Below are 57,149 nucleotides of genomic sequence, written 5' to 3'. Positions count from 1 at the left end.
TATTTGTATGACGTCGGCCTTCTCATTAAAGACCCTGTGGACCCTTCCCACAAGTCCCAGAGGAGTGATTGCGACCATGTCCTTTGCAATGCCGCTGCTCAGTCCTTTGTTTATCCATAAAATATGAAACCAGTTGGTCGGATCTCTTGCAAAAACCTCGGCGGCGGCAACATAATCAGGCCTTTCGGATTTCAATTGCAGGATGCCCCTGAGCCTCTCATTTTCAGATTCCGCCTCTTTGGATTTCATCCTTTCCTGTTCACACTTGCCTAACCTTGAGATAAGTCTTTTCTCATCGTCATCCCCTAAGAAGGGAATATATCTCACTGCTTTTTTCAGGAATGTGCCTGACTGTTCAAGGACTTTCAGAGGATAAAGGGTGAAATCCGTGATGCGTCTTTCACCCTGGATGCCCTGGTAAGTGAGCAGGGCAAATATGAGGAGAATAAAGAGGGCGAAGAGAATAAATTTTTTCTTATGCATCTTAAATAATACAACAAACCACAGAGTAAACGGAGCGGACCAGAAGAAGATATGAAGTTGAGAGGTTGAGAAGATAAGCAAAAACTCCCGTCATTTCCCATCTTCAAAACTTCTTATCTTCTTAACTTCTTTGCTTTCTTTTTTAGAACGTGACCCTTCTTAAGATATCCAGTTCATCAAGCACCTTGCCGACGCCTCTGGCTACAGCAGTGAGAGGGTCTTCGGCAACGGTCACGGGAAGTCCTGTCTCGTGCTTCAACAACATGTCAAGGCCTCTCAACAGCGCCCCGCCGCCGGCAAGTATAATGCCCCTGTCGACGATATCCGATGCAAGTTCAGGCGGCGTATTTTCAAGGGCCACCTTTATCGCATTTATTATAACGGTAACATTTTCACTCAAGGCTTCCCTGATTTCATCTTCATAGATCGTGACAGTCTTTGGAATACCAGAAACAAGGTCCCTCCCCTTTACGTCCATTGACCTGTTTTCTTCATCAACCTTGAATGCGGAACCGATCTGTTTTTTGATAAGCTCCGCTGTCCTTTCGCCGATGAGGATCCTTCCCTTGTTTTTAATATGGTTTACTATGGCCTCATCCATCTTGTCGCCGCCCATTCTCACGGCCTTGCTGTATACAACGCCGTGCAAAGAGATGACGGCAACGTCGGTGGTCCCGCCGCCGAGGTCGACGATCATGTTGCCTACCGGCTCTCCGATCGGCAGACCCACGCCTATTGCAGCAGCCATCGGCTCTTCTATGAGATAGATCTCGCGCGCGCCGGAGGCCTGTGCCGCGTCTTTAACAGCGCGCTGTTCAACCTGAGTAATGCCTGAGGGCACTCCGATGGCGATCCTCGGAGATACGAAACTCTTTCTGTTATGGACCTTCCTGATGAAATATTTAAGCATCTCGCCTGTCTTGTCAAAATCAGCGATAACGCCGTCCTTCAGGGGCCTCATTGCTATTATATTGGCAGGCGTTTTGCCCAACATCTTCTGCGCCTCAAGACCTACTGCAATCACCCGGTCCTTCTGTATGGCAACCACAGAGGGTTCATTGCAGACAATTCCTTTGCCTTTCACAAACACCAGGGTATTGGCCGTGCCGAGGTCTATTGCAAGGTCATTTGAAAACCATCCAAGAATTTTATGGAACATTTAATCCTCCCGTTTCTCTTCTACAACATGTGTCTTTGCAAGTTCGTCGCCGAGCCTCATGCCCTTTTCACTCCCGATGAGGACCAGGCTTTCAAAAAGCACGACGACCGCAATAACTATGAAAGAAAATATCCAGCCTATCAAAGGGATCACGTTTAAAATCCCGACCAGCATAAATCCGGCCCCGAAAGGAAAATTCCTGATGATCGATTCCTTAAAATTACAGGCCCTGACCTTATCGGTATTATGATAAATGATCACCCTGAGTCCTATTAACTTCTTGCCTGCGCTCCTGCCGTCAAAAAGTCCGTCGGCTATCAGGAGATATGTCAGCCCGGCAAAAAAACCAACCTTCGGTATCGCCTCATACAGCGCTGCAACAATGATAAAGTCAATGGTCCTGGCTATTATCCTGTTCAGCAGTCCCGCTTTGCCTGACTCTTTTGGCTCGCTGACTGGTTGATCAAAAAGGGACTCGGAGACGTTCATTTTTAAATTCCATAAATAGTAGCAGATAGACTGTTTTATTTCAAGAAACAGTATAATTTGAAAGCCCTGAAATTAGCAATGAATGAAAAGTTTGATACAAAATCTTGACAATGTATTTGGATATGATATTATTCCATTATGAATCCTTATCAGGAAGGAGGTGAAGACGGGATGAAGAAACCTTTGAGCAAAAAAGCGCTTTTAAAAGAGGCTGACTTCTGGGACAACCTTAAGAAAGTAGCAAAAGAAAATCCTGGCAGGTTATGCCACAAGTGAAAGGGCTGAAAGAGCTGATAGTTGCTGGTCCAGCAACTGAAAAAGCAGATATGGCAGGTACGCTCAGAGGATTTCGAAAGAGACGTCTGCCATATTTGCCCAAAAATCTCTTCCCGAACAAAGTTTATGTCAATTAACCACGCCTTTGATTTTTTCATACAATGGCATCTTACCGAAAAATGCAATCTCCGCTGCAAGCACTGCTACCAGACGGACAGGAAAATGGACGAGATGTCCTTCTCCGAGATATGCGACACGATCGATGAGGTGTCTGATACCTTAAGTGAATGGAAAAAAAACTATGGGGTAGATTTCTCTCCGAGCTTCAACATAACCGGCGGAGAGCCTTTTCTGCGCAAGGATTTATTTGAAATCCTCTCAAGACTCAGCTCTCAGGGTTTTAGTTTATACCTGCTTACAAACGGGATTCTTATTGATGACAAAAAGGCAAAAAAATTATTTGACCTCGGCGTAAAGGGAGTGCAGGTCAGCGTCGAAGGAACTGAAGAGATACATGAATCGATAAGGGGCAAGGGCAGTTATTCCGCTTCCATGGAAGGCGTCAGGCATCTGCTTGACGCGGGGTTGAAAGTGACACTGAATGCCACACTGTCTTCTTATAATGCCGGCAGTTTTATGGACATGATCGAGCTGTCGTCAAATCTCGGCGTGCACAGGCTCGGTTTCTCAAGGCTCGTTCCCTCAGGCAGGGGAGAATTAATGTTAATAGAAATGCTGGCAACAGACACAGTGAAGGCGCTTTATGAAAAAATATTTTCTACTGACACGGGCCAGCTTGAAATAGTTACAGGCGACCCGGTTGCCTCACAATTAAGAGACAAATCTGATAACGGCGACCTCGGAGACGTCCCCACTGGAGGCTGCGCCGCCGGCATATCGGGACTGACCATTCTCCCTGACGGCACACTTGTCCCGTGCAGGAGACTGCATGTCCCCATAGGCAATATAAGAAAAGATTCATTGCGGGAGGTATGGGCAACCTCGGATGTCTTAAACGCCCTGCGAGACAGAAAAAGTTATAAAGGAAAATGCGGCACATGCAAGAGATGGGCTGAGTGCAGGGGATGCAGAGCCATCGCGTATGCCTATCCAACGGCAAATGGAGAACATGATGTCCTCGCGGATGACCCGCAGTGTTTTATAGAGCAGTTTTAAGCTGACAGCTATAAGCTGATAGCTATCAGACAAAAAACACAGAGCATAATAATAGAGAACTTGATTATCTCTTATGCAGTAACCATGAAGGAGGAACACAATTATGTCTAAATGGAAGATCGATCCGGATCATTCGGTGGCCGCATTTAAGGTGCGTCATATGATGGGCGCTTATGTCCACGGCCAGTGTAATAAACTTTCGGGCGAGGTCAATTTCGACCCTGCTGATATAAGTAAAACATCTGTTGCACTGGAAATTGACGTTGACAGCATTTACACAGGAATTCAGAAACGCGACGACCATCTCAGGAGTGTGGAATTCTTTGAAGTTAAAAAATATCCCAAGATGACCTTCAAAAGCTCCATGGCCGAAAGGACAGGTTTTAACGCCTGCAAGATAACAGGAGATTTGACCATTCACGGAATTACACGTCCCGTAATAATAGAGGTTGATTTTTTCGGCCCCGTGAAAAGCCCGTTCGGAGACACAACCCTGGGCTTTTCCGGTAATGTCACAATCAACCGGGAAGACTACGGCATGATGTGGAATGTGCCGCTGGACAACGGCGGCCTGATGGCGAGCAAAGAAGTTAAGATCTCTATGAATATAGAAACCGATCTGGTTTCGTAGGGGCATTCACATGTAATGCGAAATTCAGGATCGTCTCCTGTTATACTTCACAGCATTGTTTCTGGAAAGGTCTACGGGGTATTTCTTTTCATTGAGTACAATTTTGGCGAGGGCTTCTTTTTCGATATCGATGTTCAATTTATCGGCAAGGCGGACAAGGTAAATGAATACGTCCGCGATCTCTTCTTTCACCTGAGCAAATTCTTTTTCAGAATTGACAATGTCCTTTGACTGCTCTTCCGTAAGCCACTGAAAGATCTCAAGCAGTTCAGCAGTCTCGGCGGCAAGAGCCATCGAGAGGTTCTTCGGGCTGTGGAACTGGTCCCAGTTTCTGTCTTCGGCGAACTTGCGGAGTTTTTGCCGGATGTCGGGGAGGTTCATTTTTTCTCATTTGATTTTATTTTTTATTGGTAAATAGCTCTGTTTGCTTACAATACTTCTGCCCAACTCCTTTTCAGTTTCTTTCCGTGCTATGCCTGCCACACGCCCTCCACGCCGGGCCACTTTTTTACTTTTGTTAAAGGTTTCAGGTTTTTCCTTTTGTAACTTTTTCGCCAAGCATAGTAAAAATCAATTCCAAATCGGTCATGTGATCGCGAAGGTTATCATTTTTCCTGGTCAAATCTTTTAATTCTTTGTATTCAGAAGGCGTTATTCCGAAAGTCGCTTTAGATATTTCAGCGGTAAGAATGGCATAATCCGATTCAGTTTCGATCCCTCTCTCTTTCCATTCATCAGTCAGATTTTGGCGGATAGCTATGCCCCGCAATCGTTTATCAATCCAATCCTTTGGATATCCTTTTTGTCCATACAATTGCTTCATACGCTCTTGGGCCAGCTCGGGATTTTCAATTTCCTAGACTCTCTCGTAGCCCACTTGCGCCAGCCATTGCTTAAACGGCTCGGCTTTTGACGACGGAATAGACTGAATGATACGGAACATACCTTTAGTATTTGCGCAGTCGGTAGTGTATTTCTTGCCGTCGGATGCCTCTAATTTCAGTTGTACCCAAATTGGGGACAACTGAAGGTCTATAAACTCTCTTTGCTTCACTTTTCCCCAATATTGACTAGGGATGGGGGAATCTGTCAATGCTTCTACAACATCAACAACAGAAAAATACCATTCGTCATTGTGCCAGATCCGTCTGATTTTTTTACTCCCGAAAACGACGATATTATTTTGTTCCATTATTGATTCCCCTATTCATTTATTTCTTCCCCTCCACAATCGCAATCTCCTCCGGCGTGAGGGCGTAGAGGGCATAGACCATTTCGTCGATCTGTTTTTCGAGGGCGGAAGTATCGGCGTTTACTTCCCCTCTATCAAGAGGGGATTGAGGGGTGGGATTTTCGATCTCCTGCACTCGTTCATAGCCAACTTTAGCCAGCCAACGCTTGAAAGGTTCAGCCTTGGGAGAAGGGATAGACTGGATGATACGGAAAATGCCTTCGGTGTTAGCGCAATCAGTCTCTCTCGACTTTCCGTCTGGAGCAGTCAATTTCAACCCGTGACAAAATGTCACAACTTCACTTCCATCCCTTTTCAAGTAAGGTATCAGTATTCGAGTATTTTTTCAAGAATAAACCAAGATATCACGGAGACCTTACGGCAAATTCAACGGGAAGCCCCTGCCCTGCTTCAACGCCTTGAGCAGTCTTTCGGCATATTTTCTTTCAACTGCGAAGCCGTATTTTTTCGCGGAGGTAAAGGCCCCGGAGAACGCCTTACCGGCTTTCTCTTTTCTGCCTTTTAAATATTCAAGCTCGCCAACTCCGAGGATGCAGTAGATCTGTCCCCTCGGGTCTTTTGTCTGTTTGAAAAAGCCCATCGACTCTTTATAACTCTTCAGCGCCTTTTCATGATCTCCAAGCATCTTATAAGAAGTGCCGACGCTCCAGAGTGTGTAGGCGTAACTGACCCTGTCGCCGATCTGTTTATACAGGACTTCCGCTTTTTTAAAATATCTGAGGGCGTTTTTATAATCTCCATTCATGCGGCAGACATTGCCCAGGCCGCAGAATGAATACGCAAGCCCGAAGCGGTCTTTCAGTTTGTTGAAACTCTGATTGGCCAGAGTATAATATTTTCCTGAATCCTCAAACCTCTCAGCAATCCTCGAACTGCCGCCAAGCCCGCAGTATGTATAAGCAACGCCGGATTTATCTTTCAACGCCCTGAACTTTTTCAGAGCGGAATGGAAATCTTCCAGCGCCTTTTTAATGTCTCCCTTTATCCTGTACGTCCCTGCTTTCGCCCATGTGGAAAAGGCTTCGCCTTTTTTGTCGTGGAGGGTTTTGTATATTCCGTTGGCTCTGCGGATTAAATTCATGGCTGTACTCCAGTCGCCTAACGCCCGCAAACTTAGGCCCAGCCCGGCAAGCGCGTCAGCCTCCGCGGTCCTGTCATCAATGGCTCCCGCTATCACAAGCCCGTCTTCGTAATATTTTTTCGCCTCAGTGAAATCGCCTTTCGCCCTGAATGTGTCGGCCAGGGAGATTGTGCAATCAAGAGCGCCGTCAACATCTGCATTCTTTTTAAAATGCGCAAGGGCCTTTTGATACAACTCGATCGCCCGTCCGTATTCAGCGGCCTTCCTGTATTTCTCTGCTTTGTCGAATAAATCTCTTTTCAATTGCACCTCTCTCTCACGATCCTCACGGTCTCCGCGTAATCTATTGAATTGTAAAACGCGTTGCCCATGACCACAATGTCCGCGCCTGCTTTGTGGACTTCCGCCACATTATCTACTGTGACTCCGCCGTCCAGTTCTATCTCTGCTTTATATATATTTTCGGTGATGATATTTTTCAATTGTTTAAGTTTTGGGAGGACCTCAGGGATAAACTTCTGCCCGCCGAAACCGGGGTTCACTGACATCAAAAGGACCATGTCAACGAACGGGAGTATAAGCTCGATACTGCTGAGCGGAGTTGCCGGGTTGATCGAGACAGCCGCCTTCACCCCGCATTCTTTTATCTTCTGAATGCTCCTGTGCAGATGCACACACGCCTCCGCGTGGACGGTGATAATGTCCGCGCCGCTGTCAGCGAAATCCTTTATGTATTTATCAGGGTCTTCTATCATGAGGTGCACGTCAAGCGGGAGCGCCGCGACTTTTTTCACTGCCTTCACAACAAGCGGGCCGATGGTGATATTGGGGACAAAATGCCCGTCCATCACGTCAACATGGATAAGGTCAGCCCCTGCCTTTTCCGCTTCCTTGATCTGTTCACCAAGCCTTGAAAAATCTGCCGACAAAATAGACGGCGCAATCTTAATCATAAACCCTCCTTCTTTTAGCTGCCAGCTGCCTCAAAATGTAATTTAGAAAATGCAGATGTTGTGAAATAATTTGTTTTTCGATACCGAAACGTAATCTTAAATAACTTATTATTGCAAATTATTATTTGAAGCTACCTGCATAATATAATAAAATCCATCGAGTTAAACAAATTGTTGAACAATGTCTGCATTTTCGCGGTTAGAACCAGCTCGGCCTGCCGCTTCCAAGCGTGACCTCAACCGCGTCTCCCTTTCTGATAATCTCCCCTGCCGCCGGCCTCTGGGCGACGACCTTGCCGCCCTCTTCCTGCTCAACCAGTTCGATGCCGAGTTGCTGCGCCAGCATCTTAGCGTCATCCACGGTCATATTAACAAAAGAAGGGCACTTATAAAATACATCGTACGGCCCGAGGCTTACAAGAAAATTTATTTCATTGACCTTGATATTTCCCGGCAGAGGTCTCTGGGCGATGATCGTCCCCTTCTCAACTGTATCGGAATGCGTCCATGTGACCTTCCCGGCCTTCATTTCGAGATTGGCCAATGTAAGTTTTGCCTCATCAAGAAGCTGCCCCTCAAAAGACGGCAAAGAAAACATCTCCTGCCCCTTGCCCTTGCTCACAATTACATCCACCTCGGCCCCGGGCGCGGCCTTTGTTCCCGGTTCTGCAAGCTGCCTTATGATATGGCCGCCCGGAACATTGTCGTCATAACTCTGCCCTTTTATCGCAAGCGACAATTTTCTTTTATTCAACATCTCCGTCGCCTCGGAAACGCTTTTCCCAGTAAGAGAAGGGACCACCCCGGTCTTGCCGAAGCCTATCTTCTCAAAAACAAGATACGCGCCTCCCGCGCCGACGACGGTAAATATGACAAAATACATGAGCAGTTTTAAAAAGTTTTTCATGATTGATCGTTTTCAAAAATCACACATACACTAAGAACAATTTTTTGTCCGCAGATTTCGCAGATTGCACAGATTTATTGAAAAACTTTTTCTGTGTCATCTGTGAAATCTGTGGATTAATTAAATTTAATCATTTCCGTGTCTCAGTGCCTCTGTGTTTAGTGAAATCTCATTCCCTCCTTAATTTTTCTTCCCTGCAAAAAGGCCCTGATCTCCATGGCGGGTTTTCCCGGCGGCTGTATCTCAAGAATGGAAACGCTGCCCTTTCCCGCGCCTGCAATGAGTTCGTCTTTTGAGGCCTTGAAGATTTCACCTGGCCCGCCGCTTTCGTCTAACGGCGCGGCCTTCAGGATTCTAATCCTTTCACCTTCAAGAAATCCATAAGCCCCCGGCCAGGGATTCATGCCTCTGATAAAATTACACACCTCTGCCGCGGTTTTTGTCCAGTTGACGGCCCCGTCGGTCTTTTTAAGAAGAGGAGCGTATATCGCTTCGCCTGTTTGAGGCTGAGGCGTAATTGAAGCATTTTCCACTTCTATTAATGTGCGGACAATAAGGCCTGCTCCAATCTTTGAGAGTTTGTGAGAAAGGTCCTCTGCCGTGTCTTCATGTGAGATCTCCGTCTCTTCCTGCAGTAAAACCGGTCCGGTATCCATTCCTTCATCCATGAGCATCGTAGTGATGCCCGTGGTTTCCTCGCCGTTTATTATCGCCCAATTTATCGGAGCGGCCCCCCGGTACTTCGGAAGGAGAGATGCGTGAATATTTATACACCCGAACTCCGGCAAACCGATTATCTCAGAAGGCAGTATCTGTCCGTATGCCACGACAACGATCACGGAGAGATTTAACGCCCCTAATTCATCAATGAAGTTTTTGTCCCGGACCTTTAAAGGCTGGAGGATTTTCAGCCCCAACTTCTGCGCTTCGATTTTTACGGGACTGGCGGAAATATGCCTTCCACGTCCGCTCTGCCTGTCAGGCTGGGTTACAACGGCAAGGACTTCATGTCCTGCATCAAGCAGGGTTTTAAGAGGCAAAACTGCAAATTCCGGCGTGCCGAAAAAAACAAGCTTCATTCCTTTGACAACTTTTCTCTTAGATAACGCTTTTTGAAAAATTCCTTTTTAATGCGCCCCATCCTGTCAATAAACAGTTTTCCGTTCAGATGATCTATCTCATGCTGAAGCGCCCTTGCCAGGAGGCCCTCCGCTTCTATCTCAACAGGTTTGCCATGCCTGTCAAAACCTTTCACGGCCACTTTCATGGCCCTCTTCAGGACCGTCGTATAATCAGGGATGCTGAGACAACCTTCTTCTGCTTCTATCTCCCCCTCAAGATGCACGATCTCCGGGTTCACCAGCACGATCAAAGGGACCTTTTCCTCACTCAAACTTATATCAATGACCGCAAGCCGCTTTGATACGCCTACCTGATTGGCCGCAAGCCCCACACCTGGCGCGGCGTACATGGTCTCTATCATGTCGTCAATGAGGTCCTGGAGCGCAGAATCAATATCATTGACAAGCTCGGTCTTTTCTCTCAGGACCTTTTCAGGATATTTTACGATCTCGCGTACTGACATGGTTTTAATTTAATCGATTTTTTGTGGAAATAACAAGGTGAAGGCGCGCTGCGATTGACTATGGTATTATTGGATGAAATGAATAATTGGAAGGACAATGTACACTTCATCCTTGTGGAGCCGAAGGAGCCGGGCAATATAGGAGCTGCCGCGCGCGCGATCAAGAACATGGGTTTCAAAAATCTCTCCATAGTGCATCCATCATATGTCATAACGGATGAAGCCCTCCGGTTTGCGCACGGAGCTGCCGATATATTGAGGTCCGCCGCGGTCTTTAATTCACTTAAAGATTCTGTCAGGGACAAATCAATTATCGCCGGCACGTCAAGAAGGAAGGGAAGAAAGCGCGGGGTGTTTGTCCCTGCCGGACCCGGCGCGCAAAGGTTATTTCAAATTGCGAGCTCAAACAGGATTGGTATTCTCTTTGGACGGGAAGACAGGGGGCTTTTCAATGAGGAAATTGAGGAATGCGGTTTTCTCATGACAATACCATCAAGCAAAAAGCAGCCGTCTCTCAATCTGGCGCATGCTGTCTTAATCATTGCGTATGAACTTTCAAAGGCCGAGTACACAACAGCCGATAGTACGTTACCTTTCCCCGGACTGGTTGGCAATAAAGAACTCTCAGCCTTATACGGGAGGATAGAAAAGACGCTTAAACTGCTTGAGTATATTCCGCATGGCAAGAAAAACCTTTCCGGAAAGATCATTCAGAACCTTAAGCACCTTGTCGGGCGCGCGGGATTGACCGACTGGGAAATGAAAATGTTTCACGGCATCTGCTCGCAGATAGAAAAGAAAATAACCGGGCAAACCTGAATAAGGCTGATATACTGAGTGGTAAACTCTGTTTCAATGGTTGCTGAAATGGAAGACTGTAGAAGAATTTCTATACGACACCTTGAAAGGGTAGTCAGTAGACAGCAGTAAGTAGCTGGGAACCCCTAAACTACTGTCTACTAACTACCAGCTACTGTTTTATTGTCGATTATAGAAATTCTGGAGCAGGCTTTCATTTCGGATGCAAGATACTGCAGGAAAGTGCATTTTGGGTTAACCCCCTACTATTTTAAGAAAAATCAAATATAATATTAGATATGAAATACGGTGAGAAGGAAATCGCGAAGGCTAAACTCGAAAGATGGGACAACCCCCATCAGGACAGGGATTATACAATTGAGATAAGCTTCGGTGAATTCACCTGCCTGTGTCCCCGTTCCGGCTATCCCGACTTTGCTACAATTAACATCAACTACGTCCCTGATAAATATATAGTGGAACTTAAATCGCTGAAACTCTATCTCAATAAATTCCGCAGTCAGCACATATCTCATGAATCCGCTGCAAATCAGATATTCGACGACTTGAAGAAATTTTTGAAACCGAGACATCTTGAGGTAACTGGAGACTTTAATCCAAGGGGCAACGTAAAGACAGTCATAAGAATATCTTCTTAACAAACCTTTCGAGGAAAAACATGGATTTGATCCACAGTTTATTTTACCGCAACATAGACGTTGTCTTTTTCATCTACGGCCTCGCGTTCGTGACGATGGGGTTCACAGTACTGGTCCAGCCGAAAAAAGGAAGCGAGTTTAAGATCGCCAACATCCTGTGGCTCCTCGCTGCATTCGGCCTCACTCACGGGCTGAATGAATTCATGGACATGTGGGCCATAATTAAAGGCAGAAATATTACCATAGATATGGCCCGCTGGTTTATCCTTGTTATCTCCTACTTTTTCCTGTTTGAATTCGGCAGAAAACTCTCCCGCCTGAGCATCCCGATGCTCCCCGATTGGCAGAAAAGAATTGTCAACGGGCTTGTCTGGTGGCTGTTGCCCGCGATAGGTATTTCCATACTTTTGGGCGCTTTTATATCCCATGATTTCTGGGAAGTCGGCAGTATCTGGACCAGATATCTTTTAGGGTTTCCAGGCGGCGTCCTGATCGGTTTCGGATTTTATTCATATTACAAATATGAACAGAGTATTCTGGAACCTTTAAAAGTCAGGAAGTATTTTCTGCTGGGCGGGTATGCTTTTCTGGTTTACGGCGTCCTTGGCGGTATTATAGTACCCAAAGGAGATTTCTTCCCTGCAAACTGGCTTAACACTGATTCATTTCTTATAACAGTCAAACTCCCTGTGCAGGTATTACGCGCGCTTTGCGCGATAATTGCCACGTGGGCCATAGGCGGGATGCTGACAATCTTCAACTGGGAAATAAGAAGCAAGCTTGAAGAGGCTCAGTTGATATTGCGGCAGCAGTTGAAAGAATCTGAGGACAGGTACATGGACATCGTTGAAAGCTCCTCAGACATGATCCACTCTATAGACACCGACGGCACCCTCATCTGTACAAATAAGCAGGGATTCAAACACCTCGGCTATTCACAGGTTGAGCTTATCGGAAAACATATTAGAGAAATCTATACGCCTGAAACATGGAAAGAAGTGGAAGACAAGCTCGAAAAACTTGAGCGCGAAGGGTCCATCTATATTGACAGCGGTAATATAATCAAAAAAGACGGGCAAAAACTCGATATCACCATTTATATGATAGCGATGTATGACACCAAAAGAAGATTGCTTGGAGCGAGACTGACGGTCAGGGACATTACTGAACGCAAACAGGCTGAAGAGGCCCTCCGGGAAAGCGAAGGAAGGTACCGTCTTCTTTTCGAGGAATCAAGGGACGCGATTTATATGGCAACACAAAACGGGGAGTTTGTTAATATCAACCAGTCCGCGCTGGACCTTTTCGGTTATACAAAAGAGGAGATACAGAAATTAAATATCACCGATCTGTATGTCAATCCCGTGGACAGGGACGGGTTCCAGCAGGAAATAGAGCAGAAGGGTTTCGTCAGGGACTATGAGGTGAAATTGCGCAGGAAAGACGGGACCGTGATGGACTGTCTGGTAACTTCGACCATGCGGCGGGACAAACATGCCAACATCGTCGGGTATCAGGGGATCATACGTGACATTACCGGGCTGAAAAGAAAGGAAGAGGAGCAGTTAAAGATAGAAAAGCTTGAGTCGGTGGGGATCCTGGCAGGCGGCATCGCCCATGATTTCAATAATATACTGACCAACATTGTCAGCAATATCGCGCTTGTAAAGATGTCCATGAAAACCGGACAAAATGAATATGATATACTTACGGACGCGGAGAAGGCCTGTCGGCACGCCAAGTATTTAACGAACCAGCTGCTGACATTCTCCAAGGGAGGGGCGCCGATCAAAAATATAACCTCCATCAAGGACGTGCTGAAGGAATCAGCGGGCTTTGCATTAATGGGCTCCAACGTCAGATTTGATCTTTCTATTGCAGACGACCTGCGCCCTGTGAAGATAGACGAAGGGCAGATAAGCCAGGTCATTAACAACCTTGTTATCAATGCAAACCAGGCCATGCCGGACGGCGGCGCCATTCATGTCCGCGCTGAGAATGTGACCGTAAATGGGGACAACGCCTTTTCCGTGCCAAAAGGTGAATATGTCAGGATAACGATCAAAGATGAAGGGACGGGCATCCCGAAAGAGTACCTGAAAAAAATATTTGACCCCTACTTCACCACCAAGCAGAAAGGTAGCGGTCTCGGCCTGACAACCACCTACTCCATCATCAAAAACCATGATGGATATATTAACGTCGAATCGGAATTAAACGCCGGGACAACATTCTACATCCACCTTCCCGCCTCCAGCGAGCCGATAGAAAAATATAATGAGAAACCGGACAGGCCACTGAAGGGAGAAGGCAAGATATTGCTGATGGAAGACGATAAGATCATCCAGAAATCCGTCGCAAGGATACTTAAGCAGCTCGGCTATGAAGTCGAGGTCGCCGACAACGGAGACGAAGCCATCGGGCTGTACAAAAAAGCCAAAGGGTCCGCAAACCCTTTTGATATAGTCATGATGGACCTGACCATTCGCGGCGGGATGGGGGGCAAAGAGGCCATCAAGATACTTCTTGCTATTGACCCGGATGTTAAGGCCATTGTCTCAAGCGGTTACTCCAACGATCCGATAATGGCTGATTTTAAACATTACGGCTTCAAGGGGATACTTATAAAACCCTTTGAGATAGAAGAGCTGAGCGCGCTGCTGCATAAGGTGATGGAAGAAAGCTGATGTCGCCTTCATCCCCTGCTTTATATATTTAAGACCTTCATGCCGCTGCCGACCGAGCCCGCTGACTTTATAGCGTCAAACGTGAATTCCTTTGCCTTTATAAAGGCCTCTATTATTCCGTAATCAAGCGCAAGACATGCCGCGATCGCCGCTGAAAAAACACACCCGGTGCCGTGATATTTCCCTTCAAGTTTTTTATTTTCAAGAGACATAAATTCTGCCCCGTCAAAAAGCAGGTCCATTGCCTTTCCCTTCATGTGCCCGCCCGTAATTATCACCGACTGAACGCCGTAATCTTTCAGTTTTATGGCGGCATCCTTCATATCATTTTTGTCCTGAATGTCAATGCCGGTGAGGGCGGAGGCTTCGTTTATATTCGGGGTGATGACCTTGGCCGCGGGCAGCAGATAATCCTTCATTGCCTTCAGGGCCTCTTCTTTTATAAGCGGCACCCCGGTGGATGAGATAATTATCGGATCGACAACGAGGTTATCAAGGGAGTATTCCTTTATTTTTTCAGCGATGATCTTCATGTTTTGCGCAGTGTAGATCATGCCTGTCTTGAGTGCGTCGGGCCTTACATCGTCAAGGAGCGTATCGAGCTGCGCCGTGAAAAAATCCTCAGGCAGTTCGTGTACGCTGTTGACGCCTCTCGTATTTTGCGCGGTGAGCACGGAGGGAACGCTCAGCCCGTAAACACCCATCGCCTTGAAGGTCCGCAAATCCACCTGAAATCCGGCCCCGCCGCTCGGGTCGGAACCGGCTATAGTAAGCGCGATTTTCATAGGATTGATCTTCATGAAAAGACTATATCAAGTTGTTTATAATATTGCAATGGAAATGCACGAAGAACTCCTTGATGTTGTAAATGATCGCGGTGAGGTAATTAAAACCCTTCCACGCTCCGTAATACACGGCAATCCGGCGTTGATGCATCGTGTTGTTCATGTGCTTGTGTTTAATGAGAAGGGGGAACTATTGCTCCAGAAGCGTTCGATGAACAAGGACGTGGCACCGGGGAAATGGGACACGTCAGTCGGAGGGCATGTTGACGCAGGAGAAACAATCCTTGCAGCAGTGCGCCGTGAGATGGAGGAAGAGCTTGGTGTTTCAACCTGCGGACCGGAATTCCTTTACACCTACATCCACTCAAACCCTTATGAGACTGAAATTGTATACACGCATTCATGCATTCATGCGGGAGAAATAAAATTTCATCAAGGCGAAATTGACGAGGTGCGTTTCTGGGGCATTGATGAAATCAGGGAAAATATCGGCAAAGGCATCTTCAGCGATAATTTTGAACACGAGATCGAGACATATATGAAATTTAAGGATTCGAAATCGTAAGGGCGGTTCGCGAACCGACCTACCACAATTTTTTCTTCAATCCCCTGATCTTCTCTTTGGCCCTGTCTTTAAATTTAACGGCCCTTTCCTGTATCTGAAAAAATATTCTCTTTGCAAAAACAGCGGGTGAATATGATGGCTTTTGCGCCGCAAGATACAGCATGACCTTGCCGTCTTTGCCTCCCAGCACGATATCGTCAAGTCCGTCGTTATTCCAGTCCGTAACATAAAGCCGCGAGCGCGGGTCGCCGTCTGGATCAGGATACCGGAGGAAATCGCCGTTTCTGAGAAAAAGTTTTTCAGCCCTTTTAAATACAGGCGCGCTGTTCGTGCCGGCGTTTTTTAAATAATAAACATAGCCTTCCAGATCACCCACGAGGAGGTCTTTTAAGCCGTCTTTGTTCCAGTCAGCCACTCTCGGTGCAGCCCTGCCGCTGACAGCAAAATCTCTGCCGCCCACCTGCAGGAGATATGATGAATCAAAGACAGGTTCAGCGTCAGTGCCTTTGTTGATATAAATTTTAATTTTCCCGTCTATGCTGCCGATGATCAGGTCTTTCTTACCGTCACCGTTCCAGTCGTCTGCAACAGGGGCCGCCCTGTTGCCGGCATTAAGATTACCTCTGTCTGCCTGTATATATTTGCCGCCCGATAGTACCGGATCTGAATTACTGTTTACGTTTAGAAATATCTGGACATTTCCGTTTGTATCGCCTACCAGTAAATCATGTCTTCCGTCATTGTCCCAGTCCACGACTGCCGGATACGAACCAAGTCAGCCAAAGGCAGAGGTATTTAAAGGCGAGCACTCTTTATCACAGGTCTGCAGGTAAATAAAACCATCGAAAGAAGGTGCGGGGTCAGCGCCTGTGTTTTTATAAAAACTAATGTATCCATGCCTGACCTTGCCTTCGTCTGTGTAGCTATTGCCGATCAGGAGATCTTTCTTTCCGTCACTGTCCCAGTCAAATACAACCGGGACCGACCAATGATTGGCCTTCAGATCGGATGCGCCGTCCTGAATATGTACACCGGGTAAAAGCGTTGTTTGATAATCCGCGTAGTAATGTACGTGAAGGACCGTTAAAATTATAAAAGCGATCAGTAATAACGGCCACAATTTCCTGAGCATATGTAAGTTTAATTTGCCTGATTACAACAAGTCAAACCTTTGCGCAGAATATTTTACAGACTGTCATGCTGAACCTTGTGCTGAACTTGATTCAGTATTGTTTCAGCATCTATATCCACAAAAAAATACTGAGACCCTGAAATAAATTCAGGGTGACAAGACCGGCTTTTACACTATCATTGCCAATAACGGCTTGAAATAAGATACTCCGCCAGAGCGGCAAGCATGATCAATACGCACACCTTTATGGTCTTTTTGTAAATGCCGTTCATTGCGGCCTTGAAATATTCCCTTGTCAAAACAAGACAGAGATGGACCGGGGATAAAAGCACTCCGACATATCCTGAGGCAAACGCAAAGGAAATAGCGCCTATGTGATGCGCATTCTCAAGTCCGAGGATGATCGGAAATGTGCTGCCGACAAAACCTACGGTAAGCCCGGTGAGGAGCCCGTAAATGAACGGCAGGAAAAACAGCGCGGGCAATACTGGAATACCCTCTTCCACGAAAAATTTGCTTATGTTTGCAACCGCCCCGGAATAATTGAGCACCGCCTTGAAGGTCATCGCTCCAAGTATGATCAACACGATCTCCCATGAAAAACCCTCCCTTAAACTCTGAAAAATATTTTTCACAGGATACTTGAACACAACAAACATGCCGATGATCACCGCGCTGAGGCAGATCGATAAATTCAGATGAAAGACTATTACCATGATCAAAATGATAGCTAAGGGAAGAAAGCTCCTCAGCCCGGCGCCGGATATTTTTTTGAAACCCTCTCTCTGCATTCCGATGCCTCTCAATCCCCAGACAGTCCCTCCGATCACAAGGCAGACGGCATACGGCAGATTGGCAAGCATTAACTCTCTCAGAGAATACGAAGTAATGGCGGACGCGAGGATCACGCCTGGGTAAAGAGGCAGTATAAATTCCCAGGGATGCCTGAACACATAATTTACGAATGCCTTTTTCTCCTGGGAAATGTTGATGCTTTTTGACGCCTCGTCCACCATGGGCGCGGAAAAGAGCGCACCTCCCATTGATGGCAAAAGCCCGATAAGCGCGGGCATTGACGCCATCAGTATCCGCCTGTCCATTACAACCCCCCTGAATGAATCCATCATCTGCTGCATAATCCCGTTCTTCCTCATGACGTTCTCAAAAATTCTTATGAGGAGAAGCGCCGCGATCAGGCTGATGGTTGTTTTGTCCGTTGACCCGGAATAAAAAGCCTTCAGGAAATCGAGCGGCGCGAGCAGATAGAAGAAGGCGAGTATAACGGATGAGAGGACCATTACCAATCCGAGGTTCCACCGCCTTTTCAGGAGAAGCACCATGATAGCAAGCACTGACAGGATTTTAAGGATGTCGATCATCCGTTAATTATACAACAGGAGTGAAGGAATGCTATGACGCTGTATAAAGCAGTTATTGGAATTAAACAGAAGGAGTAATGAGGTCAGTTTTTTATATTTGCAGTGGGAGATACACAGTTTTTCCCTGCCGACTTTGCCTTGTAAAGCTCGTCATCGGCCTGTTTGATCACGCTCTCCCATGAAATGTATTTAACATTCTCTGCGATATTGCAGGCAACTCCGACGCTGACAGTTAATATTTTTAGAGCACAGCCGTGATGCGGTATCCCGAGCGACTCAACCTGCGCCCTGAGGTTCTCCGCAACTGTCAAAGAGGATGTCAGGTTCTGCTCGGGCAGGATAATAATAAATTCTTCACCGCCCCATCTGAATATCTCGTCCGTCCTTCTGAGTGAGGCCTTCATGGCATTGGCTATTGAGATAAGGGCATAGTCGCCCTTCTGATGGCCGTGTGTATCATTATAAGATTTAAAATTATCAACGTCGCAAATAATAATGCTGTAGGGATGATTGTATCTGACCGACAGCAGGTGAACATTCTCCATCCTTTTCTGGAAGCTCCTGCGGTTTCCTATTTCCGTTAACGGGTCGGTGTCGATAAGGATCTTCAGCCTCTCATTTAATTTCTGCAATTCCTGGTGCTTGCTCTCAAGGAGCATCATCATGTTATTAAAGCTTTCGCCGATCATGCTGATCCTGTCTTTGAATGCATTTTGAAAAATATCACATTTCCTGCAATCACCGTATTTGTTGGCGAAATACCCCTGCACCTTGCCCCCGCAGAAAGTGCCGGACACCTGCCAGCATCTTAAGTTGTCGGATTTAAAGCTGGGACATTTGACCTGTCCGCAATTTTTGACCTCCCAGCATTTTAATAGGTTGTCGCACTGAAGCCTGACATGAAAACTTCCGTTCTCAATAACTTCATCTATCGCAACCTTTATCCTTTTCTGTGCCTCCTCAAGCTCCGCGTTATGCAAGTCCATTTCTTCATGCTGCCTGTTAATTATAGTGTTGGCTTTCTTAATTATCATCTGCAGGAAAAGGTAAAGTAACCCCATTGAAATAATAAGCAGTAAAGGCACCTTGTAAAACTGCTCCCTCATCAAACTGAAAAGGGGGCTCACATCTTTATAAAGTTCAAACGCCCCGATAATTTCTTCCTGCGAAGAAATATTTAAGTCCCTGTAGATGGGGACATAAATTTCAAGCACGTCTATGTTGAATTTCTTGCCCCTGTTTGATGAATCTTCCCTGAACGGCGTCTCGCGTTTTGTCAGTTTCGAAGCTGTCCGGCCGGATAAGGCCTTTTTCATTGTATCGCTATTGCTTATAAGCCCGATGTCTTCGTGCTCGGTTGAATAAACAACTTTCCCTTCAAGGTTAAACATCTTGATCTTCTTAACATCAACATAATCTTTCAAAAATATTTCCGCGATATTGTCAAGCTCCAGGTGCACCGGCGAGTCTTTATCTATCCGCAGGTTATTGCCTTTTGCTAAATCCGTATGAATAAATTTTTCATGTATCCGGGTATTCAATTGTTGTGCAAAAGTCACGGCTGAGGATATTGAATATTCAACCAGTGAGTCCCGCTGGTTCCAGTAAACGAGGGCGCTCAAGACTATTGTTAAAAGTATAATGATCCCGAAACTGAAGATGGAAAAGTATCTTCGCAGGTTAAATCTGCCCTTTGTCTCATCAACGCTGAACTTTGATTTTAAATATATTGTCATCACTATCGTTATTCGTCTCTTTTTATTAAAACCTTTAATTAAATTATAAAACCAGCACAAATTTATAGCAAATTTTTGACAAAGCCCCTGTTTAAATGGTAGTATTTTTACTCTTTTGGAGCAATATCCCCGAAAGGCATTTTGGTCTTTAGCTTGTTTGATACAACATACAGAACGCTCCTGATGATTTGAAGGTAAATTTCACATGAAAATCGCAATTACAGGAAAAGGCGGAGTTGGAAAGACCACTGTCTCCGCCCTGTTAAGTCATTTATATTCAACGGAAGGGAAAAAAGTGATTGCGGTGGACGCGGACCCCGACGCGAACTTTGCATCAGCCCTCGGCATCTCAAGGAATGAAATAGAAAAGATAAGGCCCATTGCCGAGATAGCGGAGTTAATCGAGGAAAGGACCGGCGCAAAGCCCGGGACCAGCGGGGGCATATTCAAGATCAACCCGAGGGTGGATGACATCCCCGAAGGCTTCGGCTTTAAAATCAACAATATCACCCTGCTCGTGATGGGTAAATCAAAGTTCGCGGCATCAGGCTGTTATTGCCCTGAACACGCGCTGTTGAGAAGGCTCTTAAAACACCTTATCGTAGAAAGAGATGAGGTTGTCATCGTTGACATGGAGGCGGGCATAGAGCACTTCACAAGAGGTACAGCCGAGGGAGTCAACGCGTTCATTGTTGTTGTTGAGCCGGGACAGAGGAGCATCCAGACGGCGGTTGCTGTGAAAAGTCTCGCAAAAGGCCTCGGTGTAAAAAAGGTATTTATCGTCGCCAACAAGGTCAGGAAAGAAGAGGATGTCCTTTTCATTAAAAACAACCTGAGTGATATGGACTTTATAGGCCAGATAAGCTTTAACGAAAGTATCATGGAACTGGATATTAACGGCCTGCCGTCTTATAAGGCATCTCAAAAGACCCTTGACGAGGCAAAAGCTATCAAGGACAACCTGGAAAAAGCAATTTGAAGAAGGCCCTCAGAGAAAGACTTTTAAAAAAAAGAAACCGTATCGGGCTTCAGGAAAAGAAGGTAAAAGAGGCGGCCATAAGGAAAAGACTTTATGCGTCGGCTGACTTCAAGAAGGCAAAGAGCATGTTGTTTTACGCTTCATTCAGAAGCGAGGTAGACACAATGACGTGTATAGCGCATACATTGAAATTAAAAAAGAATGTGGTCTTGCCGAGGGTTGAAAACAAAAAGGAAATGTTAAGGCTTTTTGCGATAAATAATATTTCCGAAATTGAACCGGGCTACATGGGGATTCCAGAGCCGGTGATTAGAACGGCAAGTGAAAGAAAATTGAACGATATTGATATCGTGATCGTTCCAGGCGCGGGTTTCGATAAAAACGGAAACCGTCTCGGATACGGCGCAGGATATTATGACAAGCTGTTTTCAGGGATTAGGGACCAGGGATCAGGGGTCAGAAAAGAAAAACTAATCCCAAACCCCCAACCCCCAAAACCCGTTCTCATTGCGCTTGCCTTTGAAGAGCAGATCGCTTCTGAGATACCAAGTGAAAAGCATGATGTAAAGATGGACAGGATAATAACAGAGAAAAGAACAATTGTTTGCAGAAAAAAGGAGATTAACCACAGAGACACGGAGGCACAGAGAAAGAAATCCACAGATTTCGCAGATGACACAGATTAAGAAAAAGCTTCCTAATAAATCTGTGAAAATCTGGGTAATCTGTGGACGAATATTATTCTCTGTGTCTCAGTGCCTCCGTGGTTTAATTAGATATGGACAGAAAGAAAATTGAAAAAGGCGTAAGGCTGATTCTCGAAGGCATCGGCGAAGATGCTGAAAGGGCGGGACTGAAGGACACGCCCTCTCGTATTGCAAAACTGTACGAGGAGATATTCGCGGGATTAGAAACCCCGGCAGAGGAATTATTAAAACCCATCGAGGGCGAAAGCCACGATGAGATGGTGCTGCTGAAGGACATTCCTTTTTACTCAGTGTGTGAGCACCACCTTCTGCCTTTCATAGGCAAGGCGCATGTCGCGTATATCCCCTCAGGCGGTAAGATCGTCGGCCTGAGCGAACTTGCAAAAGCAGTCGAGATGTTCGCAAAGAGGCCGCAGGTCCAGGAGCGCCTGACCACACAGCTTGCTGACATGATAATGGATAAATTAAAACCCAAAGGCGCAATGGTCATCATAGACGCCGAACATTTATGCCTCTCTATGAGGGGGATTAAAAAGCCGAATGCCCGCACAATAACATCAGCAGTCAGAGGAATATTCCGGACGAAAGAATCGACCAGGATGGAATTGCTGGAACTAATAAAAAGAAGGGATTAGGGATTGGGGGTTAGGGATTAGTAAAAACTAACCCCCAACCCCTGACCCCCAATCCCTAAATACAAGGAGGAATTTTATGTCTGCAAAAATAATCAGCGGCACGGAGATCGCCGCACAGATTCGTGAAGAGCTTAAAAAAGAAGTTACAGAGTTGAAGGAAAAACACGGCATCGTGCCAGGACTGGTTACAATACTGGTGGGCAAAAACCCGGCATCGGTCAGCTATGTTACGGCTAAACAAAAGACCGCGCATGAGATTGGATTCAATTCAATTCAGGATGATCAGCAGGACAATATTTCAGAAGCTGATCTGCTGAATCTCATTGATAAATACAATAAGGACCCGAAGATACACGGCATCCTTGTTCAGCTTCCGATCCCAAAGCACATTGATGAAAAGAAGGTGCTCAACGCCATAGACCCTGACAAGGACGTAGACGGTTTTCATCCGGTAAATGTCGGCCGCCTTATGATAGGCGGCAGCGAAGTAAAGTTCCTTCCATGCACCCCTGCCGGAATTCAGGAGCTGATCGTGCGCTCCGGTTTTGATACCAACGGAGCAGAGGTCGTGGTCGTAGGACGCTCGAATATCGTAGGCAAACCCATCGCAAACATCATGCTGCAGAAAGGCAAAGGCGCAAATTCCACAGTCACTGTCGTTCACACAGGGACAAAGAATCTTGAGGCCCATTGCAAACGTGCTGACATCCTTATCGTTGCTGCTGGTGTTCCCGGCCTTGTAAAACCTGAATGGATCAAACCGGGCTCCTGTGTAATTGATGTAGGAGTAAACCGCGTCGGCGAAAAGAAGAGTGAGAAGACCGGCAAGATGGTCCCCATACTCAAGGGAGACGTAGACTTCGATGCGGCAAAAGAAATTGCCGGGGCCATTACTCCAGTGCCCGGCGGCGTCGGGCCGATGACCATCACCATGCTTATGAAAAACACCGTCAAATCGGCTAAAATACATGCGGGAGTGAAATAACGCGTTAAGCATTAAGCACTAAGCTGTTAGCAGTTTGGTCTTAATTACTAATCGCTAACAGCTAACCGCTAATTGCTTTACGAAGTAAGGAGAACAAAATGATCGCTACTAAGAAAAGAGAATTCAAAGACCTGATGGAAAACATAAAGGACTACAAAAGTTTCTTCCTTGTAGGATGTTCTGAATGTGCGTCTCTGTGCGGCACCGGCGGAGAGCCTGAGCTTGCGGAACTGAAAGAGACGCTGGAGAAGGAAGGCAAGACCGTGACAGGGACTTTCAGGGCCAAGACCGGCTGCCAGGTGCTCGGCACAAAGGTCGAACTTAAACCCTTTAAAGAGCAGCTTGATAAAACGGACGTCGTCATAGTGATGTCCTGCGGCGCGGGCACACAGGCGGCTGTCGAAATATTTCCCGACAAGCCGGTGTACCAATCCAATGACACCATGTTCCTGGCGAATATGACCCGCTATCAGATGTTCGACGAAAGGTGTTCATTATGCGGCGAATGCATACTCGATGAGACAGGAGGCATATGCCCAGTGACAGCGTGTCCGAAAGGCCTTCTTAACGGGCCGTGCGGCGGGACCAACGACGGCAACTGTGAAGTCAGCCCGGATATAAAGTGCTGCTGGGTCCGGATTTATGAGAGGCTGAATAAGATCAACCGCCTCGATGATATGAAAAAAACCAGAGAGGCAAAAGACTGGTCCAAGAGCCAGAAGCCCCGCGCATTAGTCGCCAGAACAAAGGAGGAAAAGAAAAAGTGAGCTTCAGAGATATACTTAACTCAGGCAAATTTGCAGTCACTGCGGAAATAGGCCCACCCAAGGGCACCGACATAAAAGAGATGCTCCACCACATGGAAATTTTGCGCGGCAAGATAGACGCTGCGAATATCACGGACAACCAGTCTGCTGTCATGAGGATATCCTCCATTGCGGTATGTAAATTAGCGCTGGAGAATGGGCTTGAGCCGATCCTCCAGATGACCTGCCGCGACAGAAACAGGATAGGGCTTCAGGCAGACCTGCTTGGGGCTTACGTGCTGGGAATTAGAAACGTTCTCTGCATGACCGGAGACCATGTGTCGGCTGGAGACCACAAGCAGGCAAAGCCTGTTTATGATGTGGAGTCCGTCCAGCTTTTGAAGATCGTTGACGGGATGAATAACGGAAAGGACATGGCAGGCAATGATTTAAAAGGAGCGACCGATTATTTCCAGGGCGCAGTTGTGACTCCTGAATCAAACCCCATAGAGCCTCAGCTCATGAAGTTTGAAAAGAAGGTGAAGGCAGGTGCAAAATTCTTCCAGACACAGGCGATCTATGACATTGAAAAATTCAAGACCTTCATGGCACACGCAAGGCAGTCCAATGTAAAGATCATGGCCGGAATCGTTGTGCTGAAGAGCGCGGGAATGGCGAACTTCATGAACAATTTTGTGCCGGGAATTAAGGTGCCCCAAAACTTAATTGATGAACTTAAGGCAGCCGGAAAAGAAAAGGCTCTTGACACCGGATTGAACATCGCGGCCCGTCATATCAAACAGTTGAAAGATGAAAAGATCTGCGACGGCGTACATATCATGGCAATAGGCATGGAAGATAAAGTGCCGACAATTATGGAGAGGGCCGGACTGCTGTAAGATACGAATAAAATATCTGTACTAAAAAGAGGGTCAAGAAATTCTTGACCCTCTTTTGTTTTTTAGCGCGCTGCTGCTCAAAGCAGGCATCTTCAATCAAGTTCGTCTTAAGATTCTTCGCAGGCTCTTACAACACGATTTCGTCCTCCCTGCTTTGCTTCATAGAGGGCCTTATCAGCTAAGGATATGAGTTCATTCTGTGTCCTGTCCTTATCAGGGACAATACTTGAAACACCCATACTGACTGTTACATTCTTACCGGCCTTAGAATCTTCATGCTCAAAATTCAGATTTTCGATCTTCTCTCGCAGAGACTCTGCAAATAAGTATGCCCCCTCCGCGTTAGTGTCGGGAAGGATGATCGTAAATTCTTCACCGCCGTACCGCGCTACAAAATTTCCTGCTCTCCTTAATGAGTCCCTTATCGTATGCGCTATCTTTTGCAGGCAGGCATCACCAGCCAGATGACCGTAGACGTCATTGTAATTCTTGAAGTAATCAACATCAATAATAATGAGAGACAAGGATATTGCGCTTCGCATGGCGCGCCGCCATTCTAAATCAAGGGTATTATCAAAATGACGGCGATTGGCAACACCGGTCAATCCATCCATGAAAGCAATAAGTTTCAATTGCTCTTCAGCCTTCTTGCGTTCAGTAATATCTTCAATAGCAAGTAAGATCATCTCTGTATGGTTCGTTTCTTTATATATCTTCCGGGCGTTCAACAACATTGTTTTCCGTCCGATGGCTTTAAAATCGTGTTCCACTTCAAAACCCTCAAAGGCGTTGTTCATCGGCAGGATATTCTCAAGCAGGTCCCTTAATCCGGGAATGTCCCACTGGCGGTTTCCCAGGTCATAGATCAGCCGCTTCTCAGTCTCCTCAGGGTCCACTTGAAAGGTCCGGTAGAAGGAACGGTTGGCAGTAATTATTCTTAGCTCATTATCGAGCACCAGCAAAGGCTCCCGGACCGTAGCTATGATCGCATCACTGAATTCAAGGGCCTCCTGAAGACGTTTCGCCTCTCTACTGTTTTTATTCCTTTCCATGTTATAAAGTTTATCATTTTAGTGATTCAAGTTTCGCCTGCCGGGATATTTCATCCTGATCTTCTCAACAACATGTTCCCTGACCATTCCGCCGGGTATCATTTCAACTGTCCAAAACCTCTCTGACTTTTATTATAAGATCATACGGGATGAATGGCTTGGGAATAAAATCAACGCCCTCTTTGAGAACACCCCGCATTATTAAAATGTCGTCGCTGTACCCGCTCATAAAAAGGCATTTTATGTCCGGCTTTATCAGCCTTGCCTTTTCGCATACTTCATTGCCATGCATCTTCGGCATGATCATATCAGTGACAATAAGCATTATGTCGTCACTGTTCTTCGAGAAGACTCTTAAGGCGTCTTCGCCATTGATCACATCCAGTACCTTGTAACCATAGTTCTCAAGATATATTTTTGAGATTTCACCGAGAGACAGATCATCTTCTGCTAAAAGAATTGTCTCATTCCCGGAGGGGACAGGGACCAATTCCGCCTTTTCTGGAATTTCCTCTTTTGTCGGCATTAGGGGCAAATATATTTTAAAGACCGCACCCTCTCCGGGCCTGCTGTAAACATTGATGAAACCCTTGTGCTGCTTGATGATGCCGTAGACCATTGCGAGGCCAAGCCCTGTTCCTTTGCCGACCTCTTTTGTGGTAAAGAACGGCTCAAAGATATGCTCTGCTGTCTTTTCATCTATTCCGACCCCGTTGTCGGCAACTGAAAGGACGGCATAATTGCCTGCTTCTCCGTAACCATTAGCCCGTATAAAGCTGCTGTCTATTTGCACCTGCTCCGTACTTATGGTCAACATTCCTCCATGCGGCATTGCATCCCGTGCGTTCGTTGCAAGATTCAGCAAAACCTGTTCTATCTGGCCTATGTCAACATTCGCGATCAGTTCCTCAGCAGCCATATGTATCTTGAATTCAATATCCTCGCCGATGAGCCTGTCCAATATCTTCTGTATGTTATAAACGATCTTGTTAATATCTGCCGGCTTCATCTCAACCACCTGCTTTCTGCTGTAGGCAAGAAGACTGTGTGTCAGATTGGCCGCTCTATCGGATGAGGCGAGTATCTGTTTAACATATTCACGCAATGGGTCATCCGCTGCGATCTTGTTATTCAGAAGGCTCCCATAGCCGATTATTGCGGTCAGGATATTGTTGAAATCGTGTGCAATTCCTCCGACAAGATGGCCTATGGCCTCCATCTTCTGGGACTGGAGCAGTTGCGCTGACAGTTTCTTGCGTTCAGTAATGTCACGCACGTTACATTGAATGAACCTCGCCCTGTCGACCAGATGTATATCAACATTAATAAGCTGTCCCTGTTTGGTTTCCGCAAACACATCCTCGTAATTGATAAATCCGTCCTCAATCAATTCCCGGATAGTCTCCCTGAAATTTTCCGTGTCTTTCAGCAGGCCGACATCTTTAAGCTGTTTTCCAATAAACTCCTCGCGAAAATAATCCAGCATCGCCACGATGGCGGGGTTAGCGTTAACTATCTTCCCGTTTTGTTTATCGATCAGCAACAGGCCGTCCTTTGCGGTCTCGAACATCCGCCTGAAGCGTTCCTCATAATCCTTCAATTCATTTTCCATCCGCCTGCGTTCAGTAATGTCTTCAATAGCGAGGAGGATCATCTGGGGGCCTTTTTCAAGGTGAATGACACGGCGGGCATTGAGAAGCATTATTTTGTGCCCGACGCCTGAAAAAATATGTTCAACTTCATAGTCATCGAACTTGTTGTTTTCGGGAAGGATCTCCTCAAGCAACTTCCGAAGGCCGGGAATGTCCCACTGCCGGTTCCCGAGGTCATAGATCAGATTACCTATAGTTTCCTCAGGTGTTACCCTGAAAAATTTATAGAAACTGCGGTTTGCTGAAAGTACCCTCAGGTCTGCATCCAGAACAATAAGAGGTTCGCGAACTGTCTCTACAATATCTTCATACATCTTAGCGCCTCCTCGACAAACTCCGTCAGAATCCCAGGGACACTCCCAGGCCATAGGACTCAACCTTGTTAATGTAAAACTGGCCGCGCGGATCATACCCCTTGTACCACTGTGCCATGAGACGCAGACGACGGCGCCATGGGTTAGGCTGACCGAACTCAAGGCCGGCCTTGACGCTGGTATCTATGGCCCACTTATGCTCATCGAAGCTCTTCATGTCTACCCCGCCAACCGGCCTGCCGTTCCATACAAGCGGCCTGCTGCCGTAATACTCGATCCCCCAGTGGGCGCTTATCGGCTTTAGATCAGCCGGTTCTTTTTGCAGCAGATACTCACCGCCGCCGTACACTCGCCATCCGCGCCATTCGCGTGAATAGATGAGATCAATGGCTTCATAGCTGAGGTTGACCCGTTCCGGCGGATTAACACCCTGGAGGAACTCATCGCCCAGGTGTGAGCTTTGGTGGTAAATGCGCAAGCGGAGTGAATTGTCCCCGCGCCGGTAGGTGGCGGGAATGCCGATGATGTAATCTGCGTTGATGAGGTCGTAGGAAGGAGCGTCCAGGTTGAACTGGGCGAACAGACCGCCTTCTATGTTGAGCTGCAGGCCGTCCCCCTCGCGGCTGCCGAAGAACCTGTACACGCCGAACGCTTCTCCGAAGCCGACTGATGCCATGGTATATCGCACACCCGGTGATTTGAAGCTGTTGACGCTGACAAAGAACTGCAGTTGCTTCGGGTCTGCAAGGAGCGGCTGGAACAGGTTGCCTATTGGAAAAGCTTCCCCTTCGCCGGTTATCCCCAGAAGCCTGCTTACCACTCCAGGCTTGCCGGGGTCTGAAGGCTTCACTATAATCTTCATCGAATGCAGCCCGTCAATAGTGCGCAGATGCGTGTCAGCCTCCTCCCGTCGCACCGGGTCATCTTTAAACAGGGTGATCGTAGCAGCCCCCCGGACAACCTTCAGACGATAGCTGTCTCTCTCCCATTGCAGGTCCCGCTCAAGTATGGAGGTAATATAACCGGTCAGAAATTCATCACCGGCCCTGTCCGCGCCTATCGCCGGGGGGGCCGGGAAAATGAGCATGAGCAAGAGAAAGGCGGCGCAGAGGAAGCCGGTAACATTAAAGTAAATAGTGCTGCGCATCAGCATTGTTACTTCATCCTCGGATCAGCCCTTCTTGCTCCCCATGACCAGCAGCACTATGCCGCCCACGAGCGCAATACCACCCACGATCGGCGGCAGAGGGAGCGTTTTTGTCTTCTCAGCAGTCACCTGGAGAGGACCGAGATCAACGACTTTCTCTCTGGTCGTGTAGTTGATGCCTTGATACGCAAAGGCCACGATCCCTACAACAATGAGTATGATGCCTATCAGTGTATTTGTTTTCATTTTGCTCCTTCTTTCAATTCGTCAACCCGGCTGAATAAGAACCTTCCTTTATCCCAATGGTTTTCGCCCCTGAATGATGTTGAACAGTACCACGATAATGGCAATTACCAGCAGTATGTGAATGAACCCTCCCATCGTGTAACTGCTTACCAGCCCCAGCAGCCACAGAATTATCAGTATCACTGCAATCGTCCACAACATAAGGTCCTCCTTTCTCCTGTTGTTTATTGCTCAGGTTCTTCGGGCTCCTGTTTTTTTTCAGGCGCTCCAGATTTCCCTTTCTTATCCGGCTTGACCTGCTTCCTTTCGCCTCGTGGCGCAGTACCGCTTTCAGTTACTGCAGGTCTATTATCAGATGGTTTGATCTGTCTTTCGCCTCTCGGTGCGGGAGCGCCTTCAGGCACTACGGGTTTCCTCTTCTCTTCGGGCTGAATCTGCTGTATCGAGGGTTTCCCCTTGCCCCGAGTTCTCGGTGTGGTGACCTTAGTCAACGGCAGTGTCTCTGGCTTGCCCCCGGGGTTCAGGACAGATTTTTCCGGTTCTTTAATAAGCCTGCGTGACTGTTTTAATTCTCTTACATGAACGTTCCGGACACGCTGCGGCGGAAGTTTTACCTGCGGAATCGACTTGTCCGATGTAAAATAACTCGCCCTCGTGGGTTTGATATCATGCGCGCCCGCCCTGAAATTCTTTTTTGTAAAGATATCTTTCCGGACCTCTGTCTCATGGACATTGACAATTTTCGGCGAGCCCGTAGCAAAGGTCTTGCGGTCCACTATTGTCGCCCCGTTATTGATGTACACATTCTTATATACATTCGTGATGTTGACCTGGTTGATATTTACATTGGTAATGTTAACGCTGTGCCGGCCATAGTAGCCGCGGCCGTAATAGATTTCTCCCGGAGCAAGCGGGACCCATGCCACATAATCATTAGTCCTGACCCAGCCGACATATCCCGGGCTCCAGTAAACCTCCCTCGCAACAGGAGGCACCCAGAACCAGCCTATGTTTACTACAAAGCTCCATCTGCCGTAATGGTAGGGCGCCCATCCCCAGGGCTCGTAACCCACCCAGACGTAATCATCGCCTCTCCATATCCATCTGCCGTTTCTGTAAGGTGACCAGCTCACCCCGATAACAATCGTCGGCGTCCAGACATAACCGTACTCAGGGACTTGCACCCATCTGCCGCTATTGTCAAAATCATAAGAATACGGCCTGAGTTCGGCCGGAAGATAACGCGAACTCACGCCTCCTCCCGCATAAATTCTGTCGTCCCTCGTCTCGTTCCATCTTTCCCACTCATCAGGCTGGCCTAACGGCGCAACCTCTCCGTTTGTGTTCTGTCCGAGAGACACCATACTGCCCGCATTTATCCGTGTTGTTCCGACCTGGTTCTCTGTTTCAACGTATCCCTTGTAGACCGACACATCCGTGTACCGGTCCGACATGTCAATTCTGAAAGTCGCCCTGTTGAAAGCGCGTGTCGACGCATCGGGGGTATCAACTTGTATGACACTCCCCCTCGGCGCATCATAAAAAATGTACGCATATCCCTGCGAAAGATAAAACTGGGAGGAGTGCTTATCAATTGCAAGTATCTGGAGTGCCGTATTCTCGTCGAGTCTTATATATGTACCGCTGTTTAGCTGGAGTTCAGCCCGCCCGCCCTGGGGGACCCAAACCTGATCACCCTCTGCAAGAGGCGTGTTTATAGAAGCGTAACCCCAGTCTCCTGCTTCGGGCGTTTTTATCTGTACATCACCTTCAATGAAACTTGCGCGCATATAACCATAATGGGAAGAAAAGGCATACGCCGGCACTAATAGCAGCACAACCGAAAGCATCACTGTCTTTAATATCTTCATATCTTCCTTTTTCATGTTAATCAGCATGCTTTCACATGCCATAATTCAAAGGTTCGGATTCCCTTCTTCACCATCAAACGTCATTACGAAAGGTTCTCATTTGAACTTCGAGGCCGCGCCATGGAAGGCGGCCTTGACTTCAGCCCAGGCATTTTCCGCGCCTGTCTTGAGGTCTTCCCATGCTTCATCGCCGGCGGTCTTCAATTCGTGCAGTTTTGTACTGGCCTCATCTTGCTTGCGCTGCAAGGCTTCGATGGTTTTGTAGTATTCAATCTTGACCTCGGCCTTGCCCTTGTCCGCTCTGGCCTTGAGCAGGGCGATCTGCGCGCTCCATTGCTTCAACTGCGCATCGAACTTTTCTTCGTATGCTTTTCGTTTTTCCATCATGGCAGCCTCCTCGTAGCTGAAACGTTTTGCTCCTTTTTTCTGTTACCGGTCTAATCGGATTGATGACTTTCCTTTATCCCAAAGGTGTTCGCCCCTGAATGATGTTTACGAGCACCATGATTATGGCAATTACCAGAAGGATGTGAATAAACCCTCCCATCGTGTAACTGCTCACCAGTCCCAGCAGCCACAGAATTATCAGTATCACAGCGATCGTCCACAGCATATTATCCTCCTTCCGGTTAGACTGTGTTATACCTCTTGCAAGGATAACAACTGATTTCACTGACTCTACTTTTTCTCTTCCACTTTCAAGTTGCTCTGAACGGATTTCACGCCCTTGATTTGCCTGATCTTTGCTACGATCCTATCCTCGGCCGCTTTGCTGTTCACAAAACCTGTAAGCATAACATCGCCATTTGTAGTTGTCACATCGATCTTCCAATAATGAGCGTCCGGTTCATTGACTATTGCCCCATTAACTTGCGTAGTAATCGTCGCATCATCGATGTTTTCGCCTGCTGTTTTACCCGTCATATAGGCGCAGCCCGAAAACAGGGCCAATCCAAAACCCATTAAAACTGTTAACAGAATTAATTTTTTCATTTCACTCCTCCTTTTTTATATGTGCAATCATAGGATTACAACGTTAATAAATGCAACCCGGTGGAATATTATTTCCCGGATTGAGAAAATCTTCAGGCCCTTCACCTCCCGCCATGCATTTCTCCAACATGCATCCCTGAGATGGGGCCTAAGACACCGAACACATTCAACAGCCATAGAATCACGACAATAACAACTACAGCATTCAGGATTTTCTTTATGGTGGCCTGCATGGGTATATAGTTGTTAATCAGCCATAGAATCACCCCGACAACAACCAAAGTAATCACTAATTGAACCAGCGGCATACTTCACCTCCTTTTTAAATATCGCTCTCTCATCTCTGTCCGTATGTATTGAGTACGTTTTCTATGACATCCATTCCCGACGTGTGTGAAACAGTGTTAAACCGCAATTCAGGCTGCCTGCTCAATAGATCCATGAGCGCCATCAGCCGGCGATGATTGTCCGTACGGATGTGTCTCTCAAGATCATTCTGTGTCTTCCATTCCTCCATCAGGACAAAGGTATTTCTGTCTTCTACATCTTCATAGAGGCGATAACTCAGGCAGCCTCTTTCGACCCGCGCGGGTTCGAGCATGCCCCGCATTGTTTCCAAAAGATCGCTCCGCCTTTCAGGCCGGACATTCATTCTTAATGTCGCAAGTATCATCATATCCCCATACTTCTAAGATTCAGCCGTCATCTCCCGGTCCCGTCCTCCACTTAATCCCGTTCTCCGTGCCCATTATGTCTTCCGCTGTCGTGGTCACCACGCCCTCCACGATCGTGGCCACCGGAATCTCCACGGCTTTGGCCACCGGGAAATTCGTCACCCGGTACAACCCATCCGTGACCTGGTATAAAACAGCCGTAACACGTGATAAGCAGGACAATGATTAAAATTAATCTGAGAGTTCTATTCATATTTTCTCCTTTAAATGCTAATAATCTTTTTGATGCATCTGTTTCATCAAAGGGTGACATGCTTTGGTGTTTGCTGTTGTATGCAAGAGCAGAATCTATGCCAAGACCGTTGTTGACAGGACAAGAGTCTCTATGATGTTGAAAATAATAATGTTTCAGAGAAGATTGCGATGAGGGAATAATATTGTGAATAAATGCAGGCTGCTGATATATCAGGAACCTGCTGACATGTCAGGAAATTTTCTTGCTTCTTTTGATGCCCAGTCTTTGCATCCTTGATTCGAGTGTCTTTGGATTGAGGCCTAAAACCTCTGCTGCGCCGTTCTTGCCGCTTACCCGCCAGCCTGTCGTGTTCAGGGCCTCGATAATATGCCGTTTCTCTACCTCTTCGAGGGTCATGGCCCGGACTGTCTTTGACTCCGCGATCTTCGGCACATCCACATGCAGCGTAGTTCCGGTGGTTATGATCATGGCACGCTCAACAACGTTTCTCAGTTCCCTAACATTGCCCGGCCAGGGATAGTCTTGCAGGGCCTCAACGCTCTTCTGTGGTATTGATTCGATCCGTTTGCCCATCCTCTTGCTGAAGTCCTGCACAAAAGACCATACGAGCGGCAGTATGTCCTCCTTGCGCTCGCGAAGAGGCGGCACGAAAATCTGAAAAACGTTCAGGCGGTAGAAAAGGTCTTCCCGGAACCAGCCCTCAGAGACAGCCCTGCCAAGATCGCGGTTCGTCGCAGAAATAATTCTGGCATCGACCTTAACTGTCTGGGGGCTGCCGAGACGCTCAAACTCTCCGCTCTCCAGGACCCGAAGCAGCTTGGCCTGGACTTCCAGCGGCAGAGAGTCGATCTCATCCAGAAAAATAGTCGATCTGTCCGCAAGCTCAAAACGGCCGGCCTGCTTGGACAGCGCGCCGGTAAAGGCGCCCTTTTCGCGGCCGAACAGTTCACTTTCGATGAGTGTAGGGGGCAGGGCGGCACAGTTGACTTTGACCATGAGCCGTCCCTTGCGGGAACTCAGGTTATGGATCGAATGAGCGATCAATTCCTTCCCGGTGCCCGTCTCCCCATAGACTAAAACCGTTGAGTTTGTCCCAGCAACCTGTTCTATCTGGTGCAAAGCGGCCCTGATCGCTTCACTGTTGCCTACTATGTCCTTGTGTGTGTGTATCAGACCGATTTCTTCCTGAAGGTAGAGGTTCTCCTCCTGTAATTCCTCTTTTAAGCGCCTGATTTCCATAAACGCATCACGGAGCGACTCCTCTGCCTGCCTGTGCTCCTCTATTTGCTGCAGGAGCTGCTCGTTTACCCCGGTCAACTCTTCAGTCCGCTCTTTCACTCGATATTCCAGTTCGGCATGCGCCTTTTGCAGCCCTTCCTCTGCCCGTTTACGCAATGTGATGTCCCGGATGTTGCACTGGATAATCTTATTGTTGTCAACCAGATAGACATTGCTTACAAATTCAACGTCAATGAGACGGCTGTCTTTTGTTTGAAGCGGCAGATGTTCGTACCGCACATAACCCTTCGCCTGCAATTCTGAAAAGCGAAGTCTGGATGCCGCAATGTCGCTGAACAGACCGATTTCCCAGAGTTTCTTTCCCATAAAATCATTATACGAGTACCCAAGCATATAAAGTAAGAACGGATTAACGTCGAGTATCTGTCCCGTACCTGCATCAAGAAGCAATATACCATCCTGGGCAGATTCAAAAAGCCTCCGGTAACGGGTTTCTGATACCCTCAGCGCCTCATCTGCCTTCCTGCGTCCGGTCCCTCTTGGTCCCATGTCCTCAACACGCATGGGCAGTCCTTCCAATTCATTCGTGAATTTCTCTTTTGTTCTTTCTTTATATTCCATATGTGGTTATTTATCAGAAATAGCTATCGCTTGTCAATCTTATCTGCTGCGCGATTATTCACTTCCTGGGCCGGGATGGTAAAGTAAAATGTTGAGCCCTTCCCGATCTCTGACTCCACCCAGATGCGGCCGCCGTGGCGCTCCACAATTTTTTTGCAGATCGCCAGTCCGATGCCGGAACCCGGGTATTTATCTTTATTAACACGCTGAAATATTTCAAATATTTTTTCTGTGTGTTCCCGGGGAATGCCGATGCCGTTGTCGCGGACAGAGAAGACCCATTCCTTTTCCATCTGCTTTGCGGAAATGTGAATACGCGGTCTCTCTTCACCATGTGACTTAATGGCATTTCCGATGAGGTTTTGAAATAACTGGGTCATCTGAATAGGGTCAGCCATAACTTTCGGCAGAGTGTCGCGGATTATTTCGGCTTCGCTGCTTTCTACAGCGTCCTTCAGGTTTGCAAGTGAGATGTCCAGCGCTGCAGAGCAATCAGTCGGTTCGAAGGTTTTCCCTTGTGCTCCCGCACGCGAGTAAACCAGAATATCACTGATAAGCATCTCCATACGGAGTGCGCTCTTTATTGCATCAGAAATAAACTGGTCAGCCTCTGTATCGAGTTTGCCGGTGTATCGTCGCTGAAACAGCCTCAAAACAGTCCCTATTGCCAGGACCGGAGACTTAAGGTCATGCGAGGCTAAAGAGGCAAAGTGTTCAAGTTCATCATTGGACCGTGTCAGCTCCTCTGCCAATCGCTTTAATTTGTCCTCTGCCAGCCTGCGTGCGGTGATGTCCTCAATGGCAAGGAGGATCAGGTGTGAACGACCGCTTTCCCGTATAATTCGACGGGCATTAAGCAGCATCGTATGAGGCCCGATCGTTAAAAACCCGTGTTCAACTTCAAAGTCCAGGACTTCGGTTTTCATGGGAAGGATCTCTTCCAGCAGAGTCCTCAACTTAGGAATGTCCCATTGCCGGTTGCCCAGGTCGTATAATAACTGACCAACGGTATCCCCTGGAGCAACTTTAAAAGTCCGGTAAAAAGAAGAATTCGCTGATATTATCTTCAAGTCCGTATCCAGCACTACAAGGGGTTCACGCACTGTTTCAACAATATTCTCAGCGTAGTTCCGGGCTTCTTCAACGGTGTCCTCTGCCAGCCTGCGTGCGGTGACATCGCGGGTTTCTGCCGTTTCTATTTCAGCAACCCGTCTACGCAATTCTGCCAACTCATTTAAAAGCTGCTGTTGTTTTCTCTTCATCCTTCATATGCGTTATTGGGTTAAATCAGAGAATTGTAATACAAGGCTACTTATTCTTATATCATTCAAGGATGGCTATGTTTATAAACGCCTGTGACTATCCTTGCCAAGAAAACAACTAAAGATTTAAAGACTGTTGACCGATCATCTTATTAAGATGCCGTTATCAATTTTTCTCTTTATAGTATTTTTACTTATTCCCGGTTTTAACCTGAATGCCGGCCCGAATCAGGACCTCCCGGCCGCTCCCGCACTTCCATCCGAACGTGGAGAAGTCGTCTTCAGTTGCAATGAAAGAAGTCCTAATCAGATTTACATCATCGGAATGGGCCACAGGGATACTTTGACCCGTGCAAACGGCAGTAATACGATGAAATCACAAATCGAAGTTTACAGAATAGGCGAATGGCTGATTCAAAAGGAGGGCCTGGAACTTCTTTTACCGGAGGGCTTCTTTGCAAAAGCGGCTTCAGATGAAAAAGAATATTTGATCAAAACTGCGGCTTCATCAAATGGCGAAAGCACATCGTTTGATATAAAAACACTTGAGGAAAAACTGGGGGAAAAAGATGCTTATATCAATGCAGAGATGTTATTAATAGAAAGCCATAGTATTAAAAGTCAGCAGGTTGAGGATTTAAATCTGTACAATGCAGTTAGAGAAAAAATCAACTTATTAGAAAAGTACGGGGATGACACATATGAGTCCCTTTTCATAAAGTCCGGCCTGGATTACCTCCAGGAGAGACGGTCCGCGGCAATGCTTCAAAAGATACCGGAGATAATTGACAGCGAGTACAGAATGGGAAGGATTAAAAACAAAAAGGCCATTTTTACCATAGGGCTGAGTCATATATCCGGGATCATTAAATATCTGAAGCAGAATAAGATAGAAATCTATTCACCCGCATTTTCCCGGTATGATGATTATCTGTCGGGGGTGAAACTATTGGAAAAAGATTTTGGCGTTACAATAATTATCCCGAGGACCCTGGCGAATGACCGGGAACTATTAAGATTAACCAGATTAGACGATATTCATTAAGATGCTGTAGACAACATTTTCAGAGATGGGGCTTTGCCGCAATTAAAAAAATGCAGCCACTGGTTGACCAATGGCTGCCGGAAACAGGTGAGGAATATACGGAGTTGCCCGCTTTCCCACTAATACTTTGATTTTTCTTTTTCCATCATGTGTTCCATACTGCCTTCTTTCCAGAAGGGCTGTACACCGTAGAATCTGTATGTATCTTCGGTATATTCGCGACTTGAAAAGTCAGGATATTTCTTGGCGTTCTTTTCAAAATTCGGGGCCGTTGCGAGTTTCTCTTTACTGATGTCAAGGACCGCGTTCTTATTATCTACAATTGTCAGTGCGTTTATAGGCACAGGTATCAATTTATCGCCTATCCCTAATACCCCGCCATGCGAAATAACCGCGAATGTGACCCTGTTATCACTGATCGTCAGGTCCGTGATTTTACCCAGGTTATCTCCCTGAAGGTTTTTAACTGTAGTCCCTATTAAATTGCTGGCCCATTGTGTAGTTGCGCTTCTCTCACTCCTCATCATATCTGCGGCAAACGCGCCGGTTAATACGAGGCCTAAAACGATCATGTTGATTACTATTATTGTTTTTAGTTTTCTCATCTTTTCCTCCCTTTTTATTGTTGTTGCGTTGTTGTCAAATTAACAGAATAGACAGATTAATATTTTTTTCAGGATGCGCACCTCCCTTTTTGAAGGATCTGATAACGTGCTGTATTTTGATTTTCATTGAATATTAACCGTACCATTAATTTGTCTTTCATCCCCATTCAAATGCAGAATCTATGCCAGGATGGTCATTGACAGGACAGGAGTCTCTACTATGTTGGAAATATTGAAGTTTCAGAGAAGACTATGAGGAAGAAATAAAATTTGAAAAGATGCCGGCTTCTGACATATCAGGAGTCTGCTGAAATGTCAGGAATTCATTTGCTTTTAAGCGCCCTTCTGCTTTTTTTGAAAATGCGCTATTTTTATTCTGTTAAACTGGAGGTGGATCAACCCCTTCTCCTTAAAATATTTGTACAGGTTGTTAACTAATTCCGGATTATGATTCAACACGTATTCCCTGGACTCTGTTTCTATATAATTGTCGTTAATATAATTCAGCACTTCCTGAGTTTCCCCATTATAGGCCCCGCGGGAAACTATCAGCCAGAATTTATTCTCATCTATTTTTTTTACTTCCTGAAGAGAATCAGCCGGGTATATTCCTTTTTTATAAGCGCATGTGTATATATCGTTACTATGAAAACAGTCCTGCTCAAAATAATATGAAAACGGCAGTAGCTCATATGAAGCAATAATTATCACTTCGTCTGTTTTTTGATTACTCGTTTGAATATATTCAGCGACTTTATTCCAGGGATCTTTTGTCGTTTTATTCTGTTGTACAAGCAATGTTGCAACAGATAATATAATTATTGCTGAAATAAGCACCGGCCTGATCTCCGCTTTCATACTGAAGAGTGACCGGGAAGCTAATATGTATAACGGCAAAGAAACAAAATATGTGTACTTTGGAATAAAGATTGGAGTAAACAATAAAGAATATGTGAAGGGGACTAAAACGGGTATCAAAATCCAGAGGGGAAAAAAGATATTATTTCCGAATTTATATCTCAAGACCAGTAAAAAGCATATCAGCATTAATGCTGATCCATAAAATGAAAACACCATTCCGGAAAAGAGATTATATATCATATAAATTAATTGCAGAAACGACGGCCTTGAAATCCACGAATGAAAATTGTCCGGGATTATCCCCAGAAGCTGAATCATCCCTGGAATATAAAATATAAAAAGTATAAATTGTATTAAGACCCAGGCCTTCACTTCCCTCGAAAACTTAAACCTGTTTACAATGAATTGATGCAGGTTCTGAGCTAAGACAATTAACAGGGCATACAAATGTGAGTGTATGAGAAGAGTAGTGCTTATTAAATAGCCGGTAATGATCCACTTCGAAGCAACTTTGTTCAATTTATAATAAAAATACATAGACAATAACGTCAGCGCAAAAAAGAGAGAATAAGTCCTTGCCTCCTGTGAGAAGTAAATCTGTAATGGAGAAAATGAAACCAGGAGAGCGGAATATATTCCAACTTTCCTGTTGAAAATATGTGCGCCCAATAAATAGATAATATAAACTGAAACGGTCCCGAACAAAACAGAAAGCAGCCTTACCGAAAACTCCGAGGTACCTGTGAGCTTAATCCAGAAATGAAGCAGAACATAATAAAGCGGGGGAGAGGGGTCTCTAAAACTTATAACGTGCATGAAATTCTGCTGGCTGTGATATATGGAGTAAGCTTCGTCCAGCCATATACTCTGAGAGGACAACTTATATATTCTCAGAAGAAATCCCGCAACAAGTATAAGTCCTAAAATGAAATAGGTGGATTTTGTATTATCGTCCTGGACCATTATCTTCTCTACTATCGGTCTTGCTCTCGAGTTCTGCAATGACCTGTGCGCCTAACAAAAGGATCAATGCTACAGCATCTATGCTGAGCAGTGCTATTACTGCCGTGGCAAAGGAACCATAAATCAAATTTACATTAGACAGGACCTTGTAATACCAAACCAGCGCATGCCTGGTGATCTCCCATAAAATCGTTACGGTTGCCCCTCCGATCAATGCGTGACGAAACGTGTTATGCGCCACAGGCATAACCAGATATATGGAAGTGAGCATAAGAAACTCACCAGTTATCCCCAGTATGTACAGCGCAACTACGGAAGTGCCTTCAAGGCCCAAACTCCATCCAAAAATTATTAATTGCCTGCTTTCGAGTGTCTCTAATGCTCCCGCAATAAACGACACCAGTAATATAGACATACCAATTAAAAAAATATACAGATAAGGAATGATAACGGAAATGAGAAAGCGGCGGTGTTTTATTCTAACACGGTGGGCAAAGATCGCTGACAGGGCTTTTTCAAGCACAGAGAATGCGATGGAGCTGAAAAACAGCATGACTATAAATCCGAAGATCCCGACCGCCTTACTGTGCTCAAGAAATACCCGCACCTGTTCCGTCAAAGTTGCCGCATATCCGGGTATCACCATTTCCAGATACGTTGATAACGTGTGAACCAGCCGTTCCTCTCCTATAAAATGAGACAGCACGATCAGGGCGAGGATCGACATGGGCACAATTGATAACAGGGTGTAATAGGCAAGAGCGCCGGATAACAGCAGCCCCTGATTGCGTTTGAAACTTAGCAATACCCTCAGCAGGAAGCTTAAGAGCCGGCCCAACACCCAAATATTTTGTTGTTTCTTCATCTTCTTTTCGATGGAAAGTTTTTGTAATCGTCAATATTCCCCGGCACGATGACCTTTTGTTATGAAGATAAATGATGCCCTAAGATGTTTTTGTATCTTCTTAATGAAAATACTACCGCTCTTTTCCCTTGCCTGCAACCTTTCTTGGGTACAGGTATGCATTGAACAGATGGCCGCTGCTGCATTGTTTGCCGAGGCTATACTGATAAACTTCACAATAAAAGACGGCTGTCTATCAGCATTTGCCAAAGAGCAAAAAAAATTGTATGTATATAATGAGATGGCAAAGATGAAGAAAGTCCTTATAATCCTTGGCGGCGGTGCGGCGGCCCTTGTCCTTGCAATACTCATTTTCCTCCTCACCTTCAACATAAATCCCTACAGGCCCCGCATTGAGGCAGCTGCCTCCGACGCTATAGGGATGAAGGTACGCATTAACGGCAAAATAAAACTTGCGCTCTTTCCGCGTACAGGCGTATCGCTTGAAGACATTCTGATACAAAACAGGGATGCTGATGTCGCATCCGTAAAAAAGGCGGAGGTAGAAATGAGACTGCTGCCGCTTCTCTGGCGAGGAATACGCATACAGCAGGTCAAGCTCATCAACCCCGCATTCTTCATCACCAAAGACAGAAAAGGGCGCTTCAACGTCGAAACACTTGAAAAGAGACCCGCCGGGAAAAAGCTCCTGTTGGGATTAATTGAGGCGGAAAAAATCTTTATCAGGAAAGGGCGTCTCTTGTACATGGACGAAAGATCCGGTGGAAAGACCGAGGCTGACGAGTGCGACCTTGCGATCAACAACTTCTCCGTAGGTGGAGGAGAGGTCCCTGTCACACTTTCCCTCGATGGAGATTTGTCATGCAGGGAGGTGAAGGCGGAAGGATTGAGGATCTCAGATATCCGCGTTGTCATGAAGGCCCGCGAGGGGAAGTTTGAGGCTGACCCGATCACTATGAAGGTCTTTGGCGGGGACGGCAAAGGCAGCATCAAGGGTGTGATGACAGGTGAAAGCCCTGAGTACGTGGTTGATCTTGCGATCACAAAATTGCGTTTTGAAGAAGTGCTTGAGCAGTTTAAACAGAAAAAACCCATACGAGGCGAGCTGGACATGCAATCGCATCTCACGATGAAAGGAAAGAACGCTAATGAACTTACGAGGACGGCACAGGGAGTGGTTTCGCTCCGGGGGCAGGACCTCATTCACGAAAGCCTCGACCTCGACCGTGTGTTGGAGAAGTACGAAACGATCCAGAACTTCAACCTGATCGATGTGGGGGCCTTCTTTGTCGCCGGGCCACTGGGCACGCTGCTGACAAAAGGCTACAACTTCGGGAGTGTTTACGTAGTATCTCTGGGAGGAAAGAGCGCGATAAAAAAACTCGTTTCTGAATGGAAGGTAAAAAACGGCGTTGCGGAAGCGGAAGACGTTGCCCTCATCACAAGTAAAAATCGCGTTGCACTTAAGGGGAGGCTTGATTTTGTCAACGAAAAGTTCGACAACGTGACTGTGGCGGCGCTGGATGAAAAAGGATGCGTGAGGTTCAGTCAGAAAATTTACGGCCCATTCCGGGACCCCCGCGTTGAAAAGGTAAGCACCCTGGGATCAATTACAGGACCAATACTTAATCTGTACGTGAAGACGAAGAAATTTCTTCAAGGCGGGAAGTGCGAGGTATTTTACGCAGGATCTGTAGCCCACCCGAAATAAGGGAGGACCTATTCTTCACTCCGCAGAGATTTCTTCGGGATCGGGCTTATAAAGAAAGCGCTTTATCATGGCATGCGGTAATTTGCCTGAGTGTTTTGTTCACAGTCGTTTTTCCGAAAATTCCAATGCCCGCATAGCGCAGGTCGAGCTTTGACAGATGCTTCAAAATATACTTCCATGAGTAAAACCGTCCCATCCCCGTCAGAGTCTCTGTCTGAAGTGTCTGCGCGCTCATCAGAGAGGGCCTGAAGACCGCGTGGTGTGCATCGTATTTGCTCCAGTCGTTATGAAGTAATCTTCCGCTTTCCTTCATTTCCTTAAAAAGCGGTGTCCCGGGCAGAGGCGTAAGCACCATAAGCTGAATTGTGTCGATGCCGTTATGCACAGCAAAATCGACTGTCCTTTTTATCACGTCAACATCATCGGTATCAGCGCCGATCACGAACATGCCATGGATATGGATACCGTGGTCCCTGAACGACCTGATGCTTCTGACTATATCTTTCAGGGTCTGTTTTTTATTATATTGTTCGAGCGTTTCAGGATTAATCGATTCGAAGCCTATATAAACAGTATGACAGCCTGCATCAGCCATGAGGCGGAGAAGTTCCGGGTCGGCGGCAGCATCCGTTCTCACCTGGGTAGTCCAGTCTGAGGTCAGCTTTTCCGCGATCATCACCCGTAACAGTTCCTTTGTCCTTTTTCTGTTTGCCGTGAAATTATCATCAACGAAAAACCTGGTGCCCTTTGAAACAGAACTTATATGCTTCAATTCTTTCAGAACTGATGCGGTTGATTTAAACCGGTATTGTCTGCCGAATATATGAATTACCGAACAGAACTTGCATGCAAAAGGACAACCCCTCGATGTGGATACGGAATAGAGAAGCGAAGGTTTCCAGTTATTGACCAGCGAGAAATCAGGTACGGGAAGGGAGTCGAGTTCCTCCTCATTAAGAAGCCGTCTGTCCGGGTTATGAAAAAACTTGCCGGTCTTGTCCCTGTAAGATAACCCCTGTATCGTTTCGATTGCCGGGGCGCCGTTATCAAGATAACTCATAAGTTCCGGGAGTGTAAAATCACCTTCTCCCCTTACCACAAAATCGGAATACCGCAGCGCTTCCTCAGGCATAAAGGTCGGATGGGCCCCGCCCATAATAACCGATATTCCTTTGGCCTTAAGACGTTGACCTATCGAATAAGCCCTGATCGCCGTGGATGTCAGCGTTGAAATACAGACAAGATCGGAACTTTCAATAAACTCCCAGTCGGGTGGAGAAATATCTTCAATGAATGCCTTTACCTCGTGGCACTTTTCTTTCAGGATGGTCGATAGCAATACCGTACCGACCCGCGCCACAGGGAATTTGCTGAAAATATGTGATCCCGGCGCACCGGCCTCAATAAAGGAAATTCTTTTCATGCTCATGCAGCGCCTGATTTATCATTTTTTCTGAATCACTCAAACAGTCGATAAATTTCTCTATCGCATACTTTTAATTATCAATTATCAAAAAACCGGCTGGTTGTCAATATTCAGGGGCAGATAATTTATGGAAGACAATGAAAATTGCATAAGAGCGGAGAGCCGTCGCGACAAGCCCGGAAAGACAGTCAACGGTCAGGCGCGGCTTTTCCCGGGTTTACATCCATTTCAATATATGATTCATTTTTATTTCTGCGCAGGTAAATTTATGACCACTCTTGTAAATTTTCCTTCAACGCTGTCTATTTTGATACTGCCGCCGTGATCACTTATAATGCCGTGACTGATGCTCAGACCCAGCCCGGTTCCCTCTCTGTTTTTTGTGGTAAAAAACGGATCCATGATCTTATCCAGAATCCCCGCCGGTATCCCGGCTCCCTGATCATAAAATGATATCCGCACATATTGAGTATTGCCAGCCTCTACAGTTTCAGCAAATATCCTGATGATTTTATCGTTATGTGCTTCAGGATATTTCCGGTTCAATGCATAGCATGCATTGCTGATCAGATTCAGAAACACCTGCTCGATATGCTGAGGTTGAGCATTAATCCGGGGCAGGCCGGGAGGTATGTTCATCACAAGCTTTATACCGCTCTTTCTCATTTGTATTTCAGTCAAGGCGAGTGAATCAGACAATATTTCACTGATGTACACATGCCTTTTACCTTCTTTGCTTTCACGTGCAAATGAAAGAAGACTTTTTACAATGTCGGCGATCCTGTCGCTTTCTTTTATAATCCGTCCCGTAATCTCATGCTCTTTGCTTTCTGTATCGAATTTGTTCAGCAGCATCTGAGCATAGTTGATAATGCCGTTTATCGGATTATTTACCTCATGTGCCACGCCCGCAGCAAGTCTGCCGACTGAAGCAAGGTGTTCGGAACGCATCAGTTCAGAATAAAGGACTATATTATCGGTCACGTCAATCAGGCTGAGGACCAGCCCGCTGATCCTGCCGTCCTCCTCTTTGACAGGTTTAAGGCTCCAGTCCCGGAATTTAATCTGTTGTTCCGGATGTCCTGCGTATGCATATGGCTTAGCTTTGGCGGAGTAAGGTTCTCCTGTTTCGACCACTTTCCGGAAGATCATTTTGTCATCTTCATCCGGGAACAGGCCGAAGTAATTTTTACCTGCGTAGAACTCCGGTTCCCTCCCCTCACTTTTTGCATATTTATTGTTCACCCGGATGAAGTTGAAAGCACTGTCCAAATACACGATCTGAACGTGGACATTGGAGAAGATGTTTTCCATAAGCTCGTTGCTTTCCCTGAGCGCTGCCGTTCTTTCGATAACCCTGAATTCCAGTTCTTCATGCGCTCTGTAGAGGGCCTCCTCTATCAGTTTGCGCTCGGTAATGTTTATCATGGCCGTTCTTGTCCGGCTGTAATTGCCTTCAATGTCCTTAACGGGAATGCTCAGCAACTGGGCAATAAATACTGAGTTGTCCCTTGTCTTAAGACTGATCTCACAGGCCTGTCTCGACTTTGTTTCGAAAACCTTCCGAAGGTGCAGATAAAACAGGTCCTGATCCTCCCGGTGAATAAACCTGGAAAAAGGTTTTTCCATAAGAGCGCTTTTCCCCAATCCCAGCAAGGCAGCTCCGGTAAGATTTACTTCGAGGATCAGTCCATTTTTATCAAAAGTAAAATATCCCACAGGGGCAAAGTCATACAGGTCGGAATATTTTCTGCGTGATTCTTCCAGTTCTATTTGAGCCCGGCGCAGCTCTTCGTTCTGCATCTCCAGCTCGATCTGATGCACCTGAAGCTCATGAATGACGGGCTGGGCGTCCTTAAACGATAGACCCTGCTTTTCAGCAGTCCGCGCTCTTAATTTTTTTTCTGCGCGCTTTCTTAGTTCGGATTGCGGAATTCGGAATTCGGAATTCGGCTCGCTGATATGTTTGTCAGAGACTTTTGATTTTTTCTTCACACTGAATACCTGCGACTATTTTTTCTGGAAGTTTTTATTGATGAAACAGTGATTGCCAAAAGTTCATTTGCTTCTTTCATCAGTGACTCCAGAGATTTTATTGATACAATCCCGCTTTCGACGAGCAATTCCATCCAAAAGATCGATTCATCAGACTCTTCTTCTACCGTTCCCATTTTAGATATGAAATCAGCAGTAGATTTTGCACGGCAAGCAGAGCGATAGTTTGCTGCAACAGAAGTTCCTGATCTTAATAACTGCCTGCCGATTACCTCGGTTGTCCGGCTTTTTGGTAACGATTCGACTAACCGGATAATATCAAGTGCAAATTGTTTTGTCCTCTGTTTTAAATAATTTTGTTCCATCGCAACTTATCAATTTTGGAATACGGAATTAGGATTGCGGTTTTTTTATTCCACATTCCGCATTCCGAAATCCGAAATATTTATTTCCCTGTCACATCCTCAATGACCAGTAATATCATTTCCGTCCCTTTGCTTTTTTGCATGATCTTCCGGGCATTGAGCAGCATCTTTCTATGACCGATAGATGGGAAATCATGCTCAACCTCATAATCACGAAACTCGGTTTTTTCCCGGAGGATATTTTCCAGAAGTTCCCTGAGTTTCGGGATGTCCCACTGGTGATTACCGAGGTCGTAAATGATTTTGCCCTCTGTATCTTCTTTGAGGACTTTAAAAGTCTGGTAAAAGGTACTGTTTGCCGATACAACTTTCATGCCGGCATCAAGGACAATGAGGGGTTCACGGATCGTATCTATAATGCTTTCAGCGTAGATCAGTGTCTCACTCAATGCTTCCTGCGCATGTTTCTGCTCAGTTATGTTTGTGAATGTAATAACAACTCCGTCAATAACGTTTTCGATGGTGCGGTAGGGCAGGATCCTCATTAAGAACCAGAGCCCGTTTTTGTCGGATACTTCTATTTCTATGGGAATGAGGGTCCTCAGCACTTCCCCAGCATCTTTGACCATATCTTCATATTGAAGTGATGATGCGAAATCTCTTACAGGACGGCCTATATCCGTTTGTATCAGTTTGATCACCTTGCCGGTTTCCGGGGTAAAGCGTTTTATGTTCAGATCGTTATCCAGAAAAATGGTGGCAATTTTTGTGGCGGCAAGGAGGTTGTTCATATCATTTGTTACCTGTATCAGTTCATCAATCTTGTTCTGGGACTCGGAGTTTACCGTCATCAGCTCTTCATTAACCGACTGGAGTTCTTCCTTTGACGTCTCAAGCTCTTCATTGGAACTCTGAAGTTCCTCATTGGCCGACTGGAGCTCCTCGTTTGTTGATTGCAGTTCTTCGTTTGATGCCTCAAGTTCCTCTATTGTGCTCTGGAGCTGTTCCCTCATGGATTTCAATTCAAATTCCAGCTCTGCGGCACGCAGGCTGCCCGGTTTTTCACTGTGCGGTAATTTTTTGTCCGCCTTTACCCGCTGAGAAGGCGCGGCTTCCTCAAATGCTATCATGATCAGGCCTTTTAAATGGGCCGGTTTATTTATGTGCTTAATGTTTACAGTGACTGCATAAATGTCACCATTTGATTTCACCTTCAGGTTTTTGATGACGGTATCTGTTTTTTTGGTTACGGCTTTACGGATCTCCGCTCTCAGTTCAAGCCTAAGTCCCTCGCGCGCCATTTCAAAGATATTAAGCTTGGCTTTACCGGGGGAGGGTTCCAGGTATTTACCGGTGCGGCCGTGAAAGTAGAGGATGCTTCCGTTTTCGTCAATGATCACACACGGCGGTGCATAGCGCTCAACGAGCAGCTTTTCGGTTATATCGCCAAGAGTCATCTCCCCGGCTATTCCCTTTTTTAAGAGCTGCAATTTCACAGGCCCGGTTTTGACCATGGCCGGATAATAATCCGTGGACGCTGCGCTGACAAGAGAAGTTTTTTTAGACTTAAATATCTTCCATTTATTGCTGACAGCGGAAAAAAGGTCGGAGAAGGTCCCGATAGTCTCTGAAGTGCCTAAGAAAAGAATGCCCCCCGGCTTTAACGCGTAATGAAAAAGGGGTATGATCTTTTTCTGCAATTCCGGCCCCAGGTAAATGAGAAGGTTCCTGCAGCTTATCATGTCTACCTTCGAGAAAGGGGGGTCTTTGGTCACGTTCTGAACGGCGAAGACAACTAATTCCCTTAGTTTTCTGCTTATCCGGTAGGTATTGTCTTCCCTCACAAAATAGCGTTTCAGCCGTTCCGGCGCTATATCGTCGGAAATGCTGTCAGGATAACTTCCTCTTCTGGCGGTTTCGATAGAGTCGCTGTCTATGTCCGTTGCAAATACCTGGATCTTAGCGGCCGGATCATGCTCGCTGATATACTCAAGCAGCGCAATGGCCATGGAGTACGCTTCTTCGCCCGTGGAACAGCCGGGCACCCAGACGCGCAAGAGATTTTCTTCCCCGGCATGTTTAAACAGGTCAGGGAGAATATCTTTCTTGAGCAGCTCGAAGGCCTCAGGGTCCCTGAAGAATTTGGTGACCCTGATGAGGAGGTCCTTGAAAAGTATTATTACCTCAGAGGGATTGTCCCTGAGATACGTAACATAATTTGCGACATTTTCAATCTGGTGAAGGGACATACGCTTTTCGATCCTGCGGATGATGGTAGATGGTTTGTAAAGGGAAAAATCATGGCCTGTCTGGTTACGGACCAAAATGAATATCTTCTGCAGGGCGTCAGGGAATTTTTCCAAGGGGCTTTCAGTTTTTCTCAGGAGCTTTGTTTGCGGATGCCTCACATACTTCAGGAGAATTTCCGGGATCTTTTCCGCAGGCAGAACATAGTCAACCATATCTGTAGCTATGGCGCTTCGGGGCATGCCGTCGTATTTGGCAGTATTCGGGTCCTGAACGATAACCAGTCCGCCTTCTCCTTTAACTGTCTTTAAGCCGAGGGTCCCCTCGGTCCCGGTTCCCGAGAGAATAACAGCTATGGCTTTTTCGCCCTGGTCTTCCGCAAAGGCACGAAAGAAAAAATCTATGGGGTGCCTCAGGCCGCGGCGCTCCGCAGGTTCTATCAACTGAAGGTTCCCATGAAGTATGGCAATATTTTTATCAGGCTGTATCAGATACACACAGTTCGGCAGGACTTTCATCCCGTCCTCTGCCTGGTAAATATTCATCTCCGTATATTTCTTTAGAATGTCGCCGATGATGCTCTTGTGAGTGGGATCAAGGTGAGGGACCAGTATGAAGGCCATTCCGCTGTTAGAAGGCATATGGGTAAAGAACTCCTGAAATACCTCTAATCCTCCGGCAGAAGCGCCGATACCGACAATAAATAAACCGCGGTTTATGTTAGGTGCTTCTGATGCAATTGTTGTTGCCGGAGCAGAAGTGGTCCTGCTTGTAAGTTTGGCCTTGCGGGATATTTTCCGGGTACCGGATTTTTTGATGATTTTTTTTTGCTTTCCAGCCATCGGGCCCTTTCATTCAATGAATATTCATTTATCCGGCGGCTACCCCTCATCACCGGAATAATCATATAATGATAGATTCTTTTGCAAGGGCAAGTGCTTAAGATTAGAACATTCTTGTGAAAGTGTCAATCGTTAAATAAAGAAGTGCCACAGTGCAAAAGCGCGGAAGATCAGGAAGTGAACTATCGGCTGGAAATGCACTACCAGTTATTTAGACTTAATACCCTTACGGAGGCGGCTTCCCGGCTTCATGCTATTAACATATTTGCTGTTCATGGCGGCGTTAAAAAACTTATAGCCGTTCTTCCCTCTTTCTTTCGCTTTATACATGGCGGTATCCGCCTTCTTCAGCAATGTGTCAATATCTTTACCGTCCGGCGGATAGAGACTGATACCCACACTTACGGTTACATGGAGTTTATGACCATTAATCAAAAACAGCTCCTGAAAGGCGGAGATGATTTTCGTGACTGTGACGACGATATCTTTCTCATGAGTAGTTACGGGAAGCAATATGACATATTCATCGCCTCCCAAACGGGCCACGGTATCGCTTTCACGCAGACAGCTTTGCAAACGTTTTGCAGCCGCCTTCAGCAACTGGTCTCCAACAGAGTGTCCCAGAGAATCATTGATTGTCTTGAAATTGTCGAGGTCCAGATAAAGGACGGCCACCATGTGCCCGCTGCGGGAGGCCTGAGAAAGCGAAAGATTGAGATGGTCTGCAAAAAGCGTCCTGTTGGGCAGTCCGGTAAGCGCATCATGATGGACCAGTTTTTTTATGGTTTCTTCCATCTTCTTCCGTTTCTGTAACTTCGTTCATCACTATTCGCAATTGAATGTCAGTATCTTTATTGCCCTGTACCGGTATGCATTCCAGCTGAGCATAAAATATTGCGCCGCCCTTTTTTTGCATTTTAAGCTCGCAGGTCTGCTGGGTCTTTGTTTCGAGAATATTTTTACGGCTAAAATAATATTTGTCCTGTTCGTCCCTGCTGACATACCTTGAAAATGGAGTTCTTCTCAGAATGCTTTTTTCCAACCCTAAAAGGTTTGCGCCTTTGAGGTTCGCATCGAGGATAAGTCCCTTTTTATCGAGGGTGAAATACCCGACAGGGGCGAATTCATACAGGTCAAAATATTTGCTGCGTGATTCTTCGAGCAGGACCTGCGCGTTGCGAAGTTCTTCATTCTGCATTTCCAGTTCTATCTGGTGCACCTGAAGCTCATGAACGAGGCTTTGAGAATCCTGAGCAGAGATGATTTTTAATGATGTCCCCTTTTGTTTCCGCAATTTTCCTTCCGCCTTCTTGCGGAGGCTGCCAGTTTTTTTTGATTCAGGACTGCTCTTATTCATATGATGTAATGCTAATACTATTAATATTAATGTAATGCTTATACCATATTTTTAAGTACTTGTCTATGTCGCATATGTTTCGTAACTTTTGCATGTCATGTCAATTCTAAGCTGCGACTCTACGGTTTTATGATCTGGTTGATTGTTAACTTCAATTAAATTTTCAATGCAGCAGTGCAAGACCTAAAGCAGGGAAAAGAGATATTGTAACCTCTGCCCCTTATTTCGTACAATAACCTCATGCCCATAACAAACTCAACGTCGAGGTCTCCGGTGCAGCGGCTCTTGCCGTCAATATTCCTTTTAATTGTGATCAGCATCTATTCCCTTTTGACTATCGTAGTTACAATGCTCGTCACCGGTTCGCTGCATTTGATCAACAAGCACTTTGTCCACTTTGAAAAGATTAATATTATTACAATGATAATTGCGGCAGCGATTATCGGGACCGCCTTGATGTTTTTTATAAAAAATACCAAAAAAATATACCGCTCTATAGAAGAGCAAACAGGGAATAGATACTCAGCAAACAATAAGACATGAGCAACTTCATTGACTTCTGGCAGCATATCCCCGAAAACCTCAAGCCCTATATCTTTCAGATCGGGCAGTTCCAGGTCCGCTATTACGGATTGATGTATATTGCCGCGTTCGCCACCCTCTATTTGCTGTCGCTCCACAGGCTGAATAAAGAAAATTTCAGCTACACAAAGACCGATATAGAAAATTATCTTGTGGGGGCCGTCGCGGGGCTCCTGGTCGGGGCCAGGCTGGGATATGTGCTCTTTTACAATTTCAGTTACTACATGTCAAACCCGCTGGAGATAATCCTGCCGTTCAGTTTTACGGGCGGGTTCCATTTTACCGGGCTCGCGGGCATGTCTTATCACGGCGGATTGATCGGCGTCATCACAGCTTCAGCAATATTCTGCCGCAAGTACAAAATAAATTTCTGGCAGCTTGGGGACTTCCTCGTCCCTTCCATCCCGCTTGGATATACATTCGGCAGGATGGGCAACTTCATTAACGGCGAGCTTTACGGACGGGCCACGACCGTGCCGTGGGGAATGTATTTCCCCCTTGACGAAACACGGCAGCTCAGGCATCCGTCACAGCTCTACGAGGCGCTTTTTGAGGGGATATTCCTTTTTCTTGTGCTCTGGAATATTCGTGGCAGGAAAAAATTCAGCGGCTTTTATCTTTCCGTATATTTTATCGGCTATGGTCTGGTGAGGTTATTGATTGAATTCGTCCGCGACCCCGACCCCCAGCTCGGATTATTTTTTGGCTTCATATCAATGGGGCAGATACTCTGCCTGTGCATGATATTGACCGGCGCGGGGATTTTCTTTCTAAGAAAAAACAGATCTCAGATGTTATAATTGTGCAAAATCCGGAACTAAATAACGCGGCACGCATAACGTGTTAAAGATATAAAGGAGGCAAGACGTGGAAGTAAAAAACAGCGACAGGGTAAAATTGCATTACACCCTTAAAGATGCAAATGGAGATACAATCGAAACCTCAATAGGCATAGCCCCGATAGAATTCACCGTCGGCGAGGCAAAGGTTATCCCCGGCTTTGAAAAAGGCATTATCGGTATGAAATTAAACGAGAAGAAAAAACTCACCATCTCCCCGGAAGACGCTTACGGCCTTCGTGACGATAGCAAGATTTTTGAATTTGCAAGAAAAAATGCGCCCGGGGATTTTGACCCCAGGATTGGAGATACAATTAAAATGCACAGGGCCGACGGAAGGTCCGTTCCGGTAACAGTGGTGGCCATTACTGATAAAGGATTTATGATGGATGCGAACCATCCGCTGGCGGGAAAAGAGCTTATATTTGAGCTGGAGCTGGTGGAGATAGTGCAAACGTAACTACCTTTAATGTCATGCTGAATTTATTTCAGCATCTCTAAAAACAGGACCCTGAAACAAGTTCAGGGTGACAAAAAGATCGAATAATATCATTATGTCAAACTTTACCGTCCAGGATTTTCTTAAAAAGAAAAAAGAAGGCAAAAAAATTACGATGATCACTGCCTACGATTATCCGTTTGCGCGGATCGTTGATGAGGCTGGAATAGACGCCGTGCTCGTGGGGGATTCACTTGGCATGGTTGTCCAGGGACTGGAAAACACACTTCCTGTGACAATGGATGAAATGCTTTACCATACAAAAATGGTTGCAAGGGCTGTAAGAAGCGCGATGGTCATAGGCGACATGCCCTTCATGTCTTATCAGACAAGTATTTCAGACGCGGTGAAGAATGCAGGCAGGTTCTTAAAAGAAGCTGGGGCCGCTGCCGTTAAGCTGGAAGGCGGAGCTGAAATTGCTGAACATATCAAGGCGCTGACAAAATCAGATATCCCCGTGATGGCCCACATAGGCCTCACCCCTCAATCCATCCACAGGATGGGGGGATACAAGGTCCAGGGCAAGACAGATGAGGCTGCAAAGAAACTTATTGAAGAAGCGCACATTATCGAGGATGCAGGGGCCTTCTCACTGCTGCTTGAAGCGATACCGATGGGCCTTGCAAAAAAAATCACCGGAGAACTTTCCATACCTGCAATAGGCATAGGGGCCGGTCCGCACTGCGACGGGCAGATACTCGTCCTTCATGATGTAATCGGCCTGTTTGAGAGGTTTGTGCCGAAATTTGTAAAGCAGTACGCTAACATGAAGGAAGATGCCCTGAAAGCAATTAAACTCTACCGGGAAGAAATCGAAAAAGGCATATTCCCTTCAGATGAGCACGGCTTCAAATAGTGCCGCAGGATAGTTTCCCGGTAATTTCTGATTATCCCCTAACTGCACCAGGTTCTTTATAGTGAGACTTTATAGTCTGTGTCGTCTTCTCAATGTTCCCGGAAGTATTTGTCTTGAACCACGACACAAGGTTCATCAACTCGCCGGAGATCCGCGCGAGTTCAATTGCCGATGTGTTGATTTGAGAAACAGCTTCGCGTGAAGCGCCAAATGCGCCAGCAACATTTTCCATAGTTGCCGACACCTGTTCAACTGCGGAAGATTGTTCTTCAGTTGCGGCAGCTATTGATTGCACCATATCAAGGCATTGATCAGATGCATGGACTATTCTTTCAAGAGATTCCCTGGCCTGATTTGCGAGCCTGACGCCTTTCTCAGCATCTTCTTTGTTCTTTCTCATGCTCACCACAGAAACTTCGGTTTCCCGCTGTATCTTCTTGATCATTTCCGTAATTTCCTCGGTCGCCTTGCCGGTCTTCTCCGCAAGCTTTTTCACCTCATCAGCCACTACCGCAAACCCCCTTCCCTGCTCACCCGCCCTTGCCGCCTCAATAGCGGCGTTCAATGCAAGGAGGTTGGTCTGTCCGGCAATATCGTTGATTACGCTTATTATGTCCCCTATCTGTTTACTGCTCTCGCCCAGTTCCCCGATAGTATGTGAAGATTGTTCTACGTTCTCAGCTATACTTAACATGCTTGTCACGGTCTGCTCAACAACAGTTTTTCCTTCTCCGGCAATGCTGACGGACTCCTTTGCGGCATCCGATGCATTTGCCGCATTCCTTGCAACTTCCACTATGCTCTGAGCCACCTCCGTTACTGCGGCGGCGGATTGTTCGATCTGCCTTGACTGCTCGTTAATGCCTGAACTTATCTGTTCCGTTGTCGCTGACACTTCTTCAGAATTGCTCGCAACCGTATTTGAAACGTCTTTTATCTGTGAGACTATCTCCCTCAGATTTTCAACCAAAGTTTTTAACGAGACCTGTAAGCGCCCGAATTCATCACCCCTGTCCGTTTTGATTTCAGCATTAAGCTCTCCGTCAGCTAATCTGTCGGTAGCGGCTACGCCCTCTTTAAGAGGCAGTACTATGGAGCGGACTAAATACAAACAACTCACAGCACCAGTAACTATAAAAAACACATTCAAGGTAAACGTTACATTCCTCACGCTCTTTACGGAATATGTAACTGCATCCAACCCTTTGTCCATTTTTTCCGTCTGCTCCTTAACAAAAGGCTCCAGGACTTCGCTGAGAGCATCAGAGGCCCTGTCAAATTCACCCATTACTTTATTACCTTCACTGGTCCCGTTTTCAACATAAGCCTTGGCCATCTTTTTGCCTGTTTCATAGTAAGCGTCCACTCTTATTTTTAAATCCTGGATATTTTTGACCCCCGCGGGATTTTTTTCAGCCTCGTACATTTCCTTAAATTTGGATAGACCGGAAATTACAAAGTTAAAGCTTTCTGCCGCCTCATCAAAACCATCAGCCAGCCCGTCCTGTCCGCGCGTGGCAGATATATCAGTAAGCCATTGCTGGATCTCCACAACCTGGGTATTCATTCTTTCGGCCAACAGCGCAAGCTCGACATTCTTTGTCCGCACCGTTTCGATATTATCAGAAACGCTTGAGCTTATTGAAAAGGTCCAGAAGCATAACAGTGTTGTCAAGATTAAAGGCAATGCGAAACATATAATGATCTTGTCCCTTGTTTTTAAATTTTTTATGCTCATAGTCCTGTTCCTTTTTTAACAATAAAAACACAAAGCACTGTTAGCGCCCTTTGATTGTGCAACTGCAATTCTATTATCGGAAGATTGCGGTAATTACTTAAGGTTATTTCCCTGATTGTTATAAGAGAAGATTGATGGTGTTTGACATAGTTACATCAAACACCATCTGAATAAGGATTACCCCGGGTCTTAATTTTGCGCTGCAGACATGATACTATTGCGTTTATTATTTTGAGGGCCGCGTACGGAGCGTGCTTTACTGCCATTTCCTTTTTTAGAACTCGTCTTAAACCAGGCTACACGTTCCCTTAATTCGCCCGCGATCTTTGCAAGTTCATTTGCAGCTATATTTATCTGTGAGATCGCCTCGCGCGATATGGCAAATACACTGGCAATATTTTCCATTCCTGACGAAACCTCATCAATTGCAGTTGACTGCTCTTCTGACGCTGTTGCAATTGAACGCACCATCTCGAGGCACTGTTCAGATGCGTGGACTATCCTGTCAAGTGAATCCTTGGCCTGATTTGCCAGCTTCACGCCCTCTTCGGCCTCTACTTTATTTTGCGCCATGCTCTGCACGGACATCTCCGTCTCCTGCTGGATCTTTTTGATCATCTCGGTTATCTCATCCGTCGCCTTACCGGTCTTCTCCGCAAGCTTTCTGACCTCGTCAGCTACGACTGCAAAACCCCTCCCCTGCTCTCCGGCCCTTGCTGCCTCAATGGCGGCATTCAGCGCAAGGAGATTCGTTTGTCCGGCAATCTCGTTGATGACATTTATAATATCTCCTATCTGCCGGCTGCTCTCACCAAGGTTCCCTATGGTCTGCGAAGACTTCTCAATTGTTGAAGCGATATTCAATATGCTTGTAACGGCTTTTTCAACGACTGCTTTACCTTCACCGGCGATAGTAACGGACTCGCTTGCAGCCTCAGATGCGTGAGACGCATTCTTTGCAACTTCTACAATCGTCTGCGATACCTCTGTCGTGGCTGTTGCAGACTGCTCGATCTGCTGCGCCTGGTCGTCTATTCCTCTGTTTATTTGAGTTATCATTGCGGATACTTCTTCCGAACTGCTTGCAACTGTATGTGAGACATCCTGTATCTCTCCGACCATTTTTGTAAGGTTCTCCACCATGGTCTTCAGTGCGGTTTGCACTTCCCCGATCTCATCGTTGCTTCTTATGTCAATTTCCATAGCCAATTCTCCTTCTTTAAGCTGGTTGGCTACCACTACAGTTCCTTTCAGGTCCGCAACTATTCTTTTCTTTACACTGTAAAATGCGACTGCGGCAATCACAAGGGAAACGATAAAGGATATCATTGAAACAGTTTTGAGCGTGCCTATCGCCTTCGCGGTGTCTGCGTCCGTCAACAGTATTGCTAAAAAGTTGCCAAAAACACATGCTACCAATGCCAAAAGGATAATGCCTATTTTCCACTGGATATTCAATTCCCGCATAACAGATTTCACAGATACTCCTCCTTGTTTTACCTGCCGTCCAGCCCGATATGTCATTACCCCGAATCCGAGCATTTGCTCTTAGACTATCTCACAATACTTATCGGCATCTTTTATTAAACCTTAAGCTATGTTTATCTGTTAAGGACATTTTATTAAGGCGGAGTATGTTGATTTTTTTCTCATAATTAACGATAATTAAGCATCAGTTCGGGAAGGGGGCCAGTTTTGCACATGTTTTACCTTCCATATTCCACTATTGCTCAAAGAAATATTCCCGCGATGACAGAAATCGGTCTCCTTTCTTTCAACAGGTTTCATAGAAAGAGATAAAATGGCCAAGTCCAAAATACTTATCGTCGAAGACGAGTGGATCATTGCTAACGATATTAAGAAGAGTCTGCAAAATCTGGGATATAGTGTCTCTGCCATAGTCTCCACAGGCGAGGAAGCAATAAATAAGATTCAGGAGAAAAAACCGGACCTGGTCCTGATGGATATTGTATTACAGGGCGAGATCAGCGGCACGGAAGCAGCCAATCAAATAATTTCCGGTTATGATATTCCAGTCATTTACCTCACTGCGTATTCAGACAAAGAAATTCTCAAGCAGGCCAAAAAAACCAATGCATATGGATACCTTGTCAAACCATTCAATGAGAGGGAACTGCAGGCTACCATAGATCTGGCGATATACAAGCACAGGATGGAGGAGCAATTAAAGAGAAGTAACAACCAGCTCCTCACAACCCTCAACAGCATAAGCGACGCCGTGATCTCAACAGACAAGGACGGTCTTGTTATTTTAATGAATCCCGTTGCGCAATCTTTAACCGGCTGGTTGCTATCTGACGTTAAAGACAGACATCTCTCAA

Annotated in this window: 60 protein-coding genes and 1 pseudogene (2 of these 61 cut by a window edge); 21 read left to right on the top strand and 40 right to left on the bottom strand. The window is 46.2% G+C overall.

The window, feature by feature from the left end; translation table 11 throughout:
* The 3 genes from mreC to HZB61_14865 all read right to left on the bottom strand — a co-directional run.
* Positions 1–483, bottom strand: the 5' portion of a protein-coding gene (mreC, locus tag HZB61_14875; protein ID MBI5057893.1) for a rod shape-determining protein MreC. It extends 291 nt beyond the left edge of the window; only the first 483 of its 774 coding nucleotides appear in the window; the start codon lies at positions 481–483; its stop codon lies beyond the left edge, outside the window.
* Between the two features lie 142 nt (positions 484–625).
* Positions 626–1,642: a rod shape-determining protein gene (locus HZB61_14870; GenBank protein MBI5057892.1), complete on the bottom strand. Its 1,017-nt coding sequence runs from the start codon at positions 1,640–1,642 to the stop codon at positions 626–628.
* A complete protein-coding gene (locus HZB61_14865; protein MBI5057891.1) occupies positions 1,643–2,131 on the bottom strand; it encodes an RDD family protein in 489 nt (162 codons plus the stop codon). It abuts the gene before it with no gap.
* A gap of 138 nt (positions 2,132–2,269) precedes the next feature.
* On the opposite strand from HZB61_14865, the gene HZB61_14860 reads away from it, so the two are divergent.
* The 3 genes from HZB61_14860 (at position 2,270) to HZB61_14850 (ending at position 4,214) form a co-directional block, all read left to right on the top strand.
* On the top strand, positions 2,270–2,407 hold the full coding sequence (locus HZB61_14860) for a hypothetical protein (protein MBI5057890.1): 138 nt from the start codon (positions 2,270–2,272) through the stop codon (positions 2,405–2,407).
* Positions 2,408–2,533: 126 nt separating this feature from the next.
* Complete coding sequence (locus HZB61_14855; protein ID MBI5057889.1) at positions 2,534–3,583, top strand: radical SAM protein; 1,050 nt, start codon at positions 2,534–2,536, stop codon at positions 3,581–3,583.
* A gap of 103 nt (positions 3,584–3,686) precedes the next feature.
* Positions 3,687–4,214, top strand: coding sequence for a YceI family protein (locus HZB61_14850; protein MBI5057888.1), 528 nt, complete (start codon positions 3,687–3,689; stop codon positions 4,212–4,214).
* Positions 4,215–4,238: 24 nt separating this feature from the next.
* Here the strand turns inward: HZB61_14850 and HZB61_14845 are convergent, their stop codons facing one another.
* From HZB61_14845 to def, 8 genes and pseudogenes are all read right to left on the bottom strand, one after another.
* The gene (locus HZB61_14845; protein ID MBI5057887.1) at positions 4,239–4,595 is read right to left on the bottom strand and encodes a nucleotide pyrophosphohydrolase; all 357 of its coding nucleotides are present in this window, start codon (positions 4,593–4,595) and stop codon (positions 4,239–4,241) included.
* A 6-nt stretch (positions 4,596–4,601) separates the two neighbouring features.
* Positions 4,602–5,406 (bottom strand): annotated as a pseudogene (locus tag HZB61_14840) (Bro-N domain-containing protein).
* Positions 5,407–5,425: 19 nt separating this feature from the next.
* Positions 5,426–5,779 carry a hypothetical protein gene (locus HZB61_14835; protein ID MBI5057886.1) on the bottom strand — a complete coding sequence of 118 codons (354 nt, stop codon included), beginning with the start codon at positions 5,777–5,779 and terminating at the stop codon, positions 5,426–5,428.
* A 42-nt stretch (positions 5,780–5,821) separates the two neighbouring features.
* Complete coding sequence (locus HZB61_14830) at positions 5,822–6,850, bottom strand: tetratricopeptide repeat protein (GenBank protein ID MBI5057885.1); 1,029 nt, start codon at positions 6,848–6,850, stop codon at positions 5,822–5,824.
* Entirely contained in the window at positions 6,847–7,500 is a 654-nt protein-coding gene (locus tag HZB61_14825; protein ID MBI5057884.1) for a ribulose-phosphate 3-epimerase, read from the bottom strand. The genes HZB61_14830 and HZB61_14825 overlap by 4 nt, the downstream gene beginning before the upstream one ends.
* A gap of 199 nt (positions 7,501–7,699) precedes the next feature.
* On the bottom strand, positions 7,700–8,407 hold the full coding sequence (locus HZB61_14820) for a PASTA domain-containing protein (GenBank protein MBI5057883.1): 708 nt from the start codon (positions 8,405–8,407) through the stop codon (positions 7,700–7,702).
* 158 nt (positions 8,408–8,565) lie between these two features.
* Complete coding sequence (locus tag HZB61_14815) at positions 8,566–9,486, bottom strand: methionyl-tRNA formyltransferase (protein MBI5057882.1); 921 nt, start codon at positions 9,484–9,486, stop codon at positions 8,566–8,568.
* On the bottom strand, positions 9,483–9,992 hold the full coding sequence (def, locus tag HZB61_14810) for a peptide deformylase (GenBank protein ID MBI5057881.1): 510 nt from the start codon (positions 9,990–9,992) through the stop codon (positions 9,483–9,485). The genes HZB61_14815 and def overlap by 4 nt, the downstream gene beginning before the upstream one ends.
* Before the next feature lie 78 nt (positions 9,993–10,070).
* Here def and HZB61_14805 point away from each other — a divergent pair, with 78 nt between their 5' ends.
* The 3 genes from HZB61_14805 (at position 10,071) to HZB61_14795 (ending at position 14,136) form a co-directional block, all read left to right on the top strand.
* A complete protein-coding gene (locus tag HZB61_14805) occupies positions 10,071–10,811 on the top strand; it encodes an RNA methyltransferase (GenBank protein ID MBI5057880.1) in 741 nt (246 codons plus the stop codon).
* A gap of 278 nt (positions 10,812–11,089) precedes the next feature.
* A complete protein-coding gene (gene queF, locus HZB61_14800; protein MBI5057879.1) occupies positions 11,090–11,449 on the top strand; it encodes an NADPH-dependent 7-cyano-7-deazaguanine reductase QueF in 360 nt (119 codons plus the stop codon).
* 20 nt (positions 11,450–11,469) lie between these two features.
* Positions 11,470–14,136: a PAS domain S-box protein gene (locus tag HZB61_14795; GenBank protein MBI5057878.1), complete on the top strand. Its 2,667-nt coding sequence runs from the start codon at positions 11,470–11,472 to the stop codon at positions 14,134–14,136.
* Between the two features lie 20 nt (positions 14,137–14,156).
* Here the strand turns inward: HZB61_14795 and thiD are convergent, their stop codons facing one another.
* Positions 14,157–14,936, bottom strand: a complete 780-nt coding sequence (gene thiD / locus HZB61_14790; protein MBI5057877.1) for a bifunctional hydroxymethylpyrimidine kinase/phosphomethylpyrimidine kinase — start codon at positions 14,934–14,936, stop codon at positions 14,157–14,159.
* 40 nt (positions 14,937–14,976) lie between these two features.
* Here thiD and HZB61_14785 point away from each other — a divergent pair, with 40 nt between their 5' ends.
* Entirely contained in the window at positions 14,977–15,486 is a 510-nt protein-coding gene (locus HZB61_14785; protein ID MBI5057876.1) for an NUDIX domain-containing protein, read from the top strand.
* 19 nt (positions 15,487–15,505) lie between these two features.
* On the opposite strand, the gene HZB61_14780 is transcribed toward HZB61_14785, so the two are convergent.
* The 4 genes from HZB61_14780 to HZB61_14765 all read right to left on the bottom strand — a co-directional run bounded on the left by HZB61_14780 (position 15,506) and on the right by HZB61_14765 (position 19,733).
* Positions 15,506–16,240 (bottom strand): VCBS repeat-containing protein, encoded by a 735-nt coding sequence (locus HZB61_14780; GenBank protein MBI5057875.1) that lies wholly within the window; start codon positions 16,238–16,240, stop codon positions 15,506–15,508.
* A 21-nt stretch (positions 16,241–16,261) separates the two neighbouring features.
* Positions 16,262–16,618 carry a hypothetical protein gene (locus HZB61_14775; protein ID MBI5057874.1) on the bottom strand — a complete coding sequence of 119 codons (357 nt, stop codon included), beginning with the start codon at positions 16,616–16,618 and terminating at the stop codon, positions 16,262–16,264.
* 176 nt (positions 16,619–16,794) lie between these two features.
* The gene (locus HZB61_14770; GenBank protein ID MBI5057873.1) at positions 16,795–17,997 is read right to left on the bottom strand and encodes a DUF401 family protein; all 1,203 of its coding nucleotides are present in this window, start codon (positions 17,995–17,997) and stop codon (positions 16,795–16,797) included.
* 83 nt (positions 17,998–18,080) lie between these two features.
* On the bottom strand, positions 18,081–19,733 hold the full coding sequence (locus tag HZB61_14765) for a GGDEF domain-containing protein (GenBank protein ID MBI5057872.1): 1,653 nt from the start codon (positions 19,731–19,733) through the stop codon (positions 18,081–18,083).
* A 205-nt stretch (positions 19,734–19,938) separates the two neighbouring features.
* Here HZB61_14765 and HZB61_14760 point away from each other — a divergent pair, with 205 nt between their 5' ends.
* From HZB61_14760 to HZB61_14735, 6 genes are all read left to right on the top strand, one after another.
* Positions 19,939–20,712: an AAA family ATPase gene (locus tag HZB61_14760; GenBank protein MBI5057871.1), complete on the top strand. Its 774-nt coding sequence runs from the start codon at positions 19,939–19,941 to the stop codon at positions 20,710–20,712.
* On the top strand, positions 20,709–21,398 hold the full coding sequence (locus HZB61_14755) for a 5-formyltetrahydrofolate cyclo-ligase (protein MBI5057870.1): 690 nt from the start codon (positions 20,709–20,711) through the stop codon (positions 21,396–21,398). Before HZB61_14760 ends, HZB61_14755 begins: the two co-directional genes overlap by 4 nt.
* Positions 21,399–21,490: 92 nt before the next feature.
* A complete protein-coding gene (gene folE / locus HZB61_14750) occupies positions 21,491–22,054 on the top strand; it encodes a GTP cyclohydrolase I FolE (GenBank protein ID MBI5057869.1) in 564 nt (187 codons plus the stop codon).
* 76 nt (positions 22,055–22,130) lie between these two features.
* On the top strand, positions 22,131–23,039 hold the full coding sequence (gene folD / locus HZB61_14745) for a bifunctional methylenetetrahydrofolate dehydrogenase/methenyltetrahydrofolate cyclohydrolase FolD (GenBank protein ID MBI5057868.1): 909 nt from the start codon (positions 22,131–22,133) through the stop codon (positions 23,037–23,039).
* Between the two features lie 98 nt (positions 23,040–23,137).
* Positions 23,138–23,806: a methylenetetrahydrofolate reductase C-terminal domain-containing protein gene (locus HZB61_14740; GenBank protein ID MBI5057867.1), complete on the top strand. Its 669-nt coding sequence runs from the start codon at positions 23,138–23,140 to the stop codon at positions 23,804–23,806.
* Positions 23,803–24,684 (top strand): methylenetetrahydrofolate reductase, encoded by an 882-nt coding sequence (locus HZB61_14735; protein MBI5057866.1) that lies wholly within the window; start codon positions 23,803–23,805, stop codon positions 24,682–24,684. Before HZB61_14740 ends, HZB61_14735 begins: the two co-directional genes overlap by 4 nt.
* 107 nt (positions 24,685–24,791) lie before the next feature.
* Here the strand turns inward: HZB61_14735 and HZB61_14730 are convergent, their stop codons facing one another.
* From HZB61_14730 to HZB61_14680, 11 genes are all read right to left on the bottom strand, one after another.
* Positions 24,792–25,736, bottom strand: coding sequence for a sensor domain-containing diguanylate cyclase (locus HZB61_14730; GenBank protein MBI5057865.1), 945 nt, complete (start codon positions 25,734–25,736; stop codon positions 24,792–24,794).
* Positions 25,737–25,839: 103 nt separating this feature from the next.
* Positions 25,840–27,702: a PAS domain S-box protein gene (locus tag HZB61_14725; GenBank protein ID MBI5057864.1), complete on the bottom strand. Its 1,863-nt coding sequence runs from the start codon at positions 27,700–27,702 to the stop codon at positions 25,840–25,842.
* Between the two features lie 25 nt (positions 27,703–27,727).
* Positions 27,728–28,855, bottom strand: a complete 1,128-nt coding sequence (locus HZB61_14720; GenBank protein MBI5057863.1) for a DUF1207 domain-containing protein — start codon at positions 28,853–28,855, stop codon at positions 27,728–27,730.
* An 18-nt stretch (positions 28,856–28,873) separates the two neighbouring features.
* Positions 28,874–29,095, bottom strand: coding sequence for a DUF3185 domain-containing protein (locus tag HZB61_14715; GenBank protein MBI5057862.1), 222 nt, complete (start codon positions 29,093–29,095; stop codon positions 28,874–28,876).
* 48 nt (positions 29,096–29,143) lie between these two features.
* Entirely contained in the window at positions 29,144–29,296 is a 153-nt protein-coding gene (locus tag HZB61_14710) for a lmo0937 family membrane protein (protein MBI5057861.1), read from the bottom strand.
* A gap of 23 nt (positions 29,297–29,319) precedes the next feature.
* Positions 29,320–30,981 carry a FecR domain-containing protein gene (locus tag HZB61_14705; protein MBI5057860.1) on the bottom strand — a complete coding sequence of 554 codons (1,662 nt, stop codon included), beginning with the start codon at positions 30,979–30,981 and terminating at the stop codon, positions 29,320–29,322.
* An 81-nt stretch (positions 30,982–31,062) separates the two neighbouring features.
* Complete coding sequence (locus tag HZB61_14700) at positions 31,063–31,350, bottom strand: coiled coil domain-containing protein (GenBank protein ID MBI5057859.1); 288 nt, start codon at positions 31,348–31,350, stop codon at positions 31,063–31,065.
* A 76-nt stretch (positions 31,351–31,426) separates the two neighbouring features.
* The gene (locus HZB61_14695) at positions 31,427–31,579 is read right to left on the bottom strand and encodes a lmo0937 family membrane protein (GenBank protein MBI5057858.1); all 153 of its coding nucleotides are present in this window, start codon (positions 31,577–31,579) and stop codon (positions 31,427–31,429) included.
* Between the two features lie 65 nt (positions 31,580–31,644).
* A complete protein-coding gene (locus HZB61_14690; GenBank protein ID MBI5057857.1) occupies positions 31,645–31,959 on the bottom strand; it encodes a BON domain-containing protein in 315 nt (104 codons plus the stop codon).
* Positions 31,960–32,060: 101 nt separating this feature from the next.
* Positions 32,061–32,267 carry a hypothetical protein gene (locus HZB61_14685; GenBank protein ID MBI5057856.1) on the bottom strand — a complete coding sequence of 69 codons (207 nt, stop codon included), beginning with the start codon at positions 32,265–32,267 and terminating at the stop codon, positions 32,061–32,063.
* A 29-nt stretch (positions 32,268–32,296) separates the two neighbouring features.
* Entirely contained in the window at positions 32,297–32,635 is a 339-nt protein-coding gene (locus tag HZB61_14680; GenBank protein MBI5057855.1) for an antibiotic biosynthesis monooxygenase, read from the bottom strand.
* Positions 32,636–32,700: 65 nt separating this feature from the next.
* Here HZB61_14680 and HZB61_14675 point away from each other — a divergent pair, with 65 nt between their 5' ends.
* Positions 32,701–32,862: a hypothetical protein gene (locus tag HZB61_14675; protein MBI5057854.1), complete on the top strand. Its 162-nt coding sequence runs from the start codon at positions 32,701–32,703 to the stop codon at positions 32,860–32,862.
* 255 nt (positions 32,863–33,117) lie between these two features.
* Here the strand turns inward: HZB61_14675 and HZB61_14670 are convergent, their stop codons facing one another.
* Positions 33,118–34,749, bottom strand: coding sequence for a sigma 54-interacting transcriptional regulator (locus tag HZB61_14670; protein ID MBI5057853.1), 1,632 nt, complete (start codon positions 34,747–34,749; stop codon positions 33,118–33,120).
* Positions 34,750–34,772: 23 nt separating this feature from the next.
* On the bottom strand, positions 34,773–36,011 hold the full coding sequence (locus tag HZB61_14665) for a PAS domain-containing protein (protein MBI5057852.1): 1,239 nt from the start codon (positions 36,009–36,011) through the stop codon (positions 34,773–34,775).
* A gap of 157 nt (positions 36,012–36,168) precedes the next feature.
* On the opposite strand from HZB61_14665, the gene HZB61_14660 reads away from it, so the two are divergent.
* The gene (locus tag HZB61_14660) at positions 36,169–37,056 is read left to right on the top strand and encodes a hypothetical protein (GenBank protein ID MBI5057851.1); all 888 of its coding nucleotides are present in this window, start codon (positions 36,169–36,171) and stop codon (positions 37,054–37,056) included.
* A gap of 119 nt (positions 37,057–37,175) precedes the next feature.
* On the opposite strand, the gene HZB61_14655 is transcribed toward HZB61_14660, so the two are convergent.
* The 3 genes from HZB61_14655 to HZB61_14645 all read right to left on the bottom strand — a co-directional run bounded on the left by HZB61_14655 (position 37,176) and on the right by HZB61_14645 (position 40,350).
* Positions 37,176–37,661 carry a PRC-barrel domain-containing protein gene (locus HZB61_14655; protein ID MBI5057850.1) on the bottom strand — a complete coding sequence of 162 codons (486 nt, stop codon included), beginning with the start codon at positions 37,659–37,661 and terminating at the stop codon, positions 37,176–37,178.
* Between the two features lie 333 nt (positions 37,662–37,994).
* Positions 37,995–39,524: a glycosyltransferase family 39 protein gene (locus tag HZB61_14650; protein ID MBI5057849.1), complete on the bottom strand. Its 1,530-nt coding sequence runs from the start codon at positions 39,522–39,524 to the stop codon at positions 37,995–37,997.
* Positions 39,469–40,350, bottom strand: coding sequence for a YihY/virulence factor BrkB family protein (locus HZB61_14645; GenBank protein ID MBI5057848.1), 882 nt, complete (start codon positions 40,348–40,350; stop codon positions 39,469–39,471). Before HZB61_14645 ends, HZB61_14650 begins: the two co-directional genes overlap by 56 nt.
* A 103-nt stretch (positions 40,351–40,453) precedes the next feature.
* On the opposite strand from HZB61_14645, the gene HZB61_14640 reads away from it, so the two are divergent.
* On the top strand, positions 40,454–42,061 hold the full coding sequence (locus HZB61_14640) for an AsmA family protein (protein ID MBI5057847.1): 1,608 nt from the start codon (positions 40,454–40,456) through the stop codon (positions 42,059–42,061).
* Positions 42,062–42,107: 46 nt separating this feature from the next.
* Here HZB61_14640 and HZB61_14635 read toward each other — a convergent pair whose 3' ends face one another.
* The 6 genes from HZB61_14635 to HZB61_14610 all read right to left on the bottom strand — a co-directional run bounded on the left by HZB61_14635 (position 42,108) and on the right by HZB61_14610 (position 50,293).
* Positions 42,108–43,484, bottom strand: a complete 1,377-nt coding sequence (locus tag HZB61_14635; GenBank protein ID MBI5057846.1) for a radical SAM protein — start codon at positions 43,482–43,484, stop codon at positions 42,108–42,110.
* Positions 43,485–43,733: 249 nt separating this feature from the next.
* On the bottom strand, positions 43,734–45,482 hold the full coding sequence (locus HZB61_14630) for a PAS domain S-box protein (GenBank protein MBI5057845.1): 1,749 nt from the start codon (positions 45,480–45,482) through the stop codon (positions 43,734–43,736).
* Positions 45,479–45,847: a four helix bundle protein gene (locus HZB61_14625; protein MBI5057844.1), complete on the bottom strand. Its 369-nt coding sequence runs from the start codon at positions 45,845–45,847 to the stop codon at positions 45,479–45,481. Before HZB61_14625 ends, HZB61_14630 begins: the two co-directional genes overlap by 4 nt.
* An 80-nt stretch (positions 45,848–45,927) precedes the next feature.
* The gene (locus HZB61_14620; GenBank protein ID MBI5057843.1) at positions 45,928–48,936 is read right to left on the bottom strand and encodes a PAS domain-containing protein; all 3,009 of its coding nucleotides are present in this window, start codon (positions 48,934–48,936) and stop codon (positions 45,928–45,930) included.
* A 207-nt stretch (positions 48,937–49,143) separates the two neighbouring features.
* Complete coding sequence (locus HZB61_14615; GenBank protein ID MBI5057842.1) at positions 49,144–49,731, bottom strand: GGDEF domain-containing protein; 588 nt, start codon at positions 49,729–49,731, stop codon at positions 49,144–49,146.
* Positions 49,697–50,293 (bottom strand): PAS domain-containing protein, encoded by a 597-nt coding sequence (locus HZB61_14610; protein MBI5057841.1) that lies wholly within the window; start codon positions 50,291–50,293, stop codon positions 49,697–49,699. Before HZB61_14610 ends, HZB61_14615 begins: the two co-directional genes overlap by 35 nt.
* A 240-nt stretch (positions 50,294–50,533) precedes the next feature.
* Here HZB61_14610 and HZB61_14605 point away from each other — a divergent pair, with 240 nt between their 5' ends.
* The 4 genes from HZB61_14605 to panB all read left to right on the top strand — a co-directional run bounded on the left by HZB61_14605 (position 50,534) and on the right by panB (position 53,069).
* A complete protein-coding gene (locus HZB61_14605) occupies positions 50,534–50,836 on the top strand; it encodes a hypothetical protein (GenBank protein ID MBI5057840.1) in 303 nt (100 codons plus the stop codon).
* The gene (locus tag HZB61_14600; GenBank protein MBI5057839.1) at positions 50,833–51,675 is read left to right on the top strand and encodes a prolipoprotein diacylglyceryl transferase; all 843 of its coding nucleotides are present in this window, start codon (positions 50,833–50,835) and stop codon (positions 51,673–51,675) included. The genes HZB61_14605 and HZB61_14600 overlap by 4 nt, the downstream gene beginning before the upstream one ends.
* 67 nt (positions 51,676–51,742) lie before the next feature.
* Positions 51,743–52,174, top strand: a complete 432-nt coding sequence (locus tag HZB61_14595) for a peptidylprolyl isomerase (GenBank protein MBI5057838.1) — start codon at positions 51,743–51,745, stop codon at positions 52,172–52,174.
* Between the two features lie 94 nt (positions 52,175–52,268).
* Positions 52,269–53,069: a 3-methyl-2-oxobutanoate hydroxymethyltransferase gene (gene panB / locus HZB61_14590; protein MBI5057837.1), complete on the top strand. Its 801-nt coding sequence runs from the start codon at positions 52,269–52,271 to the stop codon at positions 53,067–53,069.
* A 31-nt stretch (positions 53,070–53,100) separates the two neighbouring features.
* Here panB and HZB61_14585 read toward each other — a convergent pair whose 3' ends face one another.
* On the bottom strand, positions 53,101–54,807 hold the full coding sequence (locus HZB61_14585; protein ID MBI5057836.1) for a methyl-accepting chemotaxis protein: 1,707 nt from the start codon (positions 54,805–54,807) through the stop codon (positions 53,101–53,103).
* Between the two features lie 189 nt (positions 54,808–54,996).
* Entirely contained in the window at positions 54,997–56,286 is a 1,290-nt protein-coding gene (locus HZB61_14580; protein ID MBI5057835.1) for a methyl-accepting chemotaxis protein, read from the bottom strand.
* Positions 56,287–56,608: 322 nt separating this feature from the next.
* Here HZB61_14580 and HZB61_14575 point away from each other — a divergent pair, with 322 nt between their 5' ends.
* Positions 56,609–57,149: the start of a PAS domain S-box protein gene (locus tag HZB61_14575; protein MBI5057834.1), read on the top strand. 1,799 nt of this gene lie beyond the right edge of the window; the window shows 541 of its 2,340 coding nt (coding positions 1–541); the start codon lies at positions 56,609–56,611; its stop codon lies off the right edge, out of view.

The organism is Nitrospirota bacterium, assembly GCA_016214845.1.
Classification (GTDB): Bacteria; Nitrospirota; Thermodesulfovibrionia; order UBA6902; family UBA6902; genus SURF-23.
The sequence above is the reverse complement of the archived record's forward strand: the minus strand, read 5'-3'. Positions and strand labels throughout refer to the sequence as shown.

Excerpts from the sequence above, each read along its gene's own strand:
- HZB61_14850 (MBI5057888.1), top strand. The coding sequence starts at position 3,687 with ATGTCTAAATGGAAGATCGATCCGGATCATTCGGTGGCCGCATTTAAG.
- HZB61_14620 (MBI5057843.1), bottom strand. The coding sequence starts at position 48,936 with ATGGCTGGAAAGCAAAAAAAAATCATCAAAAAATCCGGTACCCGGAAA.
- HZB61_14740 (MBI5057867.1), top strand. The coding sequence starts at position 23,138 with ATGATCGCTACTAAGAAAAGAGAATTCAAAGACCTGATGGAAAACATA.
- HZB61_14770 (MBI5057873.1), bottom strand. The coding sequence starts at position 17,997 with ATGATCGACATCCTTAAAATCCTGTCAGTGCTTGCTATCATGGTGCTT.
- HZB61_14655 (MBI5057850.1), bottom strand. The coding sequence starts at position 37,661 with ATGAGAAAACTAAAAACAATAATAGTAATCAACATGATCGTTTTAGGC.
- def (MBI5057881.1), bottom strand. The coding sequence starts at position 9,992 with ATGTCAGTACGCGAGATCGTAAAATATCCTGAAAAGGTCCTGAGAGAA.
- HZB61_14680 (MBI5057855.1), bottom strand. The coding sequence starts at position 32,635 with ATGATGATACTTGCGACATTAAGAATGAATGTCCGGCCTGAAAGGCGG.
- HZB61_14845 (MBI5057887.1), bottom strand. The coding sequence starts at position 4,595 with ATGAACCTCCCCGACATCCGGCAAAAACTCCGCAAGTTCGCCGAAGAC.
- folD (MBI5057868.1), top strand. The coding sequence starts at position 22,131 with ATGTCTGCAAAAATAATCAGCGGCACGGAGATCGCCGCACAGATTCGT.
- HZB61_14585 (MBI5057836.1), bottom strand. The coding sequence starts at position 54,807 with ATGAGCATAAAAAATTTAAAAACAAGGGACAAGATCATTATATGTTTC.
- HZB61_14795 (MBI5057878.1), top strand. The coding sequence starts at position 11,470 with ATGGATTTGATCCACAGTTTATTTTACCGCAACATAGACGTTGTCTTT.
- HZB61_14705 (MBI5057860.1), bottom strand. The coding sequence starts at position 30,981 with ATGAAAAAGGAAGATATGAAGATATTAAAGACAGTGATGCTTTCGGTT.
- HZB61_14765 (MBI5057872.1), bottom strand. The coding sequence starts at position 19,733 with ATGACAATATATTTAAAATCAAAGTTCAGCGTTGATGAGACAAAGGGC.
- HZB61_14695 (MBI5057858.1), bottom strand. The coding sequence starts at position 31,579 with ATGCTGTGGACGATCGCTGTGATACTGATAATTCTGTGGCTGCTGGGA.
- HZB61_14825 (MBI5057884.1), bottom strand. The coding sequence starts at position 7,500 with ATGATTAAGATTGCGCCGTCTATTTTGTCGGCAGATTTTTCAAGGCTT.
- HZB61_14720 (MBI5057863.1), bottom strand. The coding sequence starts at position 28,855 with ATGCTGATGCGCAGCACTATTTACTTTAATGTTACCGGCTTCCTCTGC.
- HZB61_14645 (MBI5057848.1), bottom strand. The coding sequence starts at position 40,350 with ATGAAGAAACAACAAAATATTTGGGTGTTGGGCCGGCTCTTAAGCTTC.
- HZB61_14685 (MBI5057856.1), bottom strand. The coding sequence starts at position 32,267 with ATGCCGCTGGTTCAATTAGTGATTACTTTGGTTGTTGTCGGGGTGATT.
- HZB61_14855 (MBI5057889.1), top strand. The coding sequence starts at position 2,534 with ATGTCAATTAACCACGCCTTTGATTTTTTCATACAATGGCATCTTACC.
- HZB61_14715 (MBI5057862.1), bottom strand. The coding sequence starts at position 29,095 with ATGAAAACAAATACACTGATAGGCATCATACTCATTGTTGTAGGGATC.
- HZB61_14710 (MBI5057861.1), bottom strand. The coding sequence starts at position 29,296 with ATGTTGTGGACGATTGCAGTGATACTGATAATTCTGTGGCTGCTGGGG.
- folE (MBI5057869.1), top strand. The coding sequence starts at position 21,491 with ATGGACAGAAAGAAAATTGAAAAAGGCGTAAGGCTGATTCTCGAAGGC.
- HZB61_14785 (MBI5057876.1), top strand. The coding sequence starts at position 14,977 with ATGCACGAAGAACTCCTTGATGTTGTAAATGATCGCGGTGAGGTAATT.
- HZB61_14760 (MBI5057871.1), top strand. The coding sequence starts at position 19,939 with ATGAAAATCGCAATTACAGGAAAAGGCGGAGTTGGAAAGACCACTGTC.
- HZB61_14605 (MBI5057840.1), top strand. The coding sequence starts at position 50,534 with ATGCCCATAACAAACTCAACGTCGAGGTCTCCGGTGCAGCGGCTCTTG.
- HZB61_14725 (MBI5057864.1), bottom strand. The coding sequence starts at position 27,702 with ATGTATGAAGATATTGTAGAGACAGTTCGCGAACCTCTTATTGTTCTG.
- HZB61_14625 (MBI5057844.1), bottom strand. The coding sequence starts at position 45,847 with ATGGAACAAAATTATTTAAAACAGAGGACAAAACAATTTGCACTTGAT.
- queF (MBI5057879.1), top strand. The coding sequence starts at position 11,090 with ATGAAATACGGTGAGAAGGAAATCGCGAAGGCTAAACTCGAAAGATGG.
- HZB61_14820 (MBI5057883.1), bottom strand. The coding sequence starts at position 8,407 with ATGAAAAACTTTTTAAAACTGCTCATGTATTTTGTCATATTTACCGTC.
- HZB61_14670 (MBI5057853.1), bottom strand. The coding sequence starts at position 34,749 with ATGGAATATAAAGAAAGAACAAAAGAGAAATTCACGAATGAATTGGAA.
- HZB61_14815 (MBI5057882.1), bottom strand. The coding sequence starts at position 9,486 with ATGAAGCTTGTTTTTTTCGGCACGCCGGAATTTGCAGTTTTGCCTCTT.
- HZB61_14610 (MBI5057841.1), bottom strand. The coding sequence starts at position 50,293 with ATGAATAAGAGCAGTCCTGAATCAAAAAAAACTGGCAGCCTCCGCAAG.
- HZB61_14860 (MBI5057890.1), top strand. The coding sequence starts at position 2,270 with ATGAATCCTTATCAGGAAGGAGGTGAAGACGGGATGAAGAAACCTTTG.
- HZB61_14600 (MBI5057839.1), top strand. The coding sequence starts at position 50,833 with ATGAGCAACTTCATTGACTTCTGGCAGCATATCCCCGAAAACCTCAAG.
- HZB61_14805 (MBI5057880.1), top strand. The coding sequence starts at position 10,071 with ATGAATAATTGGAAGGACAATGTACACTTCATCCTTGTGGAGCCGAAG.
- HZB61_14775 (MBI5057874.1), bottom strand. The coding sequence starts at position 16,618 with ATGCTCAGGAAATTGTGGCCGTTATTACTGATCGCTTTTATAATTTTA.
- HZB61_14870 (MBI5057892.1), bottom strand. The coding sequence starts at position 1,642 with ATGTTCCATAAAATTCTTGGATGGTTTTCAAATGACCTTGCAATAGAC.
- panB (MBI5057837.1), top strand. The coding sequence starts at position 52,269 with ATGTCAAACTTTACCGTCCAGGATTTTCTTAAAAAGAAAAAAGAAGGC.
- HZB61_14640 (MBI5057847.1), top strand. The coding sequence starts at position 40,454 with ATGAAAATACTACCGCTCTTTTCCCTTGCCTGCAACCTTTCTTGGGTA.
- HZB61_14615 (MBI5057842.1), bottom strand. The coding sequence starts at position 49,731 with ATGGAAGAAACCATAAAAAAACTGGTCCATCATGATGCGCTTACCGGA.
- HZB61_14865 (MBI5057891.1), bottom strand. The coding sequence starts at position 2,131 with ATGAACGTCTCCGAGTCCCTTTTTGATCAACCAGTCAGCGAGCCAAAA.
- HZB61_14660 (MBI5057851.1), top strand. The coding sequence starts at position 36,169 with ATGCCGTTATCAATTTTTCTCTTTATAGTATTTTTACTTATTCCCGGT.
- HZB61_14700 (MBI5057859.1), bottom strand. The coding sequence starts at position 31,350 with ATGGAAAAACGAAAAGCATACGAAGAAAAGTTCGATGCGCAGTTGAAG.
- HZB61_14635 (MBI5057846.1), bottom strand. The coding sequence starts at position 43,484 with ATGAAAAGAATTTCCTTTATTGAGGCCGGTGCGCCGGGATCACATATT.
- thiD (MBI5057877.1), bottom strand. The coding sequence starts at position 14,936 with ATGAAGATCAATCCTATGAAAATCGCGCTTACTATAGCCGGTTCCGAC.
- HZB61_14730 (MBI5057865.1), bottom strand. The coding sequence starts at position 25,736 with ATGGAAAGGAATAAAAACAGTAGAGAGGCGAAACGTCTTCAGGAGGCC.
- HZB61_14690 (MBI5057857.1), bottom strand. The coding sequence starts at position 31,959 with ATGAAAAAATTAATTCTGTTAACAGTTTTAATGGGTTTTGGATTGGCC.
- HZB61_14665 (MBI5057852.1), bottom strand. The coding sequence starts at position 36,011 with ATGAAGAGAAAACAACAGCAGCTTTTAAATGAGTTGGCAGAATTGCGT.